Origin of the sequence: Enterovibrio calviensis DSM 14347 (assembly GCF_000621165.1) — a bacterium.
Lineage (GTDB): Bacteria > Pseudomonadota > Gammaproteobacteria > Enterobacterales > Vibrionaceae > Enterovibrio > Enterovibrio calviensis.
Window position 1 is genome coordinate 1 of record NZ_JHZA01000025.1, and the last position, 46533, is coordinate 46533.

The 46533-nt window shown below is 47.0% G+C and carries 36 protein-coding genes; 25 read left to right on the forward strand and 11 right to left on the reverse strand.

All coding sequences use genetic code 11. From position 1 onward, the window contains the following. Positions 1-184 precede the first annotated feature (184 nt). Positions 185-1537, reverse strand: coding sequence for an MATE family efflux transporter (locus tag Q365_RS0117520; protein ID WP_028024568.1), 1353 nt, complete (start codon positions 1535-1537; stop codon positions 185-187). A 207-nt stretch (positions 1538-1744) separates the two neighbouring features. Between Q365_RS0117520 and Q365_RS0117530 the strand changes: the two genes are divergently transcribed. The 8 genes from Q365_RS0117530 (at position 1745) to mepA (ending at position 12612) form a co-directional block, all read left to right on the forward strand. After that, positions 1745-3553, forward strand: coding sequence for an IucA/IucC family protein (locus Q365_RS0117530; RefSeq protein ID WP_211254267.1), 1809 nt, complete (start codon positions 1745-1747; stop codon positions 3551-3553). Further along, positions 3540-5267 (forward strand): IucA/IucC family protein, encoded by a 1728-nt coding sequence (locus Q365_RS0117535; RefSeq protein ID WP_028024571.1) that lies wholly within the window; start codon positions 3540-3542, stop codon positions 5265-5267. The genes Q365_RS0117530 and Q365_RS0117535 overlap by 14 nt, the downstream gene beginning before the upstream one ends. 10 nt (positions 5268-5277) lie before the next feature. Then, on the forward strand, positions 5278-6534 hold the full coding sequence (locus tag Q365_RS0117540; protein WP_028024572.1) for an AMP-binding protein: 1257 nt from the start codon (positions 5278-5280) through the stop codon (positions 6532-6534). Positions 6535-6543: 9 nt separating this feature from the next. After that, positions 6544-7818: a DUF6005 family protein gene (locus tag Q365_RS0117545; RefSeq protein ID WP_028024573.1), complete on the forward strand. Its 1275-nt coding sequence runs from the start codon at positions 6544-6546 to the stop codon at positions 7816-7818. A gap of 1 nt (position 7819) precedes the next feature. Further along, positions 7820-8650, forward strand: coding sequence for a sugar phosphate isomerase/epimerase family protein (locus Q365_RS0117550; RefSeq protein ID WP_028024574.1), 831 nt, complete (start codon positions 7820-7822; stop codon positions 8648-8650). A gap of 141 nt (positions 8651-8791) precedes the next feature. After that, on the forward strand, positions 8792-9496 hold the full coding sequence (locus Q365_RS0117555; protein WP_028024575.1) for a response regulator transcription factor: 705 nt from the start codon (positions 8792-8794) through the stop codon (positions 9494-9496). Positions 9497-9645: 149 nt separating this feature from the next. Further along, positions 9646-11571, forward strand: coding sequence for a TonB-dependent receptor domain-containing protein (locus Q365_RS0117560; protein WP_028024576.1), 1926 nt, complete (start codon positions 9646-9648; stop codon positions 11569-11571). A 204-nt stretch (positions 11572-11775) separates the two neighbouring features. Next, positions 11776-12612 (forward strand): penicillin-insensitive murein endopeptidase, encoded by an 837-nt coding sequence (gene mepA, locus Q365_RS0117565; RefSeq protein WP_081796292.1) that lies wholly within the window; start codon positions 11776-11778, stop codon positions 12610-12612. A 55-nt stretch (positions 12613-12667) separates the two neighbouring features. On the opposite strand, the gene Q365_RS0117570 is transcribed toward mepA, so the two are convergent. Together Q365_RS0117570 and trhP are read right to left on the reverse strand one after the other, a co-directional pair. Further along, on the reverse strand, positions 12668-12922 hold the full coding sequence (locus tag Q365_RS0117570; protein ID WP_028024578.1) for a YfhL family 4Fe-4S dicluster ferredoxin: 255 nt from the start codon (positions 12920-12922) through the stop codon (positions 12668-12670). Between the two features lie 3 nt (positions 12923-12925). After that, entirely contained in the window at positions 12926-14317 is a 1392-nt protein-coding gene (gene trhP / locus Q365_RS0117575) for a prephenate-dependent tRNA uridine(34) hydroxylase TrhP (protein WP_028024579.1), read from the reverse strand. Between the two features lie 260 nt (positions 14318-14577). Between trhP and Q365_RS0117580 the strand changes: the two genes are divergently transcribed. Next, the gene (locus tag Q365_RS0117580; RefSeq protein WP_028024580.1) at positions 14578-15852 is read left to right on the forward strand and encodes a peptidoglycan DD-metalloendopeptidase family protein; all 1275 of its coding nucleotides are present in this window, start codon (positions 14578-14580) and stop codon (positions 15850-15852) included. Between the two features lie 134 nt (positions 15853-15986). Here Q365_RS0117580 and rdgC read toward each other — a convergent pair whose 3' ends face one another. Then, a complete protein-coding gene (rdgC, locus tag Q365_RS0117585; protein WP_028024581.1) occupies positions 15987-16901 on the reverse strand; it encodes a recombination-associated protein RdgC in 915 nt (304 codons plus the stop codon). A 123-nt stretch (positions 16902-17024) separates the two neighbouring features. Between rdgC and sbcD the strand changes: the two genes are divergently transcribed. From sbcD to Q365_RS0117610, 5 genes are all read left to right on the forward strand, one after another. Next, positions 17025-18260, forward strand: a complete 1236-nt coding sequence (sbcD, locus tag Q365_RS0117590) for an exonuclease subunit SbcD (RefSeq protein WP_028024582.1) — start codon at positions 17025-17027, stop codon at positions 18258-18260. Next, positions 18257-21937: an SbcC/MukB-like Walker B domain-containing protein gene (locus Q365_RS0117595; RefSeq protein ID WP_028024583.1), complete on the forward strand. Its 3681-nt coding sequence runs from the start codon at positions 18257-18259 to the stop codon at positions 21935-21937. Before sbcD ends, Q365_RS0117595 begins: the two co-directional genes overlap by 4 nt. Positions 21938-22090: 153 nt before the next feature. Beyond that, positions 22091-22780, forward strand: a complete 690-nt coding sequence (gene phoB, locus Q365_RS0117600) for a phosphate regulon transcriptional regulator PhoB (protein WP_016960564.1) — start codon at positions 22091-22093, stop codon at positions 22778-22780. 62 nt (positions 22781-22842) lie between these two features. Then, a complete protein-coding gene (gene phoR, locus Q365_RS0117605; RefSeq protein WP_028024584.1) occupies positions 22843-24138 on the forward strand; it encodes a phosphate regulon sensor histidine kinase PhoR in 1296 nt (431 codons plus the stop codon). Continuing rightward, a complete protein-coding gene (locus Q365_RS0117610; RefSeq protein ID WP_028024585.1) occupies positions 24132-25079 on the forward strand; it encodes a PstS family phosphate ABC transporter substrate-binding protein in 948 nt (315 codons plus the stop codon). The genes phoR and Q365_RS0117610 overlap by 7 nt, the downstream gene beginning before the upstream one ends. A gap of 159 nt (positions 25080-25238) precedes the next feature. Here Q365_RS0117610 and ppx read toward each other — a convergent pair whose 3' ends face one another. From ppx to Q365_RS0117625, 3 genes are read right to left on the reverse strand one after another with little or no spacing between them, the layout of a single operon-like run. Beyond that, on the reverse strand, positions 25239-26750 hold the full coding sequence (gene ppx / locus Q365_RS0117615) for an exopolyphosphatase (protein ID WP_028024586.1): 1512 nt from the start codon (positions 26748-26750) through the stop codon (positions 25239-25241). Continuing rightward, a complete protein-coding gene (gene ppk1 / locus Q365_RS0117620; RefSeq protein ID WP_028024587.1) occupies positions 26743-28842 on the reverse strand; it encodes a polyphosphate kinase 1 in 2100 nt (699 codons plus the stop codon). Before ppk1 ends, ppx begins: the two co-directional genes overlap by 8 nt. Positions 28843-28860: 18 nt before the next feature. Next, a complete protein-coding gene (locus Q365_RS0117625; protein WP_028024588.1) occupies positions 28861-29370 on the reverse strand; it encodes a glycine cleavage system protein R in 510 nt (169 codons plus the stop codon). 241 nt (positions 29371-29611) lie between these two features. Here Q365_RS0117625 and Q365_RS0117630 point away from each other — a divergent pair, with 241 nt between their 5' ends. From Q365_RS0117630 to phoU, 4 genes are read left to right on the forward strand one after another with little or no spacing between them, the layout of a single operon-like run. Next, positions 29612-31783 (forward strand): ABC transporter permease subunit, encoded by a 2172-nt coding sequence (locus Q365_RS0117630; RefSeq protein WP_028024589.1) that lies wholly within the window; start codon positions 29612-29614, stop codon positions 31781-31783. A 44-nt stretch (positions 31784-31827) separates the two neighbouring features. Further along, entirely contained in the window at positions 31828-33474 is a 1647-nt protein-coding gene (gene pstA, locus Q365_RS0117635; protein WP_028024590.1) for a phosphate ABC transporter permease PstA, read from the forward strand. 25 nt (positions 33475-33499) lie between these two features. Further along, a complete protein-coding gene (gene pstB / locus Q365_RS0117640) occupies positions 33500-34318 on the forward strand; it encodes a phosphate ABC transporter ATP-binding protein PstB (protein WP_028024591.1) in 819 nt (272 codons plus the stop codon). Positions 34319-34332: 14 nt separating this feature from the next. After that, positions 34333-35040: a phosphate signaling complex protein PhoU gene (gene phoU / locus Q365_RS0117645; protein ID WP_028024592.1), complete on the forward strand. Its 708-nt coding sequence runs from the start codon at positions 34333-34335 to the stop codon at positions 35038-35040. A gap of 98 nt (positions 35041-35138) precedes the next feature. Here phoU and bamE read toward each other — a convergent pair whose 3' ends face one another. The 3 genes from bamE to nadK form a co-directional block, all read right to left on the reverse strand. Then, positions 35139-35495 carry an outer membrane protein assembly factor BamE gene (bamE, locus tag Q365_RS0117650; RefSeq protein ID WP_028024593.1) on the reverse strand — a complete coding sequence of 119 codons (357 nt, stop codon included), beginning with the start codon at positions 35493-35495 and terminating at the stop codon, positions 35139-35141. 125 nt (positions 35496-35620) lie between these two features. Continuing rightward, positions 35621-37288 (reverse strand): DNA repair protein RecN, encoded by a 1668-nt coding sequence (recN, locus tag Q365_RS0117655; protein WP_028024594.1) that lies wholly within the window; start codon positions 37286-37288, stop codon positions 35621-35623. A 175-nt stretch (positions 37289-37463) separates the two neighbouring features. After that, on the reverse strand, positions 37464-38345 hold the full coding sequence (nadK, locus tag Q365_RS0117660) for an NAD(+) kinase (protein ID WP_028024595.1): 882 nt from the start codon (positions 38343-38345) through the stop codon (positions 37464-37466). Positions 38346-38573: 228 nt separating this feature from the next. On the opposite strand from nadK, the gene grpE reads away from it, so the two are divergent. The 3 genes from grpE to dnaJ all read left to right on the forward strand — a co-directional run bounded on the left by grpE (position 38574) and on the right by dnaJ (position 42551). After that, complete coding sequence (gene grpE / locus Q365_RS0117665) at positions 38574-39176, forward strand: nucleotide exchange factor GrpE (RefSeq protein ID WP_028024596.1); 603 nt, start codon at positions 38574-38576, stop codon at positions 39174-39176. Between the two features lie 196 nt (positions 39177-39372). Beyond that, on the forward strand, positions 39373-41286 hold the full coding sequence (gene dnaK / locus Q365_RS0117670) for a molecular chaperone DnaK (RefSeq protein WP_028024597.1): 1914 nt from the start codon (positions 39373-39375) through the stop codon (positions 41284-41286). Positions 41287-41405: 119 nt separating this feature from the next. Then, positions 41406-42551 carry a molecular chaperone DnaJ gene (gene dnaJ / locus Q365_RS0117675; protein ID WP_028024598.1) on the forward strand — a complete coding sequence of 382 codons (1146 nt, stop codon included), beginning with the start codon at positions 41406-41408 and terminating at the stop codon, positions 42549-42551. A gap of 38 nt (positions 42552-42589) precedes the next feature. On the opposite strand, the gene Q365_RS0117680 is transcribed toward dnaJ, so the two are convergent. Next, positions 42590-43018, reverse strand: coding sequence for a type IV pilin protein (locus Q365_RS0117680; protein WP_028024599.1), 429 nt, complete (start codon positions 43016-43018; stop codon positions 42590-42592). 93 nt (positions 43019-43111) lie between these two features. Between Q365_RS0117680 and Q365_RS0117685 the strand changes: the two genes are divergently transcribed. From Q365_RS0117685 to Q365_RS0117700, 4 genes are read left to right on the forward strand one after another with little or no spacing between them, the layout of a single operon-like run. Further along, the gene (locus Q365_RS0117685; protein ID WP_028024600.1) at positions 43112-43660 is read left to right on the forward strand and encodes a pilus assembly FimT family protein; all 549 of its coding nucleotides are present in this window, start codon (positions 43112-43114) and stop codon (positions 43658-43660) included. Beyond that, positions 43657-44343 carry a PilW family protein gene (locus Q365_RS0117690; RefSeq protein ID WP_028024601.1) on the forward strand — a complete coding sequence of 229 codons (687 nt, stop codon included), beginning with the start codon at positions 43657-43659 and terminating at the stop codon, positions 44341-44343. The genes Q365_RS0117685 and Q365_RS0117690 overlap by 4 nt, the downstream gene beginning before the upstream one ends. Positions 44344-44345: 2 nt before the next feature. Further along, positions 44346-45701: a hypothetical protein gene (locus tag Q365_RS0117695; protein ID WP_028024602.1), complete on the forward strand. Its 1356-nt coding sequence runs from the start codon at positions 44346-44348 to the stop codon at positions 45699-45701. Then, the gene (locus Q365_RS0117700; protein ID WP_028024603.1) at positions 45691-46122 is read left to right on the forward strand and encodes a type IV pilus modification PilV family protein; all 432 of its coding nucleotides are present in this window, start codon (positions 45691-45693) and stop codon (positions 46120-46122) included. Before Q365_RS0117695 ends, Q365_RS0117700 begins: the two co-directional genes overlap by 11 nt. Positions 46123-46533 lie beyond the last annotated feature (411 nt).

The following is a 46533-nucleotide window of genomic DNA, read 5'->3' on the forward strand; positions in this document are numbered from 1 at the left end:
GCTTGAGTCCCGGACGTGCGCGTCCCCGGCCGTTCCGCCATTTATTAAGAAGCCTCGCTAGCAATAGCGGGGCTTTTTATCGTCTGTAGGTTTTGGATATAACAGATCCGTCTATTCTTGTCTTGCTTCCATCACTTTCCGTAAGCCCAAGCATTCATGCTTGGGCTTTTTGACGTTTAGAGGTTTAGATATAAGCGGGGCATGGAGGTTTCTGCCTTTTTTGGTGAATCACAAACAAGGTAATCGCTAACGTTAACGTGACAAGTTCGGCGATCGGTAGGGCGGTAAGAAAGTGCGTTTGCTTAAAGTATATTGAGAAGATCAGAAGGAAGAGTACGGGAAGTAGTAGCCCTCTGCTGAGAGCGATGATTGTCGATTGCAGTGGCTTTTGTATCGCGGTGAAGTAGGCGGATATTAGAACATTGAGGCCACTGAACATCAGGCAAGGCCAGATAATCTTAAGATACAGCAATGCTCTTTGTTGCGAAGCGTTTTCTATATCAGAGAGGAACAACTGAGAGAGATGATGAGGGTATAGCGTGCAGACTATAACGAGTACGCTACTAATACTTAGAATCGTTATTGCCGCTAACAACATAAACTGTCTGATACGACGAATATGCCCAGCCCCAAGGTTTTGACTCACTAGAATATGGATAGCATCAACGATGCCATAGTACGCCATCATACTGATGAAAAGCACATAATTGGCAATGGAGAAGCCTGCAATAGCCGCGTCATCGCCTTCAATGAGCAAAAGCCAGTGAACTGTGAAGATCACGATACCTACGGATATTTCATTAATGAATTCAGAGAAACCGTTGATGAGCGCACGTGCTGATTCTTTTAGTTTTAGTCCCTTTAACGTTAACGTAAGCGTTCTGCGCTTTCGTTTAAAAAAACAAAGCAATATAGCGAGTTGAATACACTGCGCAAAGGTGGTTGCCCAAGCAGCCCACTCGATGCCTAGCTGTAAATAGCCAAGAAACAGCACGTCTAGCGCAATGTTTGTCAGTGAGCCAATAATCAGAGCTGTTGTTGCTAATACGGGAAAACCATCAGCACGTACAAAGTAGTACAACACCATGGTGCTCAACTGGATGATTAGGCAATAAGACATAATCCCAAAGTAGCTATCCATAGCTGGGTGTATAGAGAGGGGGGCATTGAGCGCTTCAAACAGATACTCACTGTTTGGTGTCACTAACAGCGCCATTGAAACTGTAAATAGCCCTGCGCAGAGTAGAGATTGGGAGAAGATGGCATCAGCTTTTTTCTGCTTCTTTTCACCTATATACCTTCCCGCTAATACCGTACCTCCTATCGCAATCATCAGGCAGACTGAAAACATAAACGTAAAGTAAGGAATAAGCAGGTTAATAGAAGCAAGTGCCCCTGCGCCTAGATAGCGTCCAACAAATATCCCATCAACAATACTGGCACTGGATATCGCCAGTAGTCCAACAAGTGAAGGCAGTGCGAAATAGAAGAACGTTGGAACGACCGGAGCATCAGTAATACGGTTTTGAGTAGTCATTGAAAGTCATGCGTTACGATAAAACGCATATCTTGTGCGAGTGAAAGGAACTTCGCTATGTGGAAAATGCGAATGTGAGATCTTTCTGGAGGGGCGTTGTAACAAAAGTAACAGTTAGTGAAATGAGAATCAATATCAATTAGAGTTCTCAGCCTTGTCGAATGTAGCGCTTCAAACAGTGTTACTTGCTTTGAAGGTGAGGTCATTTTGAGCCAAAACGCAAAAGTCATCGCAGAGATTGCTTCATTTCAAGCATTCTTCAACTGCTATCTAAAAGAGATAGATGAAGGGCACTGGTATACCGCGAAGCAATGGAAAGATGCGGGGAATACCATCTTATTAGAAGACGGTACCTGGGTGGTCGAAACGCCCCTATCCACCCATAGTTCTAAACTTGCTATTACTGTCAGCTATCGCACTTTGGTTGGTTGCCACCAATTTTCTCGCGCTTATCTATTTCATTCTTCATATCGCAACTGGCAGGAAGTGCCTTTCTCTAGTGCCTTGCGACTCCTTATCGAAACTATTTTCTCATCCAATGTCTTTTCGACATTTAGCGTTCAGCGTGAAACGAACAAACATGAACTGCTCTCCAGAGTGGCTGAAAGCTGCTCATTGATGGAGGCCTATATTGCACAGAGATTGGGCGATCCTAGGTTAACGAGCACGGATTTTATCGATGCGGAACAGTCTCTATTATTTGGGCACTGGCAGCATCCAACACCTAAGAGTCGTCAAGGGATGCTTGATTATCATCATGCTTATTATGCCCCTGAAACGAAAGGGCGTTTCTCGTTGCACTACTTCAGTGTCTCTCGCCGTCTTATCTGTCAGCGCTCGGCATTGAATATTTCAGCTGAGGAAATCATCGCATCGTCACTGCCCATTTCATCAACGATAAATGATGATCACCTCGTGATGCCAATGCACCCCCTGCAAGCTCAATGGCTTATTCATCAACCGAGTGTTCGCCAACTTATTGCTGATGGTTTAGTCGTGGATCTTGGCATGCAGGGCGCTGAGTTCACAGCAACATCGTCTGTTCGCTCACTCTACAGTTTTCAGCTCTCATGGATGTATAAATTCTCGTTACCCGTCAAAATCACAAATTCATTACGGGTGAACAAAAGACATGAGTTGGATGCAGGCGTCGTGATGGCGACGCTATATCGAAAAACAGGCTTCAGCGAGGCTTATCCTCAATTCAAGATCATCACAGATCCAGCATATATAACGGTTGTCTTGCCGGACCAAAGAGAAACGGGCTTTGAAGTCATCATTAGAGAAAATCCATTCTCAGAAGGAAAGGATAGCAATGTTGTCACCATAGCAGCGCTAACCCAAGAAGCGCTTCCTGATGAAACATCGATGCTTTCGCGATTTGTAGAAGCGATTGCAGTAAGGGAAACATCCTCGCTATCTCAAGCATCCATAAAATGGTTTGCCAAGTATTGGGAATGCAGTATTGAACCCATGTTAAAACTCTATGATGAGCATGGCATCGCCTTGGAAGCTCATCAGCAAAATAGCGTTATTAAGCTGGAGAGTGGTTATCCGTCGGTCTATTACTTCAGAGACAACCAAGGTTTCTATCTGTCTAACGCTTACAGAGATCACCTTGCAGTCATGGATCCTGAGTCTGTTACTGTTGATGCCCTGTATTTTAACGATGACGTTATTTGTCACCGGTTTGCTTATTACCTTCTGATTAATAATTTGTTCTCCATCATTGGTCGTTTAGGCGCTGATGGCTTAGTCGAAGAAAGGATGTTGGTCAGCTTTGTTCAGCAGCGCCTTTTGGCGTTGCGTCGCGTATTCACGGGGGCTGGCACCCTATTTGTCGACCAACTGCTTTCTCAATCCAGTATTCCAGCTAAAGGCAATTTGCTCACTCGCGTTCATGATGTTGATGAACTCACCGTCGAAAACGAGCAAGCAATTTACTGCCAAATTCCGAACCCGCTAGTCATGACCTGTTTAGAAGAAGCAACGGAGGTTCGCTATGCCTCTGCCTAAATGCGAACGACTGCCACCTGAAGTAAGGGTGATTAAGCAATTACTTGAAGCTTTACTGTTTGAAAAACTTGTTGAAGTGTCTGTTTCATCTTGTACTGATGATTTGGCATGGCTTATGGGAAACCGTGAGTATTGCGTGAAGGGAAAAATTGGTGCATTTGGTCGGTATCGATTAACCATTAATAGCCTGAAAATCAATGAACGACCGATCGATGTTAGTTGCGAGTGGCTATCGATTATTGATGACCTTCCGACAACGCAAGACATCAAAAAGGCACTCATTGATGAATTTATTCAAACGGCGCAACTAAGTCGTTGGAACTCGCAGTACTTACCCAAACGACTATCTCGACGTTCATCAAGTTACTCAGAATTAGAGCATCAATTAGATGAAGGCCATCCGTATCACCCTTCTTTTAAAGCACGAACGGGCTTTGATGATGCAGCTCATCGAGCCTTTGGGCCTGAAGCGGGCAACACCTTTAATTTATGTTGGCTGGCGGTTCGCCTTCCTCACCTAAAGCAAATGTTGCCAACGAAGCACACTGACTTTTGGTTGAATGAACTTGGGCCTAGTCAATGGAATCGGCTTTCTGGAGCGCTACGTGCTCACGATGAAACCTGGGACGAGTATGGCTTGCTGCCCATTCATCCTTGGCAATGGCAACAATTAAAAGACAAATGGCTAGCCAACCATCTTGAGAATAGAAACATCATCTTTTTAGGCATTGGAGCAGATAGATACGCAGCAACGCAATCAGTTAGAACGCTGCTTAATAAATATGTGCCACTGCACCCAAACGTAAAATTGCCTTTGAATATGGTGAACACCTCCTCTCATCGAAATTTAGCGGCGCACTCGGTTTGTCTTGCCCCACTGGTCTCTCAATGGCTTCAAAATATCATCAGTAGCGATACCGAGTTGAAAGGGCTGAGTATTTTGAATGAATACGCGGGTGCTAGGTTCTCGGATGATTCGCTGGATCTAGATCTATCGCCTGAATGTGGTCAGTTGGCAGTTATCTATAGAGAAAGTGTCGAAGGGCACTTGAAGGGAGGGGAGGAGGCTGTTCCGTTCAATGCCATCATGATGGTTGAAAATGACGGCCTGCCGTTCATTGCGGATTGGGTTGAACGTTACGGACTTGATGTATGGCTCGAACAGCTTATCGAGGTGGCGGTAACACCCATTTGGCACCTTCTGGTTAAGCACGGGATAGGTATAGAACCTCATGGTCAGAATATGGTGCTTGTACATCGTGATGGATGGCCTGAACGAATTATTGTTCGCGATTTTCATGAAAGCGTCGAATACCACGAGTCGTTTATTCGTGATGTCGACGCAGTGCCAAACTTTGCTGAGATTGAGCCTTCGCTAATCCAAGCCCCGCTTGACGATTATTACGCCATGAGTTCGGTTGAACTGTTGCGAGAACTCGTCATGGATACCTTGTTCATCTACAACCTTGCTGAAGTCTCTCACCTTATCAGCACCTTCTATCCTTTGCCCGAGAGCGAATTTTGGCGACGTGTTTCCCATAAGCTCGACAATTACGAAAAGCATCACCCTGAACTTGCCGAACGCTTTTCATTGTTGGGATGTCGCGCCCCTGAAATTCTTACCGAGTCTCTTATAACAAGAAAGCTCACGGCCAGTAGCGCCGAGTGCCACCACCGTATTCCAAACCCACTGTCTAAATCGCATTTTGAATAATAGGGACGTTATGATTTTCGTTAACGATAAATTCTATGGTCATGAATATTTTTATGACGCTTACGAGGCATTTAAAGCCGATCCCATTCTTGGTGACTGTGTCGGCAAACGCTTTGCAGTATGCAGCGATGATCCTGCATATGTGCTGTCTGTTTGCCTGTATTTACGTCAACACGGTGGCTCTTTCTACCCGATTTTTTCACCAACACCTCGCCTCGCAGCAAAGCGCCTTGCGAACCGCGCGGAATGCCATTTCTTATTGTTTGATAAGAATCAACCAGCGATGACCTTGCAAAATAGCAAGGTGGATGAAGAAGCGGTGCTTGTTCAAACCAGCTCTGGAACGACGGGTGAGCCAAAGGTGATTACCCGTACTTGGCAATCCATTGCTGAAGAGGTGGAAAATTACGTGGATTTCTTCTCTCTCCCACAAACCATGACACCGCTTATTGCATGTCCCATAACGCATTCCTATGGGTTGATTGCAGGGGTTCTCGTGGCGTTAAAACGAGGATTAACGCCTGTCATTATTAATAACATCAACCCGAAATACTTATTGAAAACCTTATTGAATACTCCAAATCACTTGTTGTATTCATCTCCAGCCTTGATTAATTCAGTTGTTCAGCTCTACCCAAGAGATCAGATGTTACATGCAGTTATGACGTCAGGCACGGTACTTCCGGAGGCTTGGTTTGATGCACTGAGAAAGAAAACGAAGCACGTCTTTCAGCAGTATGGATGCTCAGAAGCTGGATGTATCTCCATTAATCCTTACACGCTGACAGCAAATCAAATAGGGCTACCGCTGCCGCATCTCAGTGTGAAAGCTGGCACCAGCGCTTCATCTCCTGAGGAAATAGTGATCATCAACGGCAACCGCACGATTAACACCCAAGATCTGGGGTACCTCGACGATAAAGGCGAGCTCTATTTCATTTCCCGTTGCGACGACATGATTAACGTATCCGGGCTGAATGTGTATCCACAAGATATTGAAAATGTGGTGCTTGAAATGCCTGAGGTGTCGGAAGCTATTGTGTTTAAACGCCCAGACCCGTTTTCAGGAGATCGTGTTTGCCTGCAGTTTATTGCTTCTGGTCAATTGGAACCGAGTCTAATCCGTCATTGGTGTGGCACGAGGTTAGCTGCATATCAATTGCCTGTGGATATCGAACAATGCGAAGAAATTGAAAAGATGGCAAACGGGAAGATTAATCGAAAAGCACTTTCACAAAGCAAGATTTCAATTCCGGCGATAGGGTAGGGGGACACCATGCAGCGCAAAGACATTATCGAATCAATCCGACAAGTGCTGGCGGAAAACATGCAAAGCCGACATATGGGCAGCTTTAGTGAATCGGCAAAGTTAAATGAGGATCTGTACTTAGATTCGGTGCTAATTCTTCAGCTTATTCTCCATTTGGAACTCGATTTAGGCTTAAGCGTGCCAGATGAAAATATCACTGCCTCAGACTATTCAACTGTCTCAAGCTTGGCTGACTTCTTGTGTCGAATGAATAGCAAAACAGAGGAGGTAGACGAGACTGTCACTGAAGAGTTTGAAGACGTAAAAGTGCATTGCTTCGTAAGCTGTGTATGCGAGTCTTTAAAGCGTAAAGGAATTGATCACCGTCCGTTTTACTTTGGCGTGTGGGATGCCACCTTCACCATCAGTGAAAACTTCCAGCTTCAATACCACTCAGACGGTATTAATCATGATCAGTTTCTTTTGTGGTATGAGCGTCTCTTCGGTGTTCGTCTAGATTCTTGGTACAAAGAACAAGCGTCGAAACAAGAAAATATTCAAGAAATGAATAGGTTGCTGTCTGATAAGTCAAAAACAACGAATCTGATGGTGATGTTGGATATGTACCAACTGCCCGAACGAGAAAATAAATTTAGCCAGAATCCCTTCCCTCATTACGTCATGTTAGAGAACACTGATGACCCTAACAAACTTATGATGCTGGATCCTGATTTTCGCTGGGAGGGCGAAATCGATCGCCAACGAGTCTTGAATGCCATTGCGCAGCCGAGTGTGGCGGGTGGTTATGTGTTTGATGATCAGAATTTAATGCATGCGAAGCCCGAAGATGTGAAAGCCTACTTTGACGCCTGCTTCATTTCTTCATCGAACCCACTTACTGATGCTATTCGCACCATACTCAATGCGCATCTATCCGGTGCTCAAGACATTTCCTTGTCCGACTTGAGCCTCGCGTTACGCGAGACCCGTGTTATCGCCGTGCGCAAATACGCCTATGAACATGGCTTTGCATTTTTTTGGCGAGCACTCGGCTTACCCGAAGATGATTTTGAACGATGGTGCGATGTCATTGAAGAGTTGATTCAGACCTATTCATCGATTCAGTATCAAATTATGAAGCTTGCTCAGACAAAAGAACTTTCCCTTCAAGTCGCCATTTATGCATTGCTAAACAAGCAAAACAAAAATGAAATGCGCATTAAAAAGCGTCTTCATGAAGTGTATCTAGACTGGTGTGAGCTGAATGACTTACCCATTGAAACCTGTGCAGAGGCTGTGTGATATGCAGCTATCAATTTGTACGATTTCGTTCCGACATCATCTGGTCTCTTTAGAGAGCATTGCAGAATGGGTGAGGAGTAATGACTTTCAAGGTATTGAACTTTGGGGGGCTCATGCGCTTGGCTTAGAGCATCAGCCTCAATATGACGCTAAATGGCTCAACGAGATGGGGCTTTCTATCTCTATGTTGAGTGACTACTTACCCATTGTTGGTGATGAACGTGAAGCGGAGAAAAAATGTCAGCATATCTGCCGTCTCGCTAACTACTGGGATACATCAAAAGTGCGAACCTTTGCGGGGCATCAAGCGAGTCATAGCGTTGATGCTACGCAGCGAAAGTCGATGGCACGCCGTCTGCATCAGATCTGTTGTTATGCCTCCGATTTAGGGATAGATGTACTTGTAGAGACCCATCCTGGGACACTTGCCGATACGCCAAATTCAATTCTTCAGCTGTTGGATGAGGTCAATCATCCAGCATTGAAACTGAACTTTGACACCTTACATGTTTGGGAGGCAGGTGAAGACCCAGTCGCTTTTCATCAGAAAGTGTCACATTGCATCGGGCATTATCATTTGAAAAATGTGCGTTCGAGAGAGCTGTTAGATGTGTTCTCGCCGGACAATGTTTATTCCCCAGCAGGGAGCCGATATGGCATGGTTCCGCTCTTGGAAGGTGCAATGGACTACCATCGTTTCTTACCAGAGGTGTTGAGAAATGATAATTCAACGGCCTCGTTGGAATGGTTCGGGAACGACGTGAAGAAAACATTACTGGGTGATAAAGCGGCACTTGAATCCGTTCAGCAAAACCTTCGCATGTATTCATGAGGGTAATAATTTCCCCGCCCAACTTATTAGACCCTAATAGTGTGACATTGATCTGATATGTGGTGTGATTAGCTTTTATAAAACGAAATGATATTGATAATCGATCTCATTTATTTGCTATGAAACCACATAGGTGGCGAAATGAATGCACAAGTCGCACAGCACGGAAACACTTTGCTTGTTGTTGAACCCGATAAAAAATACGGAAAAGCGCTTGTTGACGAACTTCAACGCAAAGGTTTCTTGGCACGATGGTGTCTGTCTTCTGGCGAAGCGCTAGCGCTTGAAGAGCAACTTGCGACTGAACTTTTGATGCTATCAAGCTCACTTCCTGAAATGAAAGGCCATTGCTTACTCAAAAATCTGCGCCAAAAGACATCTATTCCGATCGTATTGCTGGCTGAAGAATATTGCCAGCGCACCTGTATCAACAGTTTTATTTATGGCGCAGACGATTACATCACGCGCCAACAACCTTTCAGTGAGATTGTGTGCCGAACGGCCGCAATACTTAGGCGCACGGCGCAACAACCCGCCTCTTTTCATCATTCGCTGATGACTGTTGATCAACTTGTCATGGATAAAAAGCAGCAAGTGGTGACCTATGACGGGCAAAATATCTCTGTTACCCCAATCCAATTTAAGTTGCTTTGGACGTTGGTCGTTCAGCAGCATCAAATCCTGAGTAAAGACTATTTGTATCAACGGGTTCTCTCACGAGAGTTTCAGAAATACGATAGGAGCTTAGATATGCATTTGAGTCGAGTCCGCAAGAAGCTTGTGGCGGCTGGAATGAATGCTGAACGTCTACAAACTGCTCATGGGATTGGGTACTGTTTTTCTTAATCACAGGCTACTGGTGTCAGATACACATCTAAATGATTTAAAAATCAATATCTTAATAGGTTTGTAACAGTTGTAAAATGCGTTTACAGTACACCACGTCTATTTGATAATAATGAAAATCATTATCGTTATCATATGGAAGTAGAAAGATGTTCCAAGGAAGTCGCTTCAAAATATCCCCGCTCAGTGTTGCTGTATGTACCGCGCTTTTCAGCCATATCGCTATCGCAAATACCGACGAGACAGTGGTTGTTACAGGTAACCCGCTTCAAGCAGCAGATGTCTCCATTGATGCTAGCCAGCTTGAGAAGAGCCAAGCTAGCGATCTGAACGATATTTTCCGCACCAGCTCGGAAGTGTCGGTTGGTGGCGGTACGGACTATTCACAAAAAGTCTATGTGCGTGGCCTCGAAGACACCATGCTGAATGTCACCATTGATGGTGCGGTTCAAGCTGGGTCGCTTTTCCACCATCAGGGCAGTTTGTTTATTGAGCCTGAGCTACTTGAACAAGTTGAAGTGTCTGCAGGTGCAGGACGTGCGACTGATGGCGCAGGTGCCTTAGGCGGTGCCATCAAAATGAAAACCAAAGATCCTCGTGCTCTGCTTGAAGCGGGTGAGCAATTTGGTGGTCGTGTTAAAACCACATACTCAGACAATACGGATGGATTTAAAACGTCAGCGACTGGTTATGGCGCACTGAGTGATAAAGTCACCGTTTTGGCATCTTTGGGCTACACCGACCAAGACGATTATGAAGACGGAAACGGTGATACGGCGGAATACACTGGATTTCGTAACAAATTTGGCTTTGCGAAAATCGTCGGTGAACTGACAGATTCACAAACACTCACAGTGAGCTACGAGCGTAAAGAAGACGATGCAACCCGTTATGCGCGTCCTCATATGGGTGACTTCAGTCGAAATTACCCATTGCTGCAGAGCACTTACCGCGATACTGCAACGCTAAATTATCTTGTAGATTCAGACAGCACTTGGCTGAACCTAGATACCACATTCTATTACACCGATTTGAACCTTGAACGTTTCAACGACCCTAGATTCGGCACTTACATCGGTAATACCGAGTCAATCGGTGGTGATATTCGCAACACACCTGATTTCGAACAGTTCACGCTAATTTATGGCACCGACTTCCGCAGCGATGAATCCACATTTAGCGGCAGTAACCAAACATTCGTTGATAAAGGCGATCAATTTGGTGTTTACCTTCAAGGTGATTACAACGCGACAGAGTCTTTGATGCTCAGTGCTGGTGCGCGTTATGACCACTATGCGTTAGATGAAGATCTACGTGATGGTGACTCTCGCTCGACAGGTACTGACATTTCTGACAGCGGCTTTAGCCCGAATGCAGTGGCTACCTATTTCATCACTGAAGATGTGAACGTCATTCTTGGTTATGCAGAGGCGTTCCGTGGTCCTCAGGTTGGCGAGTTGTGGCTGTTGGATTATGCCTATAGCTCTAATGACCGTAAGGGCGAGACAGCCAAAAATACGGAGCTGACTGTTAACTGGCGCTTTGACAACGGCTATCTGTCTGCACAAGTGTTTGATAGTAAAATTGAAGATGTGGTTGACCGTGATAGCAGTGTTTTCGAAAACGTTGGTACGTTAGATAACCAAGGTTATACGGTTTCTGCGGGTTACCAATTAGAGAGTATTGCCGCGACAATTAGCTACACCAAAGCAGAACCAGAGCTAAATGGTGTCCCTTTGAGTGATAGTGACATGAACATCGGCACGTCGATTGGTGACACATTAGTGACCAGTGTGAATTACTTCGCGATGGAAGATCTTGAATTTGGCTGGACCGGACGCTTTGTTAGCCGTTTGACGGATGTGCCTGAAGGTTCAGAGGAGAAGCCAGGCTATGGCGTTCATGATTTGTATGCACAGTGGATGCCAGTGAACGGCGAAGATCTTACTCTAACGGCGTCAATCAAGAACGTGTTCGACAAAGCTTATCGTGACCAAGCGAGCTTGAGTGAAGATTACAATGGTACGTTTGAACCGGGACGCAATATCAAACTCGGTGTGAACTGGGGCTTCTAATTGGCCATGAAAGAGGAGTGTGAGCGTCTCTTTTATTGCGCCTGAGACAGGCCATTGTTTTTACCAAAAGGAGAAGCTGAGCTTCTCCTTTTTTGATTCTGCTTACAATTCTCTCCATTGCTTGGCGCGTTAAGTTACTCATCACCCCTCGCAGTCAGTCTAGGCTGCTAAGATCGTAGAGACACTCTTTGCTGTGGGGCTGAAATGACCAAAACCATATTCATGCTTTTTCTATTGGCTTTGTTTTTATGGGGATTAGAAATGGCATTTGCCAATGAATGGGAACGTGTTGATGCCCCCGCTCAAGGCAAAGATCAATCCATCGGCAGTTATGCCAATGGGTGTCTTCAAGGCGGAGAAGCCATGCCGCTGGTGGGGGATGGCTACCAAGTTATTCGACCATCAAGAAACCGCTACTATGGTCATCCAGATATGATTGCATATCTCACGAAGCTCGCGGCGAGAACCAAAGGTTTTGGTCTTGATGATTTGTTGATTGCAGATATTTCGATGCCTCGTGGAGGGAACTTTACGAGCGGGCATTCCAGTCACCAAACGGGGCTTGATGCGGATATCTGGTTGAGCTTTGCGCCGGAAAGACTCAAACAGAGCACCATCGAAAAACCGACCGCGATCAGCATGGTGGATCTCAAATCCTATTCGTTGCGTCGAGACAATTGGCTTGAGGATCATGCTGTTCTTTTCCAAGTGGCAGCGTCAGAGCCTGAAGTCGCTCGTATCTTTGTTCATCCTGTGATCAAGGAGACCCTGTGTGACATGAACTGGGAGGATCGGTCTTGGCTACAAAAAGTGAGGCCGTGGTGGGGGCACCATTATCACATGCATGTGCGATTACGCTGTCCTGACGGAAATGCCTCCTGTGTTGACCAAGCAACGCCGCCGAAAGGGGATGGTTGTGGCAGTGAACTGATCAGTTGGCGACCGAAGCCGAAAGATGAGCAGGAAAAAGTCGTCACGACAAAAAAGAAAAAGCGAGTGAAAGTGAAACCTCAGCATTGCTTGATGGTGCTTAGTCAGTGAAGAGTTGGGTATTCATTTATCGCAGCCAATAAAAAAGCGCCTTTCGGCGCTTTTCTTATGCTAGACCCTGAAGGGTAACGAACTTCTCTAATAGTTCATCGTTCGTTTCACGATGATCTGGATCGATAATGATGCAGTTCGTGATCGGGCAAACCGACTGACAGGTTGGCTTTTCATAGTGACCCACGCATTCCGTGCATTTGTCTGGATCGATCTCGTAGATCTCAGCGCCGAACGTGATGGCATCGTTCGGACACTCAGGATCGCACATGTCGCAGTTAATGCACTTCTCGGTGATCAATAGCGCCATTGATTACGCACTCACTGTCTGAATGGTATTTGGGTTGCGGGTGTTCGCACCGTCGACCAAGTTACGCATAAGCAGACCGAAATCTAGGTTCATGTCTTCTGGCATTGGGATAAAGACAAAGTGACCATTGCCTTTCGCATCGTCGATCACTTCACTCTTACGGTTTTCCATTGTTTCTAGCGTGAAGACTACATTGCCGTTTGGCGTCATCACTTCCAGTGAATCACCCACAACAAATTTGTTTTTCACTTCAACTTCCGCCAAATCACCACGACGTTTACCTGTGAACTCACCGACAAACTGCTGGGCATCTGAAACAGAGTAACCGTAGTCGTAGTTTTGGTATTCACTGTGGTTGTGACGACGAAGGAATCCTTCGGTGTAACCGCGGTGCGCTAGGCTTTCTAGCGTACCCATCAAGGTTTCATCGAACGGCTTACCCGCTACCGCGTCATCAATCGCTTTACGATAGACTTGCGCAGTACGTGCACAGTAGTAGAAAGACTTAGTACGGCCTTCGATTTTCAGCGAGTGAACACCCATCTTGGTCAAACGTTCAACGTGCTGGATAGCGCGAAGATCTTTTGAGTTCATGATGTAAGTGCCGTGCTCGTCTTCAAATGCCGCCATTTTTTCTTCTGGGCGGTGCGCTTCGCTCAATAGCACCACTTCGTCAGTTGGCTTGCCGAGACCCAGTGTATTGTCTGGGCGCTCTTCGACGTCTTGAACTTGAACAGCGTCTTGAATCTCAACGATTTGACCGGTTTCGTCTTCTTGGGCTTTCTCTGCTTTGTATTCCCAACGGCATGCATTGGTGCAAGTGCCTTGGTTAGGGTCACGTTTGTTGATGTAACCAGAAAGCAGGCAGCGGCCAGAGTAAGCCATGCAAAGTGCACCATGAACGAAGATTTCAATCTCCATTTCAGGCACTTCTTTACGCACTTCTTCGATTTCTTCTAAAGACAGTTCACGTGAAAGGATCACGCGCTCAATGCCTTGGGTTTGCCAGAACTTCACCGTGGCCCAGTTAACCGCATTCGCTTGAACTGACAAGTGAATCGACATGTCAGGGAATGCTTCGCGTACCATCATGATCAGGCCTGGGTCAGACATGATTAGGGCATCAGGGCCCATATCAACAACAGGCTTCAGATCGCGAATGAAGGTTTTTAGCTTCGAGTTGTGCGGCTGAATATTACACACCACGTAGAACTTTTTACCCAGAGCATGGGCTTCATCGATACCGATTTGAAGGTTCTCATGGTTGAATTCGTTGTTACGCACACGAAGGCTGTAACGCGGTTGGCCTGCGTAAACGGCATCAGCGCCGTAAGCAAAGGCATAACGCATGTTTTTTAGGCTGCCAGCAGGCGATAGAAGTTCTGGTACAAACATATTCTTAGCTTCTGTTGTCTGAGTGTAAGTCAGGCCACATCGGACTTGATGTGGAATAGCGGGCGATTTTACTGTGATCTTGTTAACATAGCCAGTTCCATTCTGGAAACCAATCGAAGAAAATGGTGTCTTTCTTATGGCCTGCTGATTTACGCATTTGCAGTGCATAAATTGACATAGTGATGTAACGAATTGTACGGTGCTTGATTATACTGAGGCCTGTAGCTTTCATTGATTGAGCAACATTGAGAAGTGGATTGATGTACGAAAAGAAAACCAAGACGTTTAGTAAGCTGTCTAAAACGATGCTTGGCTTGATGGGGCTGTCCCTCATCACAATGGCAGTTTCCGTATCGGTGAACATGAAAAATGACCCGATCAGAATTATCCCATTGAATCTTACCGACTCCGTGATGCCAACTCAGCCAGCGGTCGAGCTAGAGGCTGAAAGCGCGATTGATCTCCCTGCCTATGAATACACCATTCAATCTGGAGATAGCCTCAGCGAAATCTTCATGAAGCTGGGCATTCCTTATAGTGATTTGCTTCAGTTGATGGAAGCTGACCTCAATCACCTGCGTATTGATACCTTGCAACCCGGCGACATTCTTCGCTTTTGGATTGATGGGGCGGCAAAGCACCTTGAGAAGCTCGAGCTAGAATTTAATATCGCCGAAAAAGTGCAGTATCAGCGCTTGGGTGATGAAGGCTACGAGCTGGTTGAAGTCAATATTCCTGGCAACTGGATTCAAACCGTTACAACGGGAGATATCAAAGGAAGCTTTTCTGTATCTGCACGTCGAGCAGGGCTTAGCTACAACGACGTAGCGGCGATAACGACCTTGCTTAAAGATAAGATTAACTTCTCTCGCGATCTACGAGCGGGTGACAAGTTTGAAGTGGTACGTGCTGAGCAGTTTGTTGAAGGCCAGCCAAGTGGCAATCGAGAAATCCAAGCCATTCGTATTGAACGACGCGGCGCGCCTATTACGGCTTACTTGCATGATGATGGCAATTATTACGATAGAAGCGGCGAAAGCCTGCAGCGCGCTTTCCAGCGATATCCTACGGCGAGTAAAAAGCGTATCAGCTCAGGCTTTAATCCGAAGCGTAAACACCCAGTGACGGGTCGAGTGTCACCACATAATGGCACTGACTTTGCGGTTCCGACAGGTACACCTGTGGTTTCGACCGGTGACGGTGTTATCGTCATGGTGCGCAATCACCCGTATGCAGGTAAGTACATCGTTGTGGATCATGGCAACCAATTCCGCACTCGCTACTTACACAACAGCAAAATTTTGGTGCGAAAAGGTCAGCGAGTGACCCGCGGTCAGCGCATTGCTTTATCAGGGCGTAGTGGTCGAGTCACTGGGCCGCATATTCACTATGAGCTGTTGATACGTGGTCGAGCGGTTAACCCCATGACGGCCAAAATCCCAATGGCGACGTCAGTGTCTCGCCAAGAGATGACTGACTTTAAAAAATCCGTCGCGGCATTCGACAAGATGATGCTGGCGCAGCAATTCAAATAATTCGCAGCAGGCTTTGTCGTTTGTCGTCATAGCTTTTGATGGCAAGTGAACGGCGAAGCAGAAATAAAAAGGGGCATCATAGTGATGCCCCTTTCTGATCGTGTTTGATCGTGTTCTTGTTCCAGTCTGCTGTGTTAGTCAGTGGATTTTTCTATGCCATCCAGCTCTTCATAGAGGTTTGGCAAGAAAGCGCCGAGTTCACCACACATCAGAGACAGATCCGCATCAAGGCGCTGAGCCATGTCTTCACGGTCGATGTCTGCGTTTTGGTCGCGCAGCTCTTCAGAGAACTTAATGCGTTTGATAGACATATCATCGCAAAGCATCAGATCGATGCGGTCTTGCCAATTTAGTGCAAGCTTGGTCACCAATTTTTCCGCTTCGATGTGCGCGAGGATTTCGTCACTCGACAGATCTTGTTGCTTACAGCGGATCACGCCACCTTGCTCCAAAATCGCTTTCAGCTCCGCTTCATCACCAATGGTGAAACCTTTCGGCGCAGCATTAGAGCGAACCCATTCGGTCATCGCGAGCTCGACGGGTTTGTTGGTTTCAACAGGAACCACTGGCAGGCTACCCAATGATTTACGCAGCAACGCCAGAATATCTTCCGCTTTTTTAGCGCTACCTGCATCGACAATCACAAAGCCAAGTTTTGGCATGATCAACGCGTAAGTTTGGCTCAAGCGGCTAAAGGCACGCGGCAGCAAATCCATCACGATGTCATCTTTGATGCTGTCTTTTTCTTTCTTCTTCAGCGGGCGACCTTGCTCTGTTTCCATTGCATCAACACGCGCATTTAGCGAGTCTTTGATGACAGAAGCAGGAAGCATTTTTTCTTCTTTACGCGCACAGATCAGCAGGTTGCCATCGCTAACGTGAGTCATCATGTCGCCATGTTTACCTAACGCAGTGGTCCAGCCAAATTTTTGCATGTCTTGGCTGCCGCAAGGCGTGAAGCGAAACTCAGCCAATTGCTTCTCAATGTGGTCTGGGTCGAGGTCGATGTCTCGAGTAAGGCGGTAGGCAAAAATATTTTTGAACCAAATCATGACGAGGCTTTATCCATCCGGTAATGACAAAGGCCACATGGTATTGCATTCATAGCAGAATGTCGCTCCAAATGGAGTACAATTTGGCGCAGATCTAAAACAGCGAGCACACAAACGGCAATGAAAATACTTCACACTTCTGACTGGCATTTAGGGCAAAACTTCTTCACGAAAAGTCGTCGAAGCGAGCACCAAGCCTTCCTCGATTGGTTACTTGACCAGATCGATGAGCACCAAATCGATGCGGTTATTGTCGCGGGAGATGTGTTTGATACCGGCGCACCACCAAGTTATGCCCGAGAGCTATATAACCAATTTGTGGTATCGATTAGCCAGCGTCATTGCTCACTGATTGTATTAGGCGGAAACCATGATTCGGTCTCCACGCTAAAAGAATCCAAATCGTTACTGGCCTGCCTTCATACACAAGTGGTTGCTAACACCAGCGACGACCTTCAAGACCAATTACTGGCGCTGAAAAACAAAGCAGGCGATGTTGGTGCGATTGTCTGTGCCGTGCCGTTTGTGCGCCCTCGTGATGTTATGACCAGCCGCGCTGGCGAGTCGGGCACTGACAAACGCCAAGCGTTGGGTGATGCCATCAAAGCGCATTATCACGCCTTGTATCAAGCCGCGGTTGAGCTGCGCAGCGAGCACCAATGGCAAGTGCCCATTATTACCACTGGGCATTTAACGGCATTGGGCGTGAGCCCGTCTAAATCGGTGCGTGACATTTATATCGGATCGCTCGATGGCTTTGCCGCAGATGGATTCCCTCCAGCGGATTACATAGCCTTAGGGCACATCCATCGTCCTCAAATTGTCGCCAAGTCAGAGCATATTCGTTACAGCGGATCGCCAATCCCTCTTAGCTTTGATGAACTCAAATTTAGCAAGCAAGTCGTGCTGGTGGAATTCGATGGTGAACAGCGTATTGGCATCGAGCCCATCAGCGTTCCGAGCTTTCAGCCTATGGCTGTCCTAAAAGGGTCACTGGAAGAGATAGAAGTACAGCTTTCTGAGTTAAAAGATCATGATGATCCAAAACCTATCTGGCTGCACATTGAAGTCGCGGTTCAAGACTATCTGTCCGACTTGCAGCAGCGCATTCAGCTTCTTACCGAAGACCTCAATGTGGAAGTGCTTCAGTTACAACGTGCTCGCACACAAAAATCGCAAGCGCTGACCCAAGAGGCAAAAGAAACCTTGGCTGAATTAACCCCGCAAGATGTTTTCCAAAAACGCCTCGACCTCGAAGTGTTTGACGGAGAGGCAGAAGAAGCGCGCAAAGCACGCATTCAAACTCAGTTCGCGCAAATCGTCGCGGAAATTGAGCATGTGGAAGCCGGCGAATGAAAATCCTCAGCTTACGTTTCAAAAACCTGAATTCGCTGAAAGGTGAGTGGAAGATTGATTTCACCCAAACGCCCTTTGTAGACAATGGCCTGTTTGCCATTACGGGCGCGACGGGAGCGGGTAAAACCACCTTGTTGGATGCTATCTGCTTGGCGCTTTATCACCAAACACCGCGATTGGGGCTGATCTCGACATCAAGCAACGAAATCATGACTCGGGGTACGGCGGAATGTGCCGCGGAAGTGGAATTTGAAGTGAAGGGGCACCCGTATCGCGCGTTTTGGAGCATGCGACGCTCACGCGGCAAGGTTGATGGAAACTTGCAGCAAGCAGACGTTGAGCTGGTCGATGCGAAAACCGACAAGGTGCTGGCAACACAAGTGAAGCAGAAAAATGAGCTGGTGGAAGACATCACCGGGCTCGATTTCTCGCGATTCACCAAATCCATGATGCTATCGCAAGGCGACTTTGCGGCTTTCTTAAATGCCAAAGAAAACGAACGTGCGGAGCTTTTGGAAGAGCTTACTGGCACGGAGATCTATGGTCGTATTTCGGAGAAAGTGCACGAGCATTTTGCAGCAGCGAAGCTATTACTGAGCCAAAAAGAAGCGGAAGCCAAAGGCGTTCAACTGCTGAGTGCAGAAGAAGTCGAGGCGGTCGAAAAGGCCTTGGCAGATGTGGATGCTAACCACAAAACTCAGCAAGGACGACAGGCAGAACTGACGGCCCATCTAGCGTGGTGGAAAGAGTACCAAAAGAGCCAACACGAAAAGACTCAGGCAGAGCAGCAGCAACATCTGGCCCAATCAAGTTGGGAGACTGCTCAGCCGCGCATTGATAAGTTAGAAAACAGCGAGCCTGCTGAAAAGCTGCGTATGCCTTACGAGTTATGGCAAGCCGCGGTGCAAAAATCGGCATCCAGTGTTGAAGCGTTAGCCGCAAAGCAGCAATTGCTCACCGCCAGCGCAGCACAGAACGAAACAGCAGAAAAATCTTTGGTGCAGGCACAAGATGCATTGACGCAAACCAAAGCGCAGCACCAAGCGCTTGATTTGTTGATCACCGAAAAAGTCATGCCTCTTGATACCGAGATAAAGCACAGTACCCAGCGTCATCAGGAAGTCTCTGCGCAGAGCATGGCGCTACAAACCAAGTGCGCCGACCAAACCTCACTTCGTGATACGAAAGCGCGAGCTCTTGAGGAGCAAACCCAAGCGCTAAGTGGGGTCACCACATTCCTAACAGAGCATCAATCGGCGGGAATGCTCAAACAGCACCTTGGTCAATGGGCGCAAATGGGTCAGCAGATCCAGCAAGAGCAATCCGCCATGGGGGCGCTTGCCGAGCAAGAAAAAACGCTTAACGAATCACTGAGTACTGATAAGGCTCGAGCAGAGAAAGATCAGCAGGCGCAACGTACCGCCGTTGCAACAAGCGAATCTGCAAAACGTCATTGGGAAACCTTGCACAATGCCTTTGCAGAAGCGATAGCGAAAGGGGATGTGGATGCCATTGATAAGCAGCGTGAGCAGCTGAACGCTCAGCTTTCAACACACTTCCAGTTGAGCCAGTGGCAGCAGCAGTGGATTGATATTGATAAAGACAATGTCGAGAAGCGAACGCGACTTGAACAGCAAACCGTATTGGCGACAACCTTAGAACAAGAACTGGTGGCACTTCGCGGTCAGTTCAAAGACAAAAAGCAGCTTATTGACGCACTGGGCAAACTCGTTAGTCAAGAAGAGCACCTTGCTCAGTATCGCGCAGCGCTTCAGCCCAATGAATCTTGCCCTTTGTGTGGTTCGACTGAGCATCCCGCATTGACTGGAGCAGTGCTGAACGTATCAGAAACCGTTCAACAGAAAACCGATGCAGAAACGGTATTGAGTCAGTTGGAAGTCACAGGCAAAGAAACCAGCGTGAAGCTGGAAACATGTAAGCGTTACCTCACTGAACTTGAACAGCAATTGGCACGCACGCAGTCTCAGCAAGCAGCATTAGAACACCAATGGGCCGAAACCTCCGCGGCATTGGGTATGGCGTTGACGATACAGCAACAAGAAGCGTTTGCAGCGTTCACTGACGAGCAAAAACAAACGCGAGACACATTGACGCAAACACTGGGGCAGTTAAAAGACCAAGACAAACATCTTCAATTGGCTAAGCAGCAGTGGGATGACGCTGTGCGTGTTCAAAATGGTGTTGAGCAAGCCCTGTCTATACTGACACTGACCATGACGAACAATGAACAACAGCTACAACGATTGCTAGAAGATAAACGTCAGCGTTTAGACAAGCTAGATACCTTGCAAGCTGCCCTGAACACGCAAATTGCTGACAGCGGTTATACCGCGCCTCACGCCGACACACTATTAGCGTGGCTTGAGGAAAGAAAGCAAGATGCAGAACGGTGGGAGCAAAATACGCAACGCAAAGAGGCGCTAGGAAAAGCGGTAGCGCTACTTGAATCTGAACTCGCGAATATCACTCGTGAGCTCAGCGCGATGAATGAGCAACTGCTAGCCGTGCAAGCTGACAGTGAAAAACTGCTCATGGCATTGAATGAAGCAAAAGCGCAGCGCGATGCCCTATTTGGCGACAAAGTGGCGGAGCAAGAAAGGCAACGCAGTGCATTGTCATTGGGGAATGCCGAAGAAGCCGTGAAGCTATCACAACAACAGGCGCAGCAATGCCAAGGTGATTTGCGTGCGATTCAAGCGGAAACGAGCAGCTTGGAACAAGCCCTCAATAGCCAGAAAGAAGACACAGCAAGCAAAGAAGCCTCGTGGAATGAACGCCTAACTGCGTCACCTTTTACATCGCTTGACGCTTTCCAATCCGCCTTGTTGCCGGAAGAAGAGAAACAGAAATTGTTGGCAGAAAAACGCCAATTAGAAAATGCGTTAGAAGGCGCGAAAGTCTTGCTCCAAAAAGCCCAAAGTCATGTGGCTGAAGTATTAGGGCATGAGCATGCGGAGCAACTGCAACAAACGCCAGCCGATGAAGTAGAAACCTCGCTTCAAGCGCAAACTGACGTACTAAACCAACTGGCCAAACGCAGTGGGGAACTGAGCAACGAGTTGTCGTCTGATAAGCAACGCCGAGAGAACCAACAAGCCTTGTTTGGTGAGATTGAACGCCTTCGCGCAGACTATGATGATATTCAGTATTTGCACTCACTGATCGGCTCGCAAAAGGGCGATAAATTCCGCAAGTTCGCCCAAGGCTTAACGCTGGATAATTTGGTCTACCTTGCCAACAAACAGCTGGAGCGTATTCACGGTCGATACCAACTGAACCGTAAACAAGGCGAAGGGTTAGAGTTAAGTGTGCTTGATACTTGGCAGGGCGACATTGAACGCGACACCAAAACCCTTTCGGGCGGCGAAAGCTTCTTGGTCAGTTTGGCGCTAGCATTGGCACTTTCTGACCTCGTGAGCCACAAAACCAGCATTGACTCTCTGTTCCTTGATGAAGGGTTTGGTACGCTAGACAGTGAAACCTTGGACATTGCTTTAGATGCACTTGATAGCTTAAACGCGTCCGGCAAGATGATTGGTGTGATCAGTCATATTGAAGCGATGAAAGAACGGATCCCGACACAACTGCGTGTCTCGAAGAAGACAGGATTGGGAATTAGTGAGCTAGAAAGTGACTATCGTGTCACGACAGCGTAATCTCCTAGAGGCCGCATTCTTGTTTGCCTGTAGGGATTAATCGACAAAGGTCAACGTTGTCTGGACACGCATTCATAGTTGCGGGTCACAAAAATGTCATATTAAAATCACATAATGGCGCCCATAAATCATAAGTTAACTGGGTATGGAATAATGGTAAGACGGATTCTTGTTGTCGAAGACGAAGCACCAATTCGTGAGATGCTGTGCTTTGTACTAGAACAAAAAGGCTATCAGGCCGTAGAAGCAGAAGACTATGACAGTGCTCTGGAGAAAATCTGCGAGCCTTACCCTGAATTGATCCTGATGGATTGGATGCTGCCGGGTGGATCGGGGATCAACCTGATCAAACATCTCAAGCGAGATGAACTGACACGTCAAATTCCCGTTGTGATGCTAACTGCACGCGGCGAAGAAGAAGACAAAGTTCGCGGGTTGGAAGTGGGCGCTGATGATTACATCACCAAGCCGTTTTCACCAAAAGAGTTGATGGCACGTTTAAAAGCAGTGATGCGCCGTGTTTCACCAACGTCGTTGGATGATGTGATTGACGTTCAAGGTCTGAAATTAGACCCTGTTTCGCATCGCGTGACTGCGAATGAAAAACCGCTGGATATGGGGCCAACCGAATTTAAGATGTTGCACTTTTTTATGACCCACCAAGAGCGTGTTTATAGCCGAGAGCAACTTCTGAATAACGTTTGGGGTACCAACGTCTATGTAGAAGATCGCACGGTCGACGTGCATATTCGTCGCTTGAGAAAAGCGTTAGAAGAAGATGGTCACGATAAGCTGGTGCAAACCGTTCGTGGCGCAGGCTACCGCTTTTCTACACGCGCTTAGAAAAACATATTACTAGTCATGTTGCTGTCCGATGGCCACTGGATGGCCTGATGGAGACATAGATGGTCGAAAGACTCACATGGAAAAAGCTGGCTCTAGAGCTGGCTTTTTTTTATTTACCTTGGTTCGTGATTGGCTGGTTTTTTGGCGGCTTGTCTTGGTTATTGCTGATCGCCACCGTGCTGGTCTTGCTGTGGAACTTTTACCACCAACTGAAGCTTTCTGATTGGCTCTGGAAAGAGCGCAGCCTCACGCCGCCATCTGGTTCCGGCAGTTGGACGCCACTTTTCAATGGCATTTATCGTCTCCAAAAGCGTAACCGTCGTCGTCGTAAAGAATTGGCTAACTTGATTCGCCGATTCCGTAACGGTGCTGAATCCTTGCCCGATGCCGTGGTGGTTTTTGAACATGATGGCTCTATTGTGTGGTGCAACAAACTGGCGCAGGATCTGCTCGGTTTTCGTATGCCTGATGATGCTGGCCAGTACATTGGCAACCTGATCCGCACCCCCGAATTTATTGAATATTTAAGCCGCGCAGAACTGGGTGAAGCCTTTGAAATGCGCTCGCCACTGCATGTATCCCAAACCCTCGAATTTCGTACCATGCCTTATGCTGAAGGCGAATATTTGATGGTGGCGCGTGACATTACTCAGCTTAAGCAGCTTGAAGGTATGCGTCGTAACTTCTTTGCCAACGTTTCTCACGAATTGCGTACGCCAATGACGGTGCTGCGTGGCTACTTGGAAATGTCAGAAGACCCAGAAATGCTGCAAGGCCCAATGTGGGATAAAGCACATGGGGTGATGACAGAGCAGCTAACGCGTATGGAAGGGCTGGTGGAGCAATTGCTGACGTTGTCGAAAATCGAAGCAAGCGCAAAAATCGCCCTCGATCAGACCGTGAATGTTCCCGCCATGCTGGATGTTTTGCAAAAAGAAGCGCAAGCACTCAGCGGTGAATATGCTCATGAGTTGGAGTTTGATGTTGACCATTCGCTGAGCGTACTTGGCGATGATGACCAACTGCGCAGTGCTATTTCTAACTTGGTGTATAACGCCGTGAAGCACACGCCAGCCAATGCGAAAATATCGGTACGTTGGTATCGCACCTCGCAAGGGCCGCGTCTGGAAGTGAAAGACAGCGGCGAAGGCATTGCGCCTCAGCATATCGACCGTTTGACCGAGCGTTTCTATCGGGTGGATAAAGCGCGATCGCGAGAAACTGGCGGGAGTGGCTTAGGGTTAGCGATTGTGAAACATGCGTTGAACCACCATGAATCAGAGCTGGAAATAAGCAGTAAAGTCGGGAAGGGGAGTGTGTTCTCATTTACCTTGCCGGAGCGTTTGGCATGCTAAACCGCGCTTTGGTTTTTATCGCGTTTTTAACATGGCACAGCGTTGCTATTGCTGATGACCACCTGCCTGTTTATCACCGTGCTGACAACATTTCAGGCAACCTGTCGACAGTAGGGTCGGACACGTTGGCTAATTTGGTCACGCAGTGGGGGACTTTGTTCAAAAACTACTACCCCAGCGTAAACGTTCAAATTCAAACCTCAGGATCATCGACCGCCGTGCCTGCGCTGATTGAAGCCACTGCACAATTCGGCACCATGAGCCGTCAAATGCGTCCAAGAGAAATCGCACTGTTTGAGCGAAAGTACGGTTACCCACCAACAGCGATTAAAGTGGCGATTGATGCGATGGCCATTTTTGTTCATCAAGATAACCCGCTAGAGGCGCTTGATTTGACGCAGGTCGATGCGCTGTTTTCAGAGACGTTACGTTGTGGTTCAACAGAGCGTTTTGAAAAGTGGGGGCAACTTGGGCTGGGGGGTAGTTGGGAGAAACGTAACGTTCAACTCTTTGGGCGTAACTCAGTGTCAGGCACTTATGGTTTCTTCAAAGACAAAGCCCTGTGTGATGGGGATTTTCGCGCTGATGTGAACGAACAACCCGGCTCTGCCTCCGTGGTTCAATCGGTGAGCACATCGTTAAATGCCATAGGCTATGCTGGCGTCGGTTATCGAACTGCAGGCTCGAAAATGCTTCCTCTGAATGTTGATGGCGAACATGTCTACGCCACCATAGATAAAGTCACATCGGGCGAGTACCCGTTGTCGCGTTACTTATTCGTTTACGTTAATAAGGTGCCAGATAAGCCTTTAGCACCGTTGGAGTCTGAATTTGTCGAGATGATTTTGTCTCGCCAAGGACAAGCGATCGCAGCCCGAGAAGGTTTTGTTCCTTTGCCTGCAAATGTGATTGATGAGCAGCGTAAAGCATTAGGGTTGTAAGTTGGGTATCTGAAGCGAGATTGGGTGAAACCTAGTCAGTTTGTAGTTTCAATGCGCACTGTTTGCACTCTTTGAAGATGAAGTCTGAAACCTAATATAATCAGTGATCTAGTGAAAACAAAGCCGATAACCTCACAGTTATCGGCTTTGTTGTTTTTGCTAAGACGCCTCGATGGTGAGTGTCCATCCTGCGGATTGCCAATAGGTTTGCTCGGTAGCAAGGTCCGCAGCAAGCAAACGATTTTGCTGAAGCCAATTTTCAGGGAAACGTAATGTCCAGTGATCGTCATTGGCAACAAGTTCTACATTGGGTAACTCTTCACCAGAACGTTGAACGTTGAGCACACAAGCGAGTCGCAAAGCGCGGATCAACGGGAAAATATGCTTGAGTTTAAACAGCGTAAACTCAGGCATCTCTCCCAGTTTTAGTGCTTTGCGATGAAAGCGAGTCAGCGTCGCTAACACGGTTTGCTGCTCTTGGTTGAAGCCCGGTAAATTGGTGTTCTGTAAAATGTAGGCCGAGTGCTTGTGAAACCCTGAATGCGAAATACTTAGCCCAACTTCGTGCAACAGGGCAGCCCAGCTCAACAAAATGGCCAGCTCTACCTTTTTTGTGCTTAGTTGAGGCTCTGCCTGCAAATAAAACCGCTCTGCAGCTTGCTGCACATTATCTGCATGGTTTTTATCGATGTGATAACGCTCGGCGAGATCGGCTGCTGTGCGGCTTCGGATATCACTGTGTTGAAACCGCTCTTCCATTTCATACAGCAAGCCTTCTCTCAGCGCGCCATCTGAAAACACCATCTTTTGAATTTTTAGTGCGTGAAAGATACCGGAGAGAATGGCGAGGCCTGCCGCAAACACCGGTTGCCTGTCTGGTGTGAGTCCAGGAAGAGTGAGTTCCTCACAGGTTTTGAACGCGAGGACTTGCTCTATTAAGCCGTCGAGACGTTTTCGGGTGATGATGCCGTCTTCATGCCCACTGGCCACCAAGACTTCCCGTATAGATTTGATGGTCCCAGAAGCGCCCACAGCTTCATCCCAACCGCGTCTGATGTATCGACGAGCGATACTTTCTAGCTTCAATTCAGCGGCGAGTTGAGCCGATGCAAAGCGTTTCGCAGACAGTTGTCCTTTATTGAAAAACTGTTCGTTGAAACTGACGCAGCCCATGTGCTTACTGTTGACGAGTGATGGGGTAAACCCTTTACCAATGACGAGCTCGGTGCTCCCTCCGCCAATATCTACCACTAACTTTTGGCCTTCCCCTGGTTGGGTGTGGCTCACGCCCAAATAGATAAGGCGGGCTTCTTCAACACCGGGGATGATTTCGATGGGATAGGGGAAAACATGCTTTGCGCGTTGAAGGAAAACATGGCTGTTTTTGGCTTCACGTAATGTAAAGGTTGCCGCTATGCGCACGTTTTCTTCACTGAACCCTTGTAGGCGCTCGGCGAACATTCCTAAGCATTCTATCCCGCGGTTGATAGCGGCATTATCAATGTTATGTTGGTCATCAAGGCCAGAAGCCAGTCGCACGCGCTGTTTGTGTCGGCTGACAATTTGCAGCCCTTGACCAACAACGCGAGCAACGACCATATGAAAGCTGTTTGAGCCGAGATCAATCGCGGCAATTTCGCGTGGTTTTTCCGTATTGGTGCTATCACTCATTCTTTTGTTTGTCCGCTAACCGTCGTTTTTCTGTTCTCTCCATTTGTTTAAGGTAATCGTAAATTTCAACCTGTGATCGAATTTTTTTGCGATTTCCGCGTTTTACATAGGCATTGGTCATATCTTTATCGATAACGCGAGCTTTGGCACGATCAGAAAACTGAATTTCCAAAATATCCATGATGCGATCTTTCAATCGCTGATCTTTGATTGGTGTGGCAACTTCAATACGGTTATCGATGTTTCGGGTCATCCAGTCCGCAGACGAAATAAAGACGTCACGTTCACCGCCATTTTCAAATGCAAAAACGCGTGGGTGTTCGAGAAAACGGTCGACAATACTGATGGCTTTGATGTTTTGGCTGAGCCCTTTCACCCCAGGGATGAGTGAGCACATGCCGCGTATTATCATTCGTATCTTCACGCCTTCATTGCTGGCTTTGTACAGCATGTCGACAAGCCCGGTATCAACCAAGTTGTTCACCTTCAAGGTGATGCCCGCTTTGCGTTTTGCTTTGGCGTGCTCAATTTCACGCTCAATGAGTCGGTACAACCGGTTTCTTGAGTTGCGCGGTGACACAATCAGGTGATTGAATTTAACCGGCTTGTAAGGGTTCTCGATAAAGTTGAACACTTTGCGAACTTCAGCCGTGAGGGACTTGTCTGCCGTGAACAACGAGAAGTCGGTGTAGATTCGGGCGGTTTTCTCATGGAAATTACCGGTACCAATATGGGCATACTCGCGCAAGCCATCTTCTTCACGGCGAGAAATGAGACAAAGCTTGGAGTGTATTTTTAACCCCGGTGTACCAAAGACCACTTTAACACCGGCATCGGTTAGCACGCGTGCCCACTCGATGTTGGCTTCTTCATCAAAACGCGCCTGCAGTTCAACTACTACAGTGACGCGTTTGCCATTGTTTGCCGCATCAATCATGGAGTTGATGATTCGACTGTTCTTAGCCACACGGTATACGTTGATGCGGATGCTTCGTACTTTAGGATCGTATGAAGCCTGACGAACCAACTCCGTCATGTGACGAAACGTGTGGTAGGGGTAGTAAAGCAATACGTCGCGTTGGCGAATCGCATCAAACGCATTGGTTGATTGTCTAAAATCGGCAGATTCAATTGGTGGTAATGGCGGGTTTTCTAAGTAGCGCATGCCGACATTAGGGAAACCAATGAAGTCTTTGAAGTTGTGGTAGCGAGCGCCCGGCAATACGCTGTCATAATCGGAAATACGCAGCATTTTGATGATGCGTTTGACCATGGCTTTTGGCATGTCTCGTTGGTAGACAAAACGCACAGGCAGCGCGGTTAGTCGTTGGTCCAAGCTGTCGGACATATTCTCTAGCAGGCTGTGGTCAACCTCGTTGGTGAGGTCATACTCCGCATCCCGTGTCATTTTCATGGCATAGGCTTCGACGCTGTCGTAATCGAAGAAACCTTCAAAAATTTCATCTAGGCAAAGGCGAATGATGTTATCGAGTAAGATGATGGTTTTGCGACGGCGTCGGCCTTTTGGCTCAGGCACTTTGATGAAGCGTTCGATTTCATCGGTCGGAATTTCGATCAGTGCGTAGCGCGTTGCTTGCCCTTCTTTTTTGAGTTCAACAACGAGGTAGGAATAAGCGTCTTTGAGGAACGACAGCAAATCCATGTCATCGGTCAGAATGATTGGGGTAATGTGGGGAAGAAGATTGCTGACAAAGTGTCTTTTCAACCAATTTTTTTGGTACTCCGTTAACTGTAACTCGTTAACGAGGAAGATATGGCGACGTGCCATTTCCAATAAAATGTCGTTGTAAAGGTGATCAAAATCTTGATTGAGTTTGAGTACTTTGTCCTGAATTTTACTGAGCAACTCTTTCGCTGTACCGTCGATACCTTGTTCTTCATTGATCAAGATACGACGTTTCACATCGGCAAAGCGAACTTGATAAAACTCATCCAAATTGCTTGAGAAAATACCCAAAAAACGCACTCTTTCAATGATGGGGACTGACTTGTCTGCAGCTTCTTGCAGCACCCTTTCATTAAAGGACAACCAACTGAGTTCTTTATCTATATAGCAATTATTGGCGCTCATTCTTCCCTGTTCCTGTAATTAAATGTCGTTAGCGTCAAACTCAACGATCAAATCATCAGATAGGCCTTCCAATGCCTCCCCGAGATCATCTAGTGATGTTGTGTTCGCGATGTCTAGATCGAAATCTGCGGTGAAAATCACACCACCCGAGTTCGCGGCGCTCTGTGCGTGAGTTTCTAAGTTGTTAATATTTATTCCGAACTTTGCAATTTCGCGAGTCACCTCTTGAATTATCCCTGAGCGGTCATTGCCTGTGACGGTCAATGAATGGGTTGTTGAGTCAGGTTCAGGAAGGTGAGGCGCGTCGGCGATAAGCACGTCGAGCTCAGGGATCTTGTTAAGAGCGAGAGACAGTGATGTTGCATCGTCATCTTTAATGTCGACTTGAATGATCCCAGCAAATTTTCCAGCAAGTTTGCTAAGGCTGCTGGCTTGCCAGCTGCCATGGTGTTGAAAAACGGTGTCGGAAAGCGTTTCTACAAGGCCAGGACGATCAGTGCCGATTAAGGTAATAACTAACTGCTTCATGGTTGATCCTTAACGTTTACAGCGGGAGGAGATTTCATTATTGGATTTGTATGAAAGCCTGTCTACTGCTGCTTTAATGAGCACTTCCTTTCTGTGCCTTGCATCAATGTTAGAGAAGGCTAGACATAAATTGTGACATTTTTATTTCACTTGATTCACTTAGTATGTTTTTCTGTACTGTCACATTTATGTCATCAAAAAGAAATATTATGTATCGCTTAACTTAGGAAAAGAGGTACCAATGGCAAACGCCACACACTCGCTGATGCAAGGAGACCCTAGTCGGCGTATTAAGGACAAGTTGGCTCGCATATCTGTGACCGGTGGCGGCCTTGTGGTGTTGTTCGCGTTGTTGCTGATCTTTTTCTACCTCGCCTATGTGGTTCTGCCGCTATTCAAAAGTCCTGATGTTTCTCTAAATCAACAGGTTGAACTAGACCTATCAGGTAAGCCTGTCCAAATTGGCATGGATGAAAACAATCAACTTGGTTTTCGCTATTCTGACGCGGGTAATTTGACGGTCTTCTCGCTGCTTGATGATCATGATGTCTTAATTAACAGGCAAGTCGCATTATCCCCTACAAGTTTCTTTGCTCAGGACTCCTCCACGGGTTTCAGTGCCTATGGTTATGGCGACGGGGCAGTGTCATTTCAGAGATTACGATTTGTGGCGCACTACAGTGATGGTGTCCGTCATTTCACGCCAGATGTTCATATTTTCGATACCCTACAACTTGGCGATGTAGGCGAGACAGTTTCCAGCCTCTCTTTTTCCATGAACGGCGATGAACGTGCAGTGGCCGGTGTGGTCGGTGATACTATCAATGTCGTCGCGCAGATCGGCGACGTTGAGCACCTTCGTACTTCAGTGCCTTCTGACAAAAGCGCGACGGTATTGATCACCCCAAATGGACGTAAGCTGTTTGAAATGGTGGGTGACCAACTCAAGGTATACAACCTTTCGACTTCTTCGCTTTCATTGCGGGAAACCGTGAATATCCGAGATGTCACGGGTCAAATGCCTGTTTCGATGACCTTGCTGGCTGGTGGTCATTCACTCCTTATTCGTTTAGATGATGGGCGCATCGGCCAATGGTTTGATGTGGTGAAGGCCAACACAAGAACCTTGACCATGGCGCGCGAGTTCTCAACCCCCATAGGGCAATTAGCCATTGAGGCACATCGCAACGTATTTGCGAACCTCGCTAATAACGGCGACCTGTCACTGTGGCATGCTCCGAGCGAATCTTGGGATGGGTTTGAGTTTCCGACTTTGTCTAGTGATGTTGATGCCATGAGGTTTTCACCTCGTGCTGACCGCCTCTTGGTGGAGCAAAATCAACGACTCACCGTTCTTGATGTCGATAATGCGCACCCCGATGTGAGTATTACATCGCTTTGGAAAGAGATCTGGTATGAAGGTTACAGCGAACCGGATTACGTATGGCAATCTACGTCAGGCAGCGATGCGTTTGAAGGTAAACTCAGTGCGGTACCTGTTGTTTTCGGCACAATAAAAGTTGCAGCCTATGCCCTAATTTTTGCCATTCCGATGGCCGTTGGTGGCGCAATTTATACGGCTTACTTTATGCCGTCGGGCCTGCGAAAAGTGGTAAAGCCAACCATTGAAATCATGGAAGCGCTGCCGACGGTTATTCTCGGCTTTTTGGCGGGGCTTTGGCTTGCGCCGATTGTCGAATCGCATCTGCCCGCCATGTTTATCATTTTCTTTGCGATGCCCGTGTCTTTCCTACTCACGGCGATTGTTTGGACCTATTTGCCTCGCACTTGGCGCAAGAAAGTGCCAGCAGGTGGTCATCTCATCATCTTGCTGCCTTTGATTTTACTCATTGGTTTTTCGGCTTTCTCATTGGGGCCTTGGGTCGAGCAAACCTTCTTAGGTGGCGATAGCCGCGTGTTTGTAACCGACGTGCTCGGTGTCAACTTTGACCAGCGTAATGCAATTGTGGTTGGTATCGCGATGGGCTTTGCCGTGATACCGACGATTTTCACCATCGCAGAAGATGCTATTTTCTCTGTTCCTAGTCACCTGACCAATGGGTCATTGGCGCTGGGGGCGACGCATTGGCAAACCCTGACTCGTGTGGTGTTGTTAACCGCGAGCCCTGGTGTGTTTTCCGCTGTGATGATGGGGTTAGGTCGTGCCGTCGGTGAAACCATGATTGTATTGATGGCGACAGGGAACACGCCGTTGATGGAATGGAACCCGTTCGAAGGTCTGCGCACGCTTTCTGCCAATATTGCCGTAGAAATGCCAGAGTCAGAAGTCGGCAGTTCGCATTATCGAGTACTGTTCCTGACCGCCTTTATTCTGTTCAGTTTCACTTTCTTAATTAATACGGTGGCAGAGTTTGTTCGCCAGCAGTTACGAGAAAAATACCGTGCGTTGTAGTGTCCACATTGCTTTTTATGTCTTGTTTCATATAGGAACAAACGATGTTTAAGCGATTAAACAGCAGTTCGCCTTGGGTGTGGATGACCGCAGGCATGGTCAGTTTGTGCTTGGTCGCCGTCCTAGGCGTGATGCTCTTGATCGGCTGGAAAGGCTTGGCCTATTTTTGGCCTGCGCCAGTATATGAATTTCAAGTCAAAACACCTTACGGCGAAGAGACACTGTTTGGCGAGATTTACGGCGTTGAATCTGTGTCGGCACGCCAGTTACAAGAAGCGGGCATTGACGTCAATCCAGAGTTTGGACCGGAACAAAATCGGTTTTTGATAAAAATCGCGAACCGTGAACGCGAAGCGCATGACTTTGTATCTGTGCTTGAACAAAACATTGTCACCCAATCGGAACGTCCAGACATTGCCGTTATTGAGCGTACCGAGCATGGCGTATTCTTTGGTGTGCCTGTTGGCTTCATGGAAAATGGCAAGATAGTCGACACTGATATTGATCGTGCGTACTACCAACAAAAGATAGAAGTTGCAGACCAACAACGATTGGCCATTTCGACACTGGAGCACAGTGAAATTGAAAAGGTTAATTGGAAACTAAGCGAGAAAAAAACTGAGGCACTGTCTTACCAGAAAGCCGGTGAGACTGTTCCTCAATCAGTGTCTGATGAAATTGCGATACTGACTCAACGATATGACGCGCTAGAGTCGTCTCTAATGACGTTGCGCACTGCCCACTCGCTCGATTACCTGATAGTAAAAGATCGTAATAGCAGCTCTGTGAAAGTGCCGCTAAACGATGTGCTGGCGATGTGGTACCCCAATGCGATGAGCGGGTTTGAGAAATTCAGTCAATGGGCGCATCAAATCGTGAGATTCGTGACAGAGAATCCGCGTGAAGCTAACTCTGAAGGGGGTGTGTTTCCGGCCATATTTGGCACCGTGCTGATGGTGTTACTGATGTCTATTATGGTGACACCGTTGGGTGTGCTAGCGGCTGTATATCTTCACGAATATGCGGGTAAGAATGCGTTTACTCGTCTTGTTCGTATCGCTGTGGTTAATTTGGCTGGCGTACCATCCATTGTGTATGGCGTTTTTGGTCTTGGTTTCTTTGTCTACTTTGTGGGCGGGAACATCGATGCTTTGTTCTATTCTGATACGTTACCTAACCCGACATTTGGTACTCCAGGGCTACTTTGGTCATCATTGACCCTAGCCATTTTGACGCTACCAGTAGTCATTGTCTCAACGGAAGAAGGCCTGACTCGTATCCCTATTTCAGTGCGTCATGGCTCAATGGCATTGGGAGCGACACAAGCTGAAACCTTGTGGCGAATCGTTTTGCCTATGGCAAGCCCTGCCATTATGACAGGCTTGATCCTCGCTATCGCAAGGGCCGCAGGTGAAGTGGCGCCTTTGATGTTGGTGGGCGTTGTGAAAGTCGCCCCCAGCCTTCCTTTAGATGGCAATTTTCCGTTCCTGCATTTGGACAGAAAATTTATGCACTTGGGGTACCATGTTTATGATGTGGGCTTCCAAAGCCCAAATATCGAAGCAGCGCGTCCCTTGGTATATGCAACGTCATTGCTTTTGGTTACTGTGATAGTGAGCTTGAACCTCGCGGCAATCTCTATTCGTAATCACCTTCGCGAAAAGTATCGCGCACTCGAACAAGAACTGTAGGCACCCGAAAGGAACGAACAACGACATGATATCCATCAATGCCAACATAGGATTACCTGGCCCAATAGATTTGTCATCGATCTCTGATGAACAAACCGCACTGGTGATCCAAAACCTCGATTTGTATTACGGGAATACTCAGGCATTGTTTGATATCAATATGCGCGTCCCTAAGGGAAAAGTGACGGCATTTATCGGCCCTTCGGGTTGCGGTAAATCGACGCTTCTTCGCTGCATCAATCGCATGAATGACTTGGTGGATGGATGCCGTGTTAAGGGTGAGATATTGCTACAAGGCACCAATGTGTATGACGAATCGATTGATGTGCCAGCGCTGCGCCGAAAGGTTGGCATGGTATTTCAACGCCCGAATCCATTCCCAAAATCGATTTATGAAAACGTGATTTATGGCCTTCGCTTGCAAGGCGTGAAGAACGTGAGAACCCTTGATGATGCCGTCGAGCGATCGCTTCGCGCTGCCGCGCTTTGGGATGAAGTGAAAGATAGGCTTCAGGATAATGCGTTCGGTTTGTCCGGCGGTCAGCAGCAGCGTCTTGTGATAGCTCGTGCGATCGCCATTGAGCCGGAAGTGTTGTTGCTGGATGAGCCGACATCAGCGCTCGATCCGATTTCTACGTTGACCATTGAAGAATTGATTAACGATTTAAAGCGCAAATATACCGTGGTCATCGTCACTCACAATATGCAACAAGCAGCTCGCGTCTCGGATCAGACGGCATTTATTAACTTAGGCAAACTGGTAGAATACGCGGACACAGACACGCTCTTCACCACGCCGAAAAGTAAGCAAACTGAAGACTATATTACTGGCCGTTACGGCTAAAGGATCCGGACCTGATGGACAATCACAATTTCAGTCGACATATATCGGGCCAGTTTAATGCTGAACTGGAATCCATTCGTACACACGTTCTCGCCATGGGCGGTTTGGTTGAAAGACAACTGACCGATGCGCTTCGCGCGATGCACTATCAAGATGTCGAGCTTGCCAAACAGGTTATTCGAGAAGATCACAAAGTGAACTCGATGGAAGTGGCAATTGATGAGGCCTGTACGAGGATCATTGCGAAACGCCAGCCTACTGCGGGGGATCTGCGTTTGGTTATTGCCATTATCAAGACGATTACCGACCTTGAGCGCATTGGTGATGTTGCCGACAGTATTGCGAAAATGGCATTGGATAACTTTTCCAACCATCAGCAACCGTTTCTCGTTTCGCTTGAAAACTTAGGCCATAAAGCCGCTCGTATGCTTCATGATGTGCTGGATGCGTTTGCTCGCATGGATGTTGATGCCGCAATGAAGGTTTATCACAGTGATGATCATTTGGATAAAGAGTATGAGGCGATTATTCGTCAGTTGATGACCTATATGATGGAAGATCCGCGCTCAATACCAAATGTGCTCAAGGTGATGTGGTCTGCGCGCGCCATCGAGCGTGTCGGAGATCGCTGCCAGAATATTTGTGAATACATCATTTACTTTGTTAAAGGTAAGGACATTCGTCATACCAACAAAGAACAGCTTGAGAAAATGTTGAAGTAGGTGATGCGCGCTTCCGCTTTGGGAGGCGAGGCAAGCTGAGGCAGTCTGTCTATCTTAGGCATAAAAAAACCCGCGATTGCGGGTTTTTTGTTATTTGATTATCGAATAGCTTCAAAGAAACTGGTACCGGGTTCAAAGTCACCTTTCATACCGATTAACTGACCACTGTCATCGAAAGAGAGGATCAATTCTTTTTGCTCAGGTTCTGAATGGCCTGGTTTCAGCCATTGAACGAAGTACCAAGTGTTTGGATAACCTGATTCGACCAACATTGGTGGACCAAGTAAGAATTTAACCTGTTCTTTGGTCATGCCAAATTTCAGTTCTTCAACAGAACTCTGGTCGATGTAGTTTCCCTGATTGATATCTATACGGTAAACCAGCTTGTTAACCCAAGAGCAGCCTGAAAGGCTTGCTAGGACAAGAGTGACCGCAACGACGTGTTTCCAATGCATGACTTCTTACTTCATTTCCAAAATAGGGGACGATGATAAACAAGCGAGTGAGAGAAGTAAAAAACTCTTCTCTCAACTTGGTTGTTCGACCGTGCTATTTGAAAAAAGTTTCTTTCAGATAAACACTATGCAGCCACTAATAACTCTTTAGCATTCGCGAGCGTGTGTTCTGTGATTTCACTGCCCCCCAAAAGGCGCGCTAACTCTTGCACGCGCGCAGAGAGATCAAGCTGCACCATGCTGGTAGACGTTGTGCCTTTCTCGCTGGTTTTGGTGACAAACATTTGCTGATGACCGCAACCTGCAACCTGAGGTAAGTGGGTCACACACATGACTTGCGTGGACTCGCCCAGTCTGCGGAGTAGTTTCCCAACAATAGCTGCCGTTGGGCCACTGATACCCACATCGACTTCATCGAAAATCAAACTAGGGGTATCAACCTTCTGAGCGGTAATCACTTGGATAGCGAGTGAGATGCGTGACAATTCACCGCCGGATGCGACTTTGCCTAATGCCTGCATAGGTTGGCCAGGGTTAGTTGAGACCATAAACTCAATGCTATCCACACCCATTGGAGATAGGTGGCTCTCTGGTTGGCTGTTGAGGGCAATGTGGAACTTCCCGTTTTGCATACTAAGTTCATGCATGCTCGCGGAAATAAGCTTGTCTAACTCTTTTGCGTATCGCTTACGGCTCTTACTCAGTTTTTCAGCTGAGGCAAGACAGGCCTGATGTTTTACTTCAACGTCTTGAGCCAGTTGCTCAATTTGGTTGTCGCTGTCATTAAGGGAGTCTAGCTCGGCGATCAGTGCTTGATGAGCGTCATAGAGCGCTTCAGGCAGCACTTGATGCTTACGTGACAAACGCATAATCGTTGCCATGCGATCATCTAAATAATTTAAACGTGCAGGATCCATGTCCAGCCTATCCATGTAGCTGGTGATCTCGTTGCTGGTTTCTTGAACTTGTATGCAGGCTTCGTCCAGCATCTGTAAGAGCGGCGTGAATTGGTTATCCATTGAGGCAAGTTCAGCGAGCTTGTGCTGAGCAAACTGCAACAGCGACATGGCATTGTTGTCTTCGTCTTCGCTGAGCGCTTGAATCACGCTCTGGCTACAAATGGCGATATCACCGCAGTTAGAGAGACGCTTATGTTCTTCTTCTAGATCTGGGTATTCCGTTTCTCCCAATGCAAGCTCATTGAGTTCACTTACTTGATATTCCAATAGCTGTTTTTGCGCTTCGAATGCTTCTTTGTTTTTTTCGAGTTGTTTAAGTTCGTTTCGTTTCGCACGCCACTCTTGATAACGCTGGCGCATGGTGACGAGAAGGTGTTGATGACCAGCGTACTGATCGAGCAAGGTAAGTTGGAAATCATTACGCATCAAAAGTTGGTGGGCGTGCTGGCCATGAATGTTGATTAGGTGCTGACCTAATGACTTTTGTTGCGAGGCAGGCACTGGGCTGCCATTAATGAAGGCTCGGGAGCGTCCTTCTTTGGTGATCACTCGGCGCAAAATGCACTCATCGCCATCGGTGAGCTCGTTATCTTCTAGCCAACGACGAGCCGCAGGGTTGTTCTGCAAATGGAACATCGTGACGATTTCCGCTTTGTCCTCGCCTGGGCGAACCATGGATGCATCCGCACGATCACCAAGACAAAGACCAAGAGCATCAATGGCGATGGATTTACCTGCACCCGTTTCACCGGTGATGGTGGTCATCCCTGAATGGAAGTCGAGTTCTAACGCTTTAACAATGGCAAAGTTTTGAATCGTGATGTGCGCCAGCATGAGTGAGTGCCTGTATCTATAAACACCTGTTTGTAAATACAGTATACACTGTGTTTGTATACAGTAAAGTCGAACGCGGTCTGTCGAAATAAAAAATTGTGATATAGGTAACAAAAAAGAGCAGGTTGGGCCTGCTCTTTAAAAGAGAATATTGGTTTCACTTACAGTGCTGTCATCAAAAAAGCTTGCTAGACCAGCCGAGTTTTGTTCGCAACGTTTTGTAATAATTGTAATTTTTTGGGTGGATTAATTTTAAAAATGATGGACTTCGATAGATGTGAACTTCATCCCCAGGATTTACAGGTAGCGAGACTTGGCTATCACAGCTGACTTCCAGAGTGCTTCCATTGTCGGGTGACACCACCAATTTAATATGGCGCTTGGCGTCAACAACCAAAGGGCGACTGGAAAGCGTATGTGGGAACATCGGAACCAGTGAAATGGCATCTAGGCTGGGCGATAAAATCGGGCCGCCGCCAGATAAGCTATAAGCTGTGGAACCTGTTGGCGTCGATATGATTAAGCCATCCGAACGTTGCGAGAACGCAAAGCTGTCATCAATGTAGACTTCAAACTCAATCATGTGAGCGACTTGGCCTGGGTGAAGCACGGCTTCATTTAGCGCCGCATTGTGGCTTTTAATCTGCCCATGACGATGCACTTCTGCTTCCAGCAAGAAACGTGGGTCTTCGACGAACTCTCCGGCAAGCACGTCTGAGAGCGCGAGTTCGTAGTCGTCGGGATCGAGGTCGGTGAGAAAGCCCAGATTGCCTCGGTTAACACCAATCACGGAAATATCGAAGCGCGAAAGTACGCGAGCTGCCCCAAGCATATTACCGTCACCACCAATGACGATAGCTAGATCCGCTTTCGCGCCCATCGAGAGCAGGTCGTGAAAATCCTCAGCGGGCACATTGATGTAGCTGTCTAGTCGGTTGTCGACAAGCGTGCGATAGCCTTGTTCGGTTAGCCAGTAATAGAGTTTTTCATGTGTTGCTACGGCTTCGGGGTTTCTCGGCTTACCAACCAAAGCAATTGTCTTGAAACGCTTTGACATCTTAGAGATCCTGCGCTGTCTAATGACTTGATTATATACCTAAAAATTGAATGAAATCCTGCTCCTTCGTGCAGAACATCTCTATGAAAAGGCAAAATCTTGGCATGTCGCTACAAGAGACACCTTGAAACGTAGCCATACATCCCCATAATAAGCAAAACCGTCGAGATTGATGCCCCAATGGTAATAAATTTGGGGTTCAACACAGTGTATTGTGTCGGAGAGAGCATGAACAAAGAAGAAAATAAGATCCAGGACGAAGAGTTGCAAAACAATACTGTTGAAGTGCAAGACGAAAATGCTCTTGATGCAGAAACGGATGCAATGATTAGCCGGATCACTGAGCTTGAAGCGGCGCTTGAAGCAAGCGAAGAAAAAGTGAAAGAGCAGCAAGACAGTGTATTGCGTGCTCGTGCTGATGTAGAAAACATGCGTCGTCGTACTGAGCAGGAAATCGATAAAGCACGTAAGTTTGCGCTTGAGCGTTTTGCTAACGAACTGCTACCTGTTATCGACAACATGGAACGTGCGGTTGAAATGGCGGATAAGCAAGACGAAGCCATTAAGCCAATGCTGGAAGGCATAGAGCTAACATTGCAAACAATGAAAAGCTCAGTAGAGAAGTTCGGCTTGAAAGAGCTTAACCCTCATGGCGAACCGTTCAACCCTGAATTCCATCAAGCCATGTCTATTCAGGAAAGTGCAGAGCACGCGCCGAATACCGTCATGCTTGTGATGCAAAAAGGCTACGAGTTGAATGGCCGTGTTGTTCGTCCAGCGATGGTGATGGTGTCAAAAGCCGCATCTGGAAACGTTGACGAGCAGGCTTAAGAGACTCATTGAAAAAAAGCCCGCTTTTTGCGGGTTTTTTTGTGTCTGGGCCTTGAAAGCCCAGAATGCGCCCTTATCTAAGGGGCATCAAAAAGAAAATTTAAAATTTTTCTTGTGCAGGGTTGAACCCTAAACCGCGGCCCCCATATAAGGGGTAACGCAATATAGACGTAAGACGAATTTCGGAGAAAACCTAATGGGTAAGATCATTGGTATCGACTTGGGTACTACCAACTCATGTGTAGCAGTACTGGACGGTGACAAGCCACGCGTAATCGAAAACGCTGAAGGCGATCGCACAACGCCATCAATCATCGCGTACACCCAGGATGGTGAAATTTTGGTAGGCCAGCCAGCAAAACGCCAGGCTGTAACCAACCCAGAAAACACGCTTTATGCAATCAAACGACTAATCGGTCGTCGTTTTGAAGATGAAGAAGTTCAACGTGACATCGAAATCATGCCTTTCAAAATTGTTAAGGCTGACAACGGTGATGCTTGGGTAGAAGCGAAAGGCCAAAAAATGGCTGCTCCTCAGGTATCTGCTGAAGTTCTTAAGAAAATGAAGAAAACTGCGGAAGACTTCCTTGGTGAGGAAGTTACTGGCGCGGTTATCACAGTACCTGCTTACTTCAACGATGCTCAGCGTCAAGCAACCAAAGATGCTGGCCGTATCGCAGGTCTAGAAGTTAAACGTATCATCAACGAACCAACCGCAGCGGCACTTGCTTACGGTTTGGACAAAGAAGGCGGCGACCGCACTATCGCGGTATACGACCTTGGTGGTGGTACTTTCGATATCTCTATCATTGAGATTGATGAAGTTGAAGGCGAGAAGACTTTCGAAGTTCTAGCAACCAATGGTGACACTCACCTAGGTGGTGAAGACTTTGATAACCGTCTAATCAACTACTTGGTTGACGAATTCAAGAAAGACCAAGGTATTGATCTTCGTAAAGATCCACTTGCTATGCAGCGTGTTAAAGAAGCAGCAGAGAAAGCGAAAATCGAACTGTCTTCAGCTCAGCAAACCGACGTTAACCTGCCGTACGTAACTGCAGATGCAAGCGGTCCTAAGCACATGAACATTAAAGTGACTCGTGCGAAACTTGAGTCACTGGTTGAAGATCTGGTTATTCGTTCACTTGAGCCACTAAAAGTTGCTCTTGCTGATGCAGACCTTTCTGTTAGCGACATCAACGATGTTATCCTTGTGGGTGGTCAAACCCGCATGCCAATGGTTCAGGCTAAAGTGACTGAATTCTTTGGTAAAGAGCCACGTAAAGACGTGAACCCAGATGAAGCAGTTGCAGTTGGTGCAGCGGTTCAGGGTGGCGTACTGTCAGGTGAAGTTAAAGACGTTCTTCTGCTAGACGTGACTCCACTGTCTCTTGGTATCGAAACCATGGGCGGCGTAATGACTAAGTTGATTGAGAAAAACACCACGATTCCAACGAAAGCGAATCAAGTGTTCTCAACAGCTGACGACAACCAAAGCGCGGTAACTATCCACGTGCTTCAAGGTGAGCGTAAGCAATCAACCTACAACAAATCACTAGGTCAATTTAACCTAGAAGGCATCAACCCAGCACCACGCGGCATGCCACAAATCGAAGTAACTTTCGACTTGGATGCTGATGGTATCCTGCACGTGTCTGCGAAAGATAAGAGCTCGGGTAAAGAGCAGAAGATCACTATCCAAGCGTCTGGTGGTCTGAGCGACGACGAAATCGAAAAAATGGTTCAGGAAGCGGAAGCGAACAAAGAAGCAGACAAGAAGTTCGAAGAACTTGTTACTGCTCGCAACCAAGCTGACCAACTAGTACACGGTACTCGCAAGCAAGTTGAAGAAGCAGGCGAAGCACTACCAGCTGACGAGAAAGAGAAAATCGAAGCAGCAATTAACGAGCTAGAAGAAGCGCGCAAAGGCGAAGACAAAGAAGCCATTGATGCGAAAGTTCAGGCGCTAATTGCAGCATCTCAGAAGTTGATGGAAGTTGCACAGCAACAAGCTCAAGCAGCTCAATCACAAGATGCCGGTGCTGAAGCGAAGCAAGACGACGACGTTGTTGATGCTGAGTTCGAAGAAGTTAAAGACGACAAAAAGTAAAACTCGCTAATTAGCCGTTTTATTTCGCACGGGCGCAGGAGGAATCTCCTTCGCCCGTAGTTGTATGATGCGAAGCGAGATAATGTTCGTTTTGTATAGAAACAGGTGACAAGTAGAACATGTCAAAACGTGATTTTTATGAAGTACTTGGCGTAAGCCGTGACGCCAGTGAACGCGACATTAAAAAAGCGTACAAACGCCTGGCGATGAAGTATCACCCAGATAAAAACCCGGGTGATGAATCAGCCACAGACAAGTTTAAAGAAGTTAAACTTGCTTACGAGATCCTGACTGACGCTCAGAAACGCGCAGCCTACGATCAATATGGTCATGCTGCATTTGAGCAAGGCGGTATGGGCGGCGGTGGCGGCTTTGGTGGCGGCAACGCAGACTTCAGCGATATCTTTGGCGATGTGTTCGGTGACATCTTTGGCGGCGGCGGTCGTCGTGGTGGTCAAGCTCGTGCTCAGCGCGGTGCCGATTTACGTTACAACATGGAGCTTACCCTCGAGGAAGCGGTTCGTGGTGTAAATAAAGAGATTGATGTTCCTACTTATGTAAGCTGTGACCCTTGTAGTGGCAGCGGCGCTAAGCCTGGTACATCACCACAGACTTGTGGCACTTGTCATGGTCAAGGCCAAGTACAGATGCGTCAGGGTTTCTTTGCTGTTCAGCAAGCCTGTCCAACCTGTCACGGTCGTGGAAAAATCATCAAAGATCCATGTGATAGCTGTCATGGTCAAGGCCGTGTTCAGAAGACTAAAACGCTTAGCGTTAAGATCCCAGCCGGTGTTGATACCGGTGATCGCATTCGCCTAACCGGTGAAGGCGAAGCGGGCGAATATGGCGCACCAGCGGGTGACTTGTACGTTCAGGTTCATGTTCGTGACCACCATATCTTCACGCGTGATGGCAACAACTTGTACTGCGAAGTGCCAGTGAGCTTCACCATGGCGGCATTGGGTGGCGAGGTTGAAGTACCGACACTAGATGGTCGCGTGAGCTTGAAAGTACCTACTGAAACCCAAACTGGCCGTATGTTCCGTATGCGCGGTAAAGGCGTTCAGTCTGTTCGCGGTGGCGGCTTAGGTGATCTGATTTGTAAGCTGGTAGTTGAGACACCAGTTAACTTAAGCAGTAAGCAGAAAGAATTACTTCGTGAGTTTGAAGAATCGTTAGGTGGCAGTGCGGCAAAAAAGCACAAGCCAAAATCTGAAGGTTTCTTTGATGGCGTGAAGAAATTCTTTGATGACCTGACTAGCTAAGAATTAGAAAAAGAAAAAACCGGCGAAAGCCGGTTTTTTTATATCCAACATTTGTTGTTGAGGGCTTCATCATCTTTGTTTAGGTTTGATTGCTCAGAACCTGCATTGATGACCATCGTATAACAATCAGTATCATTTTTTTGCTTAGAGGTTGCTTTTGGCGTGGCCTTTAATTTGTAGGCATTATTTCCCGCTCCTCCCACCTCGATGCTGAAAGTGTATTCGTCAGATAACTGACAATTTGTACAACTTATCGCCCCTGGGTAAGCCCCGTTAACCGTGTACTGCTGCTCAACCCAAACCTGCAGTTGATAAAGATCCGTCTGCGCTCGGCTTCGTTCTGACTTAATCACATATTGTCCAAAGACAGGAACCGATATTGCGGCGATGGCTCCGATAATGGCGACAGCCACCAATATTTCGATCAACGTCATACCAGTTTGAAACGTTCGAGTTCTCAGTGTCATTATTTGTTTCGCTATACAGGATATTTGCTTATGTACCAGAGGGATAAATTATCTCTGTGTTAGCATTCAGACAAGTTGTGTGGGAATAATTGGATGCTCAGTGTGGGTAAATGGAATCGACAGCGCGGATTGAGTCTAATTGAAATGATAACAACCTTGTCGGTATTGGCAGCGGTCACAGCAGTTGCTGTTCCCAATTATATATCAGCACACAAAACCGCGGTGGTTGAGAACAAAGCGATGCAATTGCTCTCCGTACTAGAGATGGGGCAATCGGAGTCACTGATGCGTCATCGTCATATATATGTTCACTATGTACCAACCACTGATATTGAAGATGGCTGTATTGGTCTTAGTGAAAAACCTGATGTATCAAACTTTGATTGCTCGGATAGTGAAGGGTTGAAAAAAGTTTCCCTAGAGCGTTCAGGTTTACTTTCTGTTCAAGAGCCGGAATTAACTGAGCCGTCAAAGCTATTTCATTTTTCCCCTATGACAGGTCTTCCGTCGAACAATAAAACAGTGAAGCTGGCTTCAGGTACAGAAACTGGCAAGGAATCGGGTGTCATGATTCGTCAATATTCAGGCCTTAAAGGATGTAGCAATACCGCTATTGGTGATTGGGAGTCTTGTCCATCGTGAACGTATATATTTCTCGAGGTTACACCTTGGTAGAAATGATGATAGGTATGACAGTTAGTCTCGTGGTGCTTGCCTCATCAATCGCGCTTTTTTCTGTGAACACCAGTATAGGCAGTCAGCAACTTCAGAGTGACTTCTTGGATACACATTTAAATTCTTTAGCGGCCAATATGAAGCGTGAAATATCGCGAGCGGGTTTCTGTTACGACTGTACTTCTGCAAACCCTTTTATCATTGAGGGAGGCGCGGGAGGCACCTCTTCCATACTTATTGATGACAGCGCAACTCAACTCGAAGGTATTTGTATTCGCTTTGCTTACAACCATGATAAGCGCTCGGGCGCTGCGACCTATGGAAAAGATGATGCAAAAGGGTACCGTTTAGGCACCGACCCTGATGGGAATTCAGTTATCGAAATCTATGAAAATTGGAAAGGGTTGGATAACTGGAATTGCAGTAGTGATAGTTCTGGCGGCGGCTTAAGCGGTTATTGGCGAGATATGACATACGAAAGAATTGTGATTGATGCACTGTCTTTTAAAAAGTCGAGTTTTGTCAGCGTCGGCGGGAGTACAAACACACTTCAATCTGTTGAAGTCACGATTACTGCCTCTCTTAAAGCAGATCCAACAATGACAGATACGGTTGTATTTTCTGTTTCAATTCCTAACGTGGATGGTTAGCGATGAATAATCAAAATGGAATGGCAACACTCGCGGCCGTCAGCGGCATCTTAGTCATTATTGCGTTGTTCTCAGTATCAGTAGCGAGCTCTGGTGTGGGTGATATAAAGAAAGCGCAAAACTTAGTAGAGGATGCGAGACAGAGAGCAAACGCAAAGGCGGGTTTAGATTGTGCAATCGCCGTATTTGAGCAAAAAGATCTCAATCCCAATGATGCGAGTTACAGCGATACTTCATTTGATGAGTGTGCGAGTGCAACTGCCAGTACCATTACAATTGCGGGCACAGAGAGCCCTTGGTCTTTAATCTCTTCTTCAGGTTATGCGAAATACACAGCTTTAATAAGTGGTGGCGGTGGCACGGCGTCGGCATTTAAAACGTCAGGAAGCATTAAGCTTGAGGGAGGTAACCGTTGGATCCCTGCGAAGGGAGAGCTCGTAGGTAAAGATGGGAATACAGAAATCTATGAGTGTCTTGCCATCATTGCGGGGGGAGATGTGACCATTGACACTGGAGATTCCGCCGCAAAATTTGAATCCCAGCTTCTCGCCACCAACAATGAACAATGTAAAGAAGGGTTTAGTACCACGGTCGCTTCAAATACGATTAAGACAAATGAATTTGAAAACGACATTTTGGATCATCAGCCGGATATGAACTTGTTTAAAGAAAAGTTTCAGGAGGACAAAAGTAATTGGGAAAAGGTGAAAAGTGACTTTGATCATTCTTTCAACACATCGGGTACAACGACCATTGATAATGGCAATGGCACACAAACCGTAAAAAGTAACGTAGAGCTGTGCGGAAAGACGATCACTGAGGAAAGAGACGCCATTGTTGCTCAGGGGAGCCATGTAGAGGGGCAATTAGTAACAATTTGGGTTGATGGTGATTGCAATATGGCCGAAATGGTAAGTGACATTAGCAATCCTGTCTTTATCGTAGTGAAAGATGGTGTTATCGCGTACCACGGGGCATTGGCTAATTTTAATGGCTCCATTTTCCAGTTCAACTATGAAAGAGAAAACTTTCTAGACTCTTGGTTAGAGGTTAGTGAGACAACCGATGAGCAGGGTGAGGTTGTTACTACCGTTGCATGTACGAGTGGGCCATTGGCGTTCTTTTGCGATCTATTTGACGAGCCGAGTTCATTGGGTCTGGAACTGGATAACTGGAAATACCTTCCCTTCTTGTTTAATGGTTCATTTGAGACAAGAGGTAGCTACATCGTCGATGTAGAGAAAGGAACCTCTAAAGTGTTTGGTGCTTTTACACCAGGTTATGATGAAAGCATCGATAACAATGAATTTTTCCCATCCCAACCTAAACTCGTTAAGGCTAGCATTCATGACTTTTAACCGCGGATTTTCACTGATTGAAGTGCTCGTATCTATAGTTGTAGTGGCTTTGTCTGGGATTGGGACATTGAAGCTCTATGGCTACATGGAAGTTGAGAAAGCGAATGCCGCTATGTTTATAGAGGCTAAGGTCATTGCTGAATCTCAAGTCGCCCTTATTCAAACTGTCAACACAACGGGTTCAATGTGTGCTGGTAAGACGTTCGAAAATATTAATGACTGCGTAAATCAGCAAGAAGACAGCCCTTTCGCTGTAACAGTTACAAGTGCGAAATCTCTAACGCATGAAAAAGTTGCTGGAGTAGTAGAAACGTACGGCAAAGTCTATAAGGTAACAGTGGCTTGGACCGACAGAAATAATGAAGGAAAAGCACTCGTAATCCCTGTGTCTGTGTCTAAATACACCAACTTGCTTGAATAATGCGCGAACGGCACTGTTTTGTGATGTTTTTCACATAAAGCCCTTGCCAAGTTTTCAAGCCTCCCTATAATGCGACCTCACTGACACGGCGACCCGCTCCACACGGAACTGGCCACCTAATCAGTACGGCGAAAACGGCTTCAAAATGATTGAAAATAAACGCTTGACGTTAACAACTCAATCAGTAGAATGCCCGCCTGCTTCAACGGAAAAGCCCAGTGCTTATCGCGGTTGAAGGGAGTCAACAAGACGTTTTGAAGGTTGCGAAAGCAACGTTGAAAAATCTCAAAATTTCTTCTTGACTTCATCGCCTGGCAGCGTAGAATTCGCAGCCCTGACGATGAGAAGACTTCTCCAAAAGAGCAGCTTCTACAGTCAACGTTCTTTAACAATTTGACCTATACAATCTGT

What these genes read in the sequence shown, in the direction of transcription:
- Q365_RS0117520 (WP_028024568.1), bottom strand. Translation starts at nt 1,537, where the DNA reads ATGACTACTCAAAACCGTATTACTGATGCTCCGGTCGTTCCAACGTTC.
- Q365_RS0117535 (WP_028024571.1), top strand. Translation starts at nt 3,540, where the DNA reads ATGCCTCTGCCTAAATGCGAACGACTGCCACCTGAAGTAAGGGTGATT.
- Q365_RS0117540 (WP_028024572.1), top strand. Translation starts at nt 5,278, where the DNA reads ATGATTTTCGTTAACGATAAATTCTATGGTCATGAATATTTTTATGAC.
- Q365_RS0117545 (WP_028024573.1), top strand. Translation starts at nt 6,544, where the DNA reads ATGCAGCGCAAAGACATTATCGAATCAATCCGACAAGTGCTGGCGGAA.
- Q365_RS0117550 (WP_028024574.1), top strand. Translation starts at nt 7,820, where the DNA reads ATGCAGCTATCAATTTGTACGATTTCGTTCCGACATCATCTGGTCTCT.
- Q365_RS0117555 (WP_028024575.1), top strand. Translation starts at nt 8,792, where the DNA reads ATGAATGCACAAGTCGCACAGCACGGAAACACTTTGCTTGTTGTTGAA.
- Q365_RS0117560 (WP_028024576.1), top strand. Translation starts at nt 9,646, where the DNA reads ATGTTCCAAGGAAGTCGCTTCAAAATATCCCCGCTCAGTGTTGCTGTA.
- mepA (WP_081796292.1), top strand. Translation starts at nt 11,776, where the DNA reads ATGACCAAAACCATATTCATGCTTTTTCTATTGGCTTTGTTTTTATGG.
- Q365_RS0117570 (WP_028024578.1), bottom strand. Translation starts at nt 12,922, where the DNA reads ATGGCGCTATTGATCACCGAGAAGTGCATTAACTGCGACATGTGCGAT.
- trhP (WP_028024579.1), bottom strand. Translation starts at nt 14,317, where the DNA reads ATGTTTGTACCAGAACTTCTATCGCCTGCTGGCAGCCTAAAAAACATG.
- Q365_RS0117580 (WP_028024580.1), top strand. Translation starts at nt 14,578, where the DNA reads ATGTACGAAAAGAAAACCAAGACGTTTAGTAAGCTGTCTAAAACGATG.
- sbcD (WP_028024582.1), top strand. Translation starts at nt 17,025, where the DNA reads ATGAAAATACTTCACACTTCTGACTGGCATTTAGGGCAAAACTTCTTC.
- Q365_RS0117595 (WP_028024583.1), top strand. Translation starts at nt 18,257, where the DNA reads ATGAAAATCCTCAGCTTACGTTTCAAAAACCTGAATTCGCTGAAAGGT.
- phoB (WP_016960564.1), top strand. Translation starts at nt 22,091, where the DNA reads ATGGTAAGACGGATTCTTGTTGTCGAAGACGAAGCACCAATTCGTGAG.
- phoR (WP_028024584.1), top strand. Translation starts at nt 22,843, where the DNA reads ATGGTCGAAAGACTCACATGGAAAAAGCTGGCTCTAGAGCTGGCTTTT.
- Q365_RS0117610 (WP_028024585.1), top strand. Translation starts at nt 24,132, where the DNA reads ATGCTAAACCGCGCTTTGGTTTTTATCGCGTTTTTAACATGGCACAGC.
- ppx (WP_028024586.1), bottom strand. Translation starts at nt 26,750, where the DNA reads ATGAGTGATAGCACCAATACGGAAAAACCACGCGAAATTGCCGCGATT.
- ppk1 (WP_028024587.1), bottom strand. Translation starts at nt 28,842, where the DNA reads ATGAGCGCCAATAATTGCTATATAGATAAAGAACTCAGTTGGTTGTCC.
- Q365_RS0117625 (WP_028024588.1), bottom strand. Translation starts at nt 29,370, where the DNA reads ATGAAGCAGTTAGTTATTACCTTAATCGGCACTGATCGTCCTGGCCTT.
- Q365_RS0117630 (WP_028024589.1), top strand. Translation starts at nt 29,612, where the DNA reads ATGGCAAACGCCACACACTCGCTGATGCAAGGAGACCCTAGTCGGCGT.
- pstA (WP_028024590.1), top strand. Translation starts at nt 31,828, where the DNA reads ATGTTTAAGCGATTAAACAGCAGTTCGCCTTGGGTGTGGATGACCGCA.
- pstB (WP_028024591.1), top strand. Translation starts at nt 33,500, where the DNA reads ATGATATCCATCAATGCCAACATAGGATTACCTGGCCCAATAGATTTG.
- phoU (WP_028024592.1), top strand. Translation starts at nt 34,333, where the DNA reads ATGGACAATCACAATTTCAGTCGACATATATCGGGCCAGTTTAATGCT.
- bamE (WP_028024593.1), bottom strand. Translation starts at nt 35,495, where the DNA reads ATGCATTGGAAACACGTCGTTGCGGTCACTCTTGTCCTAGCAAGCCTT.
- recN (WP_028024594.1), bottom strand. Translation starts at nt 37,288, where the DNA reads ATGCTGGCGCACATCACGATTCAAAACTTTGCCATTGTTAAAGCGTTA.
- nadK (WP_028024595.1), bottom strand. Translation starts at nt 38,345, where the DNA reads ATGTCAAAGCGTTTCAAGACAATTGCTTTGGTTGGTAAGCCGAGAAAC.
- grpE (WP_028024596.1), top strand. Translation starts at nt 38,574, where the DNA reads ATGAACAAAGAAGAAAATAAGATCCAGGACGAAGAGTTGCAAAACAAT.
- dnaK (WP_028024597.1), top strand. Translation starts at nt 39,373, where the DNA reads ATGGGTAAGATCATTGGTATCGACTTGGGTACTACCAACTCATGTGTA.
- dnaJ (WP_028024598.1), top strand. Translation starts at nt 41,406, where the DNA reads ATGTCAAAACGTGATTTTTATGAAGTACTTGGCGTAAGCCGTGACGCC.
- Q365_RS0117680 (WP_028024599.1), bottom strand. Translation starts at nt 43,018, where the DNA reads ATGACACTGAGAACTCGAACGTTTCAAACTGGTATGACGTTGATCGAA.
- Q365_RS0117685 (WP_028024600.1), top strand. Translation starts at nt 43,112, where the DNA reads ATGCTCAGTGTGGGTAAATGGAATCGACAGCGCGGATTGAGTCTAATT.
- Q365_RS0117695 (WP_028024602.1), top strand. Translation starts at nt 44,346, where the DNA reads ATGAATAATCAAAATGGAATGGCAACACTCGCGGCCGTCAGCGGCATC.
- Q365_RS0117700 (WP_028024603.1), top strand. Translation starts at nt 45,691, where the DNA reads ATGACTTTTAACCGCGGATTTTCACTGATTGAAGTGCTCGTATCTATA.